The 57,671-nt window shown below is 41.4% G+C and carries 42 protein-coding genes (1 of these 42 running past the window's edge); 24 read left to right on the forward strand and 18 right to left on the reverse strand.

From position 1 onward, the window contains the following. Positions 1 to 470: 470 nt before the first annotated feature. On the reverse strand, positions 471 to 1,493 hold the full coding sequence (locus B3E92_RS15070; protein WP_046672697.1) for a Kelch repeat-containing protein: 1,023 nt from the start codon (positions 1,491 to 1,493) through the stop codon (positions 471 to 473). Between the two features lie 3 nt (positions 1,494 to 1,496). Next, entirely contained in the window at positions 1,497 to 2,864 is a 1,368-nt protein-coding gene (locus B3E92_RS15075) for a DUF4270 family protein (RefSeq protein WP_201640011.1), read from the reverse strand. 119 nt (positions 2,865 to 2,983) lie between these two features. Here B3E92_RS15075 and B3E92_RS15080 point away from each other — a divergent pair, with 119 nt between their 5' ends. Further along, positions 2,984 to 4,420: a sensor histidine kinase gene (locus B3E92_RS15080; RefSeq protein ID WP_286897467.1), complete on the forward strand. Its 1,437-nt coding sequence runs from the start codon at positions 2,984 to 2,986 to the stop codon at positions 4,418 to 4,420. Between the two features lie 121 nt (positions 4,421 to 4,541). Then, complete coding sequence (locus tag B3E92_RS15085) at positions 4,542 to 5,216, forward strand: response regulator transcription factor (RefSeq protein ID WP_070561365.1); 675 nt, start codon at positions 4,542 to 4,544, stop codon at positions 5,214 to 5,216. Between the two features lie 75 nt (positions 5,217 to 5,291). Here B3E92_RS15085 and B3E92_RS15090 read toward each other — a convergent pair whose 3' ends face one another. Further along, a complete protein-coding gene (locus tag B3E92_RS15090) occupies positions 5,292 to 8,033 on the reverse strand; it encodes an outer membrane beta-barrel protein (protein WP_286897468.1) in 2,742 nt (913 codons plus the stop codon). Between the two features lie 218 nt (positions 8,034 to 8,251). On the opposite strand from B3E92_RS15090, the gene B3E92_RS15095 reads away from it, so the two are divergent. Together B3E92_RS15095 and B3E92_RS15100 are read left to right on the forward strand one after the other, a co-directional pair. Beyond that, complete coding sequence (locus tag B3E92_RS15095; protein ID WP_070561361.1) at positions 8,252 to 8,794, forward strand: TetR/AcrR family transcriptional regulator; 543 nt, start codon at positions 8,252 to 8,254, stop codon at positions 8,792 to 8,794. 305 nt (positions 8,795 to 9,099) lie between these two features. After that, positions 9,100 to 10,806 (forward strand): glycoside hydrolase family 3 protein, encoded by a 1,707-nt coding sequence (locus B3E92_RS15100; protein WP_070561359.1) that lies wholly within the window; start codon positions 9,100 to 9,102, stop codon positions 10,804 to 10,806. Positions 10,807 to 10,902: 96 nt separating this feature from the next. On the opposite strand, the gene B3E92_RS15105 is transcribed toward B3E92_RS15100, so the two are convergent. Further along, positions 10,903 to 12,450, reverse strand: a complete 1,548-nt coding sequence (locus B3E92_RS15105) for a glycoside hydrolase family 10 protein (protein ID WP_070561357.1) — start codon at positions 12,448 to 12,450, stop codon at positions 10,903 to 10,905. A 215-nt stretch (positions 12,451 to 12,665) separates the two neighbouring features. On the opposite strand from B3E92_RS15105, the gene B3E92_RS15110 reads away from it, so the two are divergent. From B3E92_RS15110 to B3E92_RS15140, 7 genes are all read left to right on the forward strand, one after another. Then, complete coding sequence (locus B3E92_RS15110; RefSeq protein ID WP_070561512.1) at positions 12,666 to 14,093, forward strand: L-serine ammonia-lyase; 1,428 nt, start codon at positions 12,666 to 12,668, stop codon at positions 14,091 to 14,093. A gap of 76 nt (positions 14,094 to 14,169) precedes the next feature. Continuing rightward, the gene (locus B3E92_RS15115) at positions 14,170 to 14,982 is read left to right on the forward strand and encodes an MBL fold metallo-hydrolase (protein ID WP_286897469.1); all 813 of its coding nucleotides are present in this window, start codon (positions 14,170 to 14,172) and stop codon (positions 14,980 to 14,982) included. A gap of 389 nt (positions 14,983 to 15,371) precedes the next feature. Continuing rightward, the gene (locus B3E92_RS15120) at positions 15,372 to 16,088 is read left to right on the forward strand and encodes a DUF4198 domain-containing protein (protein ID WP_115046414.1); all 717 of its coding nucleotides are present in this window, start codon (positions 15,372 to 15,374) and stop codon (positions 16,086 to 16,088) included. 122 nt (positions 16,089 to 16,210) lie between these two features. After that, positions 16,211 to 18,628: a TonB-dependent siderophore receptor gene (locus tag B3E92_RS15125; RefSeq protein WP_070561353.1), complete on the forward strand. Its 2,418-nt coding sequence runs from the start codon at positions 16,211 to 16,213 to the stop codon at positions 18,626 to 18,628. A gap of 29 nt (positions 18,629 to 18,657) precedes the next feature. Further along, on the forward strand, positions 18,658 to 18,990 hold the full coding sequence (locus B3E92_RS15130; RefSeq protein ID WP_070561351.1) for a hypothetical protein: 333 nt from the start codon (positions 18,658 to 18,660) through the stop codon (positions 18,988 to 18,990). Positions 18,991 to 19,000: 10 nt separating this feature from the next. Then, positions 19,001 to 19,279, forward strand: a complete 279-nt coding sequence (locus B3E92_RS15135; RefSeq protein WP_070561349.1) for a hypothetical protein — start codon at positions 19,001 to 19,003, stop codon at positions 19,277 to 19,279. A gap of 6 nt (positions 19,280 to 19,285) precedes the next feature. Further along, complete coding sequence (locus B3E92_RS15140) at positions 19,286 to 20,929, forward strand: PepSY-associated TM helix domain-containing protein (RefSeq protein WP_286897470.1); 1,644 nt, start codon at positions 19,286 to 19,288, stop codon at positions 20,927 to 20,929. 192 nt (positions 20,930 to 21,121) lie between these two features. Here the strand turns inward: B3E92_RS15140 and B3E92_RS15145 are convergent, their stop codons facing one another. After that, positions 21,122 to 22,537, reverse strand: a complete 1,416-nt coding sequence (locus tag B3E92_RS15145; RefSeq protein WP_201640018.1) for a PLP-dependent aminotransferase family protein — start codon at positions 22,535 to 22,537, stop codon at positions 21,122 to 21,124. A gap of 2 nt (positions 22,538 to 22,539) precedes the next feature. Continuing rightward, positions 22,540 to 22,911: a hypothetical protein gene (locus B3E92_RS15150; RefSeq protein WP_286897471.1), complete on the reverse strand. Its 372-nt coding sequence runs from the start codon at positions 22,909 to 22,911 to the stop codon at positions 22,540 to 22,542. A 174-nt stretch (positions 22,912 to 23,085) separates the two neighbouring features. Between B3E92_RS15150 and B3E92_RS15155 the strand changes: the two genes are divergently transcribed. Both B3E92_RS15155 and B3E92_RS15160 read left to right on the forward strand, forming a co-directional pair. After that, complete coding sequence (locus B3E92_RS15155) at positions 23,086 to 24,663, forward strand: Na+/H+ antiporter (protein ID WP_286897472.1); 1,578 nt, start codon at positions 23,086 to 23,088, stop codon at positions 24,661 to 24,663. Positions 24,664 to 24,739: 76 nt separating this feature from the next. Beyond that, positions 24,740 to 25,378, forward strand: coding sequence for an NAD-dependent epimerase/dehydratase family protein (locus tag B3E92_RS15160; protein WP_286897473.1), 639 nt, complete (start codon positions 24,740 to 24,742; stop codon positions 25,376 to 25,378). A gap of 99 nt (positions 25,379 to 25,477) precedes the next feature. Here B3E92_RS15160 and B3E92_RS15165 read toward each other — a convergent pair whose 3' ends face one another. Together B3E92_RS15165 and B3E92_RS15170 are read right to left on the reverse strand one after the other, a co-directional pair. Next, positions 25,478 to 27,169 carry a HEPN domain-containing protein gene (locus B3E92_RS15165; protein ID WP_286897474.1) on the reverse strand — a complete coding sequence of 564 codons (1,692 nt, stop codon included), beginning with the start codon at positions 27,167 to 27,169 and terminating at the stop codon, positions 25,478 to 25,480. A gap of 23 nt (positions 27,170 to 27,192) precedes the next feature. Then, entirely contained in the window at positions 27,193 to 28,464 is a 1,272-nt protein-coding gene (locus B3E92_RS15170; RefSeq protein WP_286897475.1) for a hypothetical protein, read from the reverse strand. 186 nt (positions 28,465 to 28,650) lie between these two features. Here B3E92_RS15170 and B3E92_RS15175 point away from each other — a divergent pair, with 186 nt between their 5' ends. The 3 genes from B3E92_RS15175 (at position 28,651) to B3E92_RS15185 (ending at position 30,913) form a co-directional block, all read left to right on the forward strand. After that, positions 28,651 to 29,067, forward strand: coding sequence for a hypothetical protein (locus tag B3E92_RS15175; RefSeq protein ID WP_070561335.1), 417 nt, complete (start codon positions 28,651 to 28,653; stop codon positions 29,065 to 29,067). A 26-nt stretch (positions 29,068 to 29,093) separates the two neighbouring features. After that, positions 29,094 to 29,474, forward strand: coding sequence for a hypothetical protein (locus tag B3E92_RS15180; RefSeq protein ID WP_070561333.1), 381 nt, complete (start codon positions 29,094 to 29,096; stop codon positions 29,472 to 29,474). A gap of 218 nt (positions 29,475 to 29,692) precedes the next feature. Then, the gene (locus tag B3E92_RS15185) at positions 29,693 to 30,913 is read left to right on the forward strand and encodes a hypothetical protein (protein WP_204990869.1); all 1,221 of its coding nucleotides are present in this window, start codon (positions 29,693 to 29,695) and stop codon (positions 30,911 to 30,913) included. 183 nt (positions 30,914 to 31,096) lie between these two features. On the opposite strand, the gene lipB is transcribed toward B3E92_RS15185, so the two are convergent. The 9 genes from lipB to B3E92_RS24275 form a co-directional block, all read right to left on the reverse strand. Beyond that, on the reverse strand, positions 31,097 to 31,792 hold the full coding sequence (gene lipB / locus B3E92_RS15190) for a lipoyl(octanoyl) transferase LipB (RefSeq protein ID WP_286897476.1): 696 nt from the start codon (positions 31,790 to 31,792) through the stop codon (positions 31,097 to 31,099). Between the two features lie 59 nt (positions 31,793 to 31,851). Beyond that, positions 31,852 to 33,042 (reverse strand): GTPase HflX, encoded by a 1,191-nt coding sequence (gene hflX, locus B3E92_RS15195; RefSeq protein WP_286779058.1) that lies wholly within the window; start codon positions 33,040 to 33,042, stop codon positions 31,852 to 31,854. Positions 33,043 to 33,552: 510 nt separating this feature from the next. Next, a complete protein-coding gene (gene recG / locus B3E92_RS15200; protein ID WP_201640024.1) occupies positions 33,553 to 35,658 on the reverse strand; it encodes an ATP-dependent DNA helicase RecG in 2,106 nt (701 codons plus the stop codon). A gap of 65 nt (positions 35,659 to 35,723) precedes the next feature. Continuing rightward, positions 35,724 to 36,149, reverse strand: coding sequence for a hypothetical protein (locus B3E92_RS15205; protein ID WP_070561326.1), 426 nt, complete (start codon positions 36,147 to 36,149; stop codon positions 35,724 to 35,726). Between the two features lie 272 nt (positions 36,150 to 36,421). Then, a complete protein-coding gene (locus B3E92_RS15210; RefSeq protein ID WP_286897477.1) occupies positions 36,422 to 38,092 on the reverse strand; it encodes a RagB/SusD family nutrient uptake outer membrane protein in 1,671 nt (556 codons plus the stop codon). 96 nt (positions 38,093 to 38,188) lie between these two features. Next, on the reverse strand, positions 38,189 to 41,248 hold the full coding sequence (locus B3E92_RS15215; protein ID WP_286897478.1) for a SusC/RagA family TonB-linked outer membrane protein: 3,060 nt from the start codon (positions 41,246 to 41,248) through the stop codon (positions 38,189 to 38,191). Between the two features lie 433 nt (positions 41,249 to 41,681). Then, entirely contained in the window at positions 41,682 to 42,614 is a 933-nt protein-coding gene (locus B3E92_RS15220) for an EamA family transporter (RefSeq protein ID WP_070561320.1), read from the reverse strand. A gap of 3 nt (positions 42,615 to 42,617) precedes the next feature. Beyond that, positions 42,618 to 43,004, reverse strand: coding sequence for a RidA family protein (locus tag B3E92_RS15225; RefSeq protein ID WP_286897479.1), 387 nt, complete (start codon positions 43,002 to 43,004; stop codon positions 42,618 to 42,620). Between the two features lie 12 nt (positions 43,005 to 43,016). Next, positions 43,017 to 43,148 (reverse strand): DUF6728 family protein, encoded by a 132-nt coding sequence (locus B3E92_RS24275; protein ID WP_313372293.1) that lies wholly within the window; start codon positions 43,146 to 43,148, stop codon positions 43,017 to 43,019. A gap of 148 nt (positions 43,149 to 43,296) precedes the next feature. Here B3E92_RS24275 and nagA point away from each other — a divergent pair, with 148 nt between their 5' ends. From nagA to B3E92_RS15240, 3 genes are all read left to right on the forward strand, one after another. Further along, a complete protein-coding gene (gene nagA, locus B3E92_RS15230) occupies positions 43,297 to 44,403 on the forward strand; it encodes an N-acetylglucosamine-6-phosphate deacetylase (protein WP_070561317.1) in 1,107 nt (368 codons plus the stop codon). Positions 44,404 to 44,498: 95 nt separating this feature from the next. After that, positions 44,499 to 46,124 carry a glycoside hydrolase family 10 protein gene (locus B3E92_RS15235; RefSeq protein ID WP_070561315.1) on the forward strand — a complete coding sequence of 542 codons (1,626 nt, stop codon included), beginning with the start codon at positions 44,499 to 44,501 and terminating at the stop codon, positions 46,122 to 46,124. 184 nt (positions 46,125 to 46,308) lie between these two features. After that, on the forward strand, positions 46,309 to 46,863 hold the full coding sequence (locus B3E92_RS15240) for an acyl-CoA thioesterase (protein WP_112375049.1): 555 nt from the start codon (positions 46,309 to 46,311) through the stop codon (positions 46,861 to 46,863). 15 nt (positions 46,864 to 46,878) lie between these two features. On the opposite strand, the gene B3E92_RS15245 is transcribed toward B3E92_RS15240, so the two are convergent. Beyond that, entirely contained in the window at positions 46,879 to 47,526 is a 648-nt protein-coding gene (locus B3E92_RS15245) for a DUF6266 family protein (protein ID WP_046672666.1), read from the reverse strand. A gap of 595 nt (positions 47,527 to 48,121) precedes the next feature. On the opposite strand from B3E92_RS15245, the gene B3E92_RS15250 reads away from it, so the two are divergent. The 5 genes from B3E92_RS15250 to B3E92_RS15270 form a co-directional block, all read left to right on the forward strand. Next, positions 48,122 to 51,283, forward strand: coding sequence for a SusC/RagA family TonB-linked outer membrane protein (locus B3E92_RS15250; protein WP_286710256.1), 3,162 nt, complete (start codon positions 48,122 to 48,124; stop codon positions 51,281 to 51,283). A gap of 12 nt (positions 51,284 to 51,295) precedes the next feature. Beyond that, complete coding sequence (locus tag B3E92_RS15255; protein ID WP_286897480.1) at positions 51,296 to 53,068, forward strand: SusD/RagB family nutrient-binding outer membrane lipoprotein; 1,773 nt, start codon at positions 51,296 to 51,298, stop codon at positions 53,066 to 53,068. A gap of 53 nt (positions 53,069 to 53,121) precedes the next feature. Continuing rightward, positions 53,122 to 53,769: an N-acetylmuramoyl-L-alanine amidase gene (locus B3E92_RS15260; protein ID WP_286897481.1), complete on the forward strand. Its 648-nt coding sequence runs from the start codon at positions 53,122 to 53,124 to the stop codon at positions 53,767 to 53,769. Between the two features lie 444 nt (positions 53,770 to 54,213). Continuing rightward, positions 54,214 to 55,458, forward strand: a complete 1,245-nt coding sequence (locus tag B3E92_RS15265) for an exo-beta-N-acetylmuramidase NamZ family protein (protein ID WP_286897482.1) — start codon at positions 54,214 to 54,216, stop codon at positions 55,456 to 55,458. Between the two features lie 51 nt (positions 55,459 to 55,509). Further along, a protein-coding gene (locus B3E92_RS15270; protein ID WP_070561304.1) for a SusC/RagA family TonB-linked outer membrane protein crosses the window boundary here: on the forward strand, positions 55,510 to 57,671 show its 5' portion. It continues 1,330 nt past the right edge of the window; 2,162 of the gene's 3,492 nt are visible here — the first part of the coding sequence; its start codon is at positions 55,510 to 55,512; its stop codon lies off the right edge, out of view.

The raw sequence follows: 57,671 nt of genomic DNA on the forward strand, positions 1-57,671 counted from the left end.
TTTTTGAGACAGCCCCTTTTTCATGCAATTTTATACGTATTCCGCTGCCACATCATTTTAGAGATTCAATTCTCAACGGGTCTGATTTGGCTTTTTGAGCATTTTCTTTTTTATTGGCCTCATTCTTTTTTGAAGTATGGATGTTATCGTATGAGGCATGCAATTCAATCTTTTGTATAATGATGCCTCAAGGGCCGAGACAGATCGCTTTTAGAAGTGTATGGAGTGAATGAAACATTATGGCGAGCAGATCTCCGGGAGCGTGCCTCTCTAATAAATAAGAGCAGAGTTTACCCGACATCAATATAGCTGATGGGTGTATGCTATTATTGTTGGCTGATTTCGCTAGAATAGGCAGTTATAAAAGGAAACTAAAAAACCCTTTGAACCAGTAGGAGCAAAATAGTTAAAGCAAAAAAAGGAATGAAGTTTGAAACTCCATTCCTTTTTTTATATTGATTTAATTTCGATTAATAAATCGGAGTAAACATCCAAGTATCGTCAAAACGAGATGAACCGTTAAGTCCAGTAGTGATGTAACCGTTGTTTCCTACAGCGAAACCAACAGCATCTTGGCGTGCTGAACCAGCGAAAGCGCCGTTATCATTTGTCCAGTAGTCACCAGAAATATTATATTTCCATGTACTATTGATTACTGCATTTTTGTAACCACCAACAACGAATGGTGTACCATTGATCGCGAACGCAGAGGCATTTGAACGAGTCAAATCGTATGTATATGAATTATCAGCTCTATTGATATCGTTCAATTTAGTCCATTTGCTACCATCAAATTTATAGAAATCTTTTGGGTAAGAACCGTTAGAAATACCACCACCTACATAGGCTACATTATTGACAACAAAAGAGAAAGCTGCTTTTCTTTTCGCTGAAAAAGGAGCATCACTAATTGCTTGCCAAGTATTAGCAGCAGGATCATATTTGTAAAACTCATTGGTATTTGTTGTTCCACCACTAACTACAGTTTCACCGGTTCCAACATAAGCCGCACCGTTTAAAGTAAAAGCTACTGCATTAGACAAAGCAATAGGAAGTGGAGCAATGCTTGACCAAGCACCTTTTCCGCCGTTAGCTGTAGGGTCAAATTTGTAGAAATCTGTTAGGTTGTTTGTTCCGTCATTTCCACCACCAACATAACCGACATTACCAATGGAAAAGCCGATGGCACCGTTTCTCTCAACACCTGTGAAAGGTGCTTTTTCAGCCCAAGTATCTGATGCTGCGTCATACGCATACGTGTCTTTCACGCGGAATGGTTTACCACCAGCGTTACTTGCTAGACCAGTAGTGACATATGCAACATTATTTATCAAAAAGCTAGCAGCAGATGAAGTTTGTGGCCCTTTAAAAGCAGCTTTTGCAAACCATTCATCTGATTTGGTTGTGCTGTCGTCACTTTTTTTACAAGAAGAGATAGTTGTAACTGTAAATACAAAAGCTAATAAAACGAGTAGCCAATTTTTCTTGTTCATAAATTATTGAAATTTAGTATAAAGGATGTTTAATTTAATTTTCGGATCATTTTCATTATCTTTTGCCAATATTAATCTATTTCCAGTTGAAAACAAACCCGATGTTGGTAAAGATAGATATAATGAAGTATTATTGTATGCTGTTGTTTTAATTTTTGTCAAATATTCAATCAAATTGAATGTATAAGTACCATTAGAACCAAAATCATTGCCGCGCACTAATGTCGCCTGTTGCGTTGTTGTCGAATATGGAGACGTTAACAAACTGATCGGATTCCCATTATTACTTGCCACCATTAAAACCAAACTTTGAGGCTGATCAAAAATACTTGCGGCGCCATTAGGGACTTCAATGACAAGCTCTGCCTTATTAATCGCAATGGATGGATTGTTCACCAATTCTAATAACGTTGGAAACTCAATTTTTGCTACAACACCAGTTGAGCCCTCTAAAAATACATTTCCATCAGTTTGTTGACTCGCAAGTTGAGGATTTTTTAAGGTCAACGGTGCAAATTTTGTTGCAGAGCGATCCGCTTCAATTTGATTGTACTGGTAAGCTTTGTTGTCAATGGAAAAATATTGTTTGCCAACAGATTTTGTACCTTCATTATTCAGGAATGAATAATGGACCTGTAAAAATACAGTGTCTTTGAATCCAATAACTGCCGTATTGCTATTGTCAGGGACAAGTGCCAATCCTTTGAAATACTCTTGGAAACTTGTACTATTTTGAATCCGGTTGTCATTATTTTTGATCATTGTAAACAACTCATTGCTAATGCTGTTGTTGAATCTAAAAAATAAAGAATCTGCCGATTGTATACGCGGTTTAAAGGAAAGTTGTGCCAATGGCGTATTTTCATAAGCAAACTTTTGTTTACTGAATATTGCCGCAGAAGTGACAAAAACAGGACGTTCATCAACAGGTTTGGTTAAATCAATCTGTGTTTGCGTAATTTCTTCTGTGACACGGTGTACTGCTATCTTTTGTACTTTCGTTGTATCACCGTAAAAATATTTGTTTGGCTTTAATACCAAGGTCACAGAATCCAAGGTAGCATCGTCAGGTATAGAAGCATTACTTATCGTTCCTACTCCTAGGCGCATATAGGCGGTAGACTTCATACTACCCGTAACAGCATTGCTATTCTTTCCTACGAGCATTGTTCCAGTAGCAGAAGTCGGAATATCGTCCAATTGATAAGTCGAAACTTTGGCGGAAACCGTATCAATTGGTACTAAACCGATTGTTTCATCTCTTGAACTATCCAATGAGAGCGAAATGTCTTTATTACAACCAACAAAAGCGGCCAATGTAAAAAGTGGAAGTAAAAGTTGAATACTACGTCTCTTAAAGTCTTTAATCATATTAATTTTTGAATAGTGCAAAAGTAATCAATGCGAACTGTTAATCAGTGTTATATTTTGTTAAATATGGTTAATTACCACAGCGATTGCAAATCTAGTAATTTAAATTTGTTTTAGTTATGGGTAGAAGATTTAAATTACTGATCAGTTTGATCGTTTTAATAGGGGCAGGAATTACTGTAGTGCTAGGCTTTTGGCTTTATGGAAGTTATACCAATCGTCGCGACCTGTTCCTTTCTACCGCAGAGCGTTCACTCTTCAATGCTGTTCAGGAGGCATACCAAGCGCGCAATGGTGATCGGAAGTTAGATGGCCCCGAGGCTGATCGGAATCGCCTCCTCCAAGATGTAAAACGAGAGCTTCTGGGCTTATTGCCAGCTGCTGAACTCGATAAGGCTTTACAACGTGTAAGCGCCGAACGACCTAAAAACGAGCGATTTGATCGCGAGATCCACAGTAGGCGGGAGAAAATGTTTCCCAAAGGCCGCGAAGGGCAAGGCGCAATTATCCCGCCCTTTCTGTTCCGGGACTTTGAGATGAACAAAGCTAATCTGGATTTGATCGAAAGGAAGTTTAAAGAATCCCTGAACAATAAGAGCATAGCAGTACCATTTGAAATGGCTATTGTCACGATTCCACACGATCAAATCAAAGATGTACGACGCAAATACCGCGAAGCAAATCTTGCTTGGACGAGACCCATGATGGTTAATCCCATAAAAAATGAATTTCTTGTTATCAAGTTTCAGGAGGATTGGAAGTATTTGCTGTATAGCTTAAGTTGGCAGCTGTTGATCTCACTGCTTTTGATTGGACTGCTGCTTGGGACATTCTTCTATTTGATGAAAACCATTCTCAACCAAAATAAGATGGCCGAGCTGCGTAAGAACTTTGTCGATAACATGACGCATGAACTAAAAACACCGGTTTCCACTGTGATGGCAGCTATAGAAGCGATACAGTTGTATGGTGTGCAGGATGACCGGGAAAAGATGAATCGTTATCTGAATATCTCCAAAAAAGAACTGGAGCATCTGTCCAATATGATTGAAAAAGTGCTTCAGATGGATATTGATGCAACGAGAGGGATTGTGCTGCAGCGTTCTGATTTTGATCTTGTCGCGATGGTGAAAGGAGCCATTGAAGTTGCGCAGCTGAATAAGGCCAAGCAAGTGGACTTTAAGCTCATTGCCGTTCCAAGTGAGATAAGGATCAATGGCGATGAAGCCCACTTAAAAAATGTGATCAATAATTTACTGGAAAACGCGATAAAATATGCTGGACAGCACGTTTATATAGAGGTAGAAGTGAAGGAAATGAAAGAAAATGTCCATATTCGTATTACAGATAATGGTAACGGAATATCCGCAGAATACCATAATCAAATCTTTGATATGTTCTTTCGGGTTCCTTCCGGTAATCTGCACGATGTGAAGGGTTTTGGCTTGGGGCTTGCTTATGTCAAGCAGGTTGTAAAAAGGCACGAGGGCAAGATCACAGTGGACAGTGAGCTGGAAAAAGGGAGTACCTTTAATATCCGATTACCTTACAAATAAAAAGCAATATTTATATTTCAGAAAGAAAATAGGGCCGTTTATCGGACAGTAATTAGGCTGATTTATCCTAAAGATTTCTTAGAAACAAAGCCGAAATATATTTTGATTGAATGACAACGCTATGATTGAAATTTTATATGTAGAAGATGAGCCAAGTCTTGGGATGATCGTTGCCGATAGCCTGGAGGCGAATGGATTTAATGTCACCCATTGTAGCAATGGTCATGAAGCCTTGGAAGCATTTACAGCAGCTCGGCCGGATATTTTGGTCGTAGATGTCATGATGCCCGTGATGGATGGCTTTACATTGGCAACAAAAATACGCGAATCAGACACGCAGATACCCATTATCTTCTTGACGGCCAAAGTGCAGACAGAGGATGTTGTAAAGGGATTTCGTTTGGGCGGAGACGATTACGTCAAAAAACCGTTTAAGATTGAAGAATTGGTTGTGCGGATAGAGTCCCTGTTAAAAAATAGCCCCAAAATGCTGTTCGGCCAAAAGCTGATGATAGGAGACTATAGCCTCGATAGCCTAAAACATCAGTTGACCTATCAAGGTGAGGTGCTTAAGCTGTCTTTCCGTGAAAGTGAACTGCTGCGGAAGTTATACGAACAAAAAGATAAGGTCATCCCACGCGAGGATATCATGCGCGCCTATTGGAGTCATGATAAATATTTTACGGGACGAAGCTTGGATGTGTTTATCAGCCGGATACGAAAATACCTCAGTCAGGATGACCGCATCAAGATTACCAATGTCAGAGGAGTTGGCTATATGCTTACTGTTGATTGATTGATTGATTGATTGATTGATTGATTGATTGATTGATTGATCGGAGTGTTCCACGTGGATTGGCAATGGTGCATATTAACGACGGGTTTTCATTTCTCCTTTTCTGCCGAGTCCCCGAATATGGTAGGTAAAACTTAATATGGCGTAGCGTGTTATTGCATTTGATTGGGATACACGTACCCAAAGATCATTGACCTGCTGATTGATGTTTTTATTGTCATTAAATAGATCAAATACCGTGAGATTGATCTCGGCATTCCTACGTTTGAACAATTTCTTGCCGATAGAGACATTCCACAACAAACTTGTCGTACTTGGTGAATTCAGGATGCTGCCATTGTAAAGGTAGTTGAACGTTGAATTGAGCGTCCAAGTTTTTAATAAAGTCAATGCAATGGAATTACCAATGGTATGTTTATAGACCGAATAATTCGATTTTTCGCTGGCTGAGTTCTTGGAGAAGGCGATGTTTCCATTGTAATCCAGTCCGATAATGACATCCTTACTGAATGCCGTGTTTACACCGACCCGTTGACTCAGGCCGTACGTTTGCGCATTGACCTTTTCGAGATTCAATAAGGTGTAATTCTGGTTGAAATAGAGGTTATTGTTTAGGTTGAAGTTAAGTTTCCATGGTTCAAGGCGGTATCCAAGGCTATTTTGCCATTTGAGATTATAGACCCCATTGAAATTTTCGGGCCTGATGTATTGCCCACCAGGCCCGAGTATAACTTCCGCTGCGATCGTAAATGCTGAATCTGTGGTGAAAATGGTATTGGAGATTTTATGTTCAATAAAATCTGCTGTAATGTCAGAGGTGAAACTTCTGCCCGAGCCTTTATTGATCGATCTAAATTGTACCACAAGGTTATGGTCATATTCTTGCTTAAGATCCGGATTTCCCGAGCTAATGCGTAGTGGATTTTGATTGTCTATAAAATCTTGCAATTGCTCGATGGAAGGGGTATTTGTCTTTGCATTATACCGAAACTCGACCCGAGTATCCTTATTGAAATTATATTGGAAGTTGAGGTTAGGTAGTAGGCTATTGAAGCGGCTTTTTGTGGTCAGTATATTCGGAAACAATTTATCATTGACCTGTGAAGCCGTCTGATAATCTAAACCAATCTGAAATCTTATGCTATCCTTTTTGTTAAATAAGTAGGAAACCCCACCACTATGGTAAACAAAATCATTCCGGAATTCATTGGAAAGACGATTTTTTAATTCCCCTAGCTGGCCTGTTTCGGCCAGAAATTCATAGGTCCTGCGGTCCGAATAGCGTGCCGTATTCCGAAACGTATAATTCCCTTGCAACCGGGAATACTTACCGAGCATCTCGGTATAGGCTATCTTTGAGCGAAAGCCGTTATTGTCACCCATGGTATAGTTCCTATTGTTGACGGTGTCGACCCGGCTGAATAAGCCCTCTTTATAATAGGAGTTTAGCGCAAAATTTTCCGCATGACTCTTGTTGCTGTTAAATGAACCATTGAAATTAAAACTGATCGTGCGCCCAGGTTTGTTGAGTCTCCGCATGTAAGTGAGGTCTCCGCCCCAGTTGAAGTTTTCTCCAAAGCTCTTATTCCTACGGTCGGAACTATTCAGCATTTCTGCTAGATTTAACAAGGTATTGCCTGTGGAACTTGTATTCCTATCGTTACTTTGATAGGAGAAATTAGGCTGAAAGTCCAGTTTCTGAATCGAATCTATCTTCCAGTTTGCGCGGATAGATAAAGCATGATTGTTGCCGTAAGTACTGTTTAATTGATCTTGATTGTTGATTTGGTTGGCCCGGTTACCTGCCGTATATTCTGTTTTATTTTGGCTGACGATGTTATTGTCCGTATAGTTGTAGGTATAATTCGCATTGAAGTCCATGCGGTCATCGAAAAAGCGATCCAAGTAGTTGAAACCGGCGTTAAAGCGCGTCGTCACCCCTTGTCCGGTACGTCCTCTGGTGTTTCCGCGGGTCGCAAAACCATTGGGCTGATTAACATTGTTGGTATTGATGTCAATTGAATATTGCCGTTTGGGGTTCATTTTGGTTACCTGTGTATTGACGGCATATTTTCGGTCGGGACCCGCACCTCCGGAGAGCTTGCCAAAATAGGATTTTCTTTTATCAGGCTTGGTGACAATATTGATCACTTTCATGCGTTTTCCATCGTCAAAACCACTAAACTTGGCCTGCTCGGTTTTGTCATCGATAATTTGGATCTTGGCGATAACATCGGCCGGAAGGTTTTTTAGGGCAACCTTAGGATCGGTGCTAAAAAACTCCCGACCATCAATAATAATCTTATTGACAGGCTCGCCCTGCGCTTTTACATTGCCATCTTCATCAATTTCAACACCAGGAATCTGTTTGACCAATTCGTCAGCATCTGCAAAATCCTGCGTGATATATTTCTTGGTGTCAAACTCCAGCGTATCTCCTTTAACCTGTATACTGCTCGAAGAAATGTTAATTTCATCCAGTACAATCTCGGCATTAGTGAGTTTAAACATTAAATCGATTGTTTGCCCGATTAGTTTTACACGCCGAAGATCCATGCTGTAGCCCATCGGCTGTGTACTGACCAAATAATCTCCGTTGGGAAGTGTACTGCTGCTGAATCTGCCCAAAATGTCTGTCGGAACCTGGACTTTACTGGAATCTTTTACCGCTATAATGGTGATGCTTGCACCTCTGATAGGCTGCGAAGTCGTATTGTCAAGCAGCTTGCCCGTAATATACTGTTGGGCTTGCCCGTTTTTCCCCAATAGCGATAAGCAGATAGAAAAGAACAAGATGGTCCAAAGTTTGATCTTCATCGGTCGAGGTGCAAATGTGTTTTAATGTGTTGTTGACGGTTATATAATTTTATTTCCCAAAAATATGGCACTATTTGTTACGAATTATTATCATTTTAGTTACAATAACCCCAAGTGAATGGAAAGATTAGATATATTTGCAGTAGAATTATAAAATCAACTGAACAAGTCCGTATAACGATCGAGTGATATGCGGATATAGATTAAAAAAATAAAAGATGAAAGAAAGTGTTTTGAGTAGAAAAGAGCGTATTATGAAAGAAGCCTTGTTGCTTTTTTCAGATCAAGGCTATACGAATACCTCTACCAAAACGATTGCCCAAAATGCAGGAGTTTCCGAAGCATTAATCTTTAAACATTTTGGGAATAAAGACGCACTGTTGGTTTATTTGATTAAATCAGGTTATCGTAAGGTTCTTACGCACCACCGCGGAATGATGACCTATCGTGAACCAAAGGAATTTCTGCGCACAATGATCAATCTACCCAATAAATTGGTTACCGCGGAACCCTTATTTTGGAAATTGCAGGAGCGTTTGTCTCATCACCCCTTTTCCAAACAACAGCACGAGCAGTTTATGAAGCCTGTGCAGCCCATTATCCATCGTGCTTTTGAAGATCTGAACTATGAAAATCCAGATCTCGAAACACAATTTCTCTTGTTGATTATCGACAAGCTGTGGAAAAAGGAAGCGATAGGTGAATTGGAAAATGTGATGGAGTTGACGCTGTTTCTAGAGAAAAAATATAACCTGATTTAGCTTAAAAAGCTGAATTATAGTCTTTTCTAAACATCTATTCCTTGATAAAGTTCTTTCGTGCTTATCAAACCGATAATTGAATTGTAATCGTTGGATGGCAGTTGTATTCCGGCGCTGTTATTTTTCTATATATTAAGTGTTAGTATTGCTCCCACCAATTGACATGCGGTATATTTCAGCTCTGCACCTTACGAATTGCTGTTTTATGCGTGTTTATATGAAATTGTTGCAAAAACAATTTCATATTGTCCAAAATAATAACGTCCTTAGTATTTCTATTTTAAATACATTATACAAACTAATTTATGTTCAAAAAACTCGGTCTGGGAATATTGGCATTAGTCGGCACAATTTCTTTTTTGAAAGCTCAGGGCAAAAAAGATTTTGTGAAATACATCAACTCCCAGCATGCATGGGTCGATGCGGTATTCAATACGTTGACGCCAAAAGAAAAAGTTGCACAGTTATTTTTGGTTAGGGCACACACCAATTTAGGACAGAAATATATTGACTCCGTAGCTCAGGTTATACAGGACCAACATTTGGGCGGTCTCGTTGTTTTTCAGGGCGGTCCTGTCCGCCATGTTGATATGTTCAATCGGTATCAATCCCTGTCCAAGGTCCCATTGATGGTGACATTTGATGGCGAGTGGGGATTAGGCATGCGTATGCCAGATTCTACTTTGTCGTTCCCTTATCAGATGACTTTAGGGGCCGTTCAGGATAATCAGTTGATTTATCGCATGGGACGTGAGGTTGCTTTAGACTTCCAACGTATAGGTATGCATTTCAATTTTGCCCCTGATGTAGATATCAACAATAACCCTAAAAATCCCGTTATCGGTATCCGCTCCTTCGGTGATAATAAATATAATGTAACCCAGAAAGCTAAAGCGTATATGGACGGTATGGTGGATGGTGGTATCCTGGCTTCCATTAAACACTTCCCGGGGCATGGCGATACAGATGTGGATTCTCATTATGATCTGCCGCAACTACCTTTTGACAAAAAACGCTTGGATACCCTGGAGTTGTATCCGTTCAAAGAGCTTATTAAAGCCGGTGCACCTGCTGTTATGGTGGCCCACATGAATATTCCGAGTTTAGATGATACGCCTAATATGCCATCTTCCATCTCTAAAAAGGTTGTAACCGATCTTTTGCGTAATGAACTTGGCTTTAAAGGACTAACAGTTACTGATGCAATGGACATGAAAGGTGTAAAGAAGTTTTTTCCAAATGGAGAAGCCGACGTACAGGCGATTATCGCAGGGCATGATTTACTTGAAGTGTCGGAGAATAGCAAGCGTGCGATCGATTTGATTGTAAAAGCTATTGAAGAAGGACGTATCACGCAGGCCGATATTGATGCGCGGGTAAAACGAGTGCTTGCCGCTAAGCTCTGGCTTGGTTTAGATAAATATCAGGCAACTGTACAACAGAATCTATACCATGATTTACATCGTGCTTCAGCTGTTCAACTCATTGACGAACTGTCCGATGCAGCGATCACCGCTTTGAACTCGACAGAAAAATTAAAATCCTTCAAAAAGGATTTACCTACGGCTATTATCAACATTGGTATTACAGCCAATCAGACGTTCCAAAATGAATTGGCTAGTGCACTCACAAATGAAACACAATATTTCATCACGGATAGCACAAGTAAGGAAGATATCAAACGTCTTACCAAAGAAATCAAGAAGAACAAACAATTTATTATTGCCGTACACGATACGAGACTTCGTCCACGTCCGACCATGGTATTAAATAAAGATGTTCAGGGCCTGATGAAGAAATTTGCAAAAAAATCAATCCTGACTTTATTTACCAATGCCTATGCTGTGGATGGATTTGAAGCATCCAAAAAAGCAAAAACAATTTTGCTGGCCTATCAAAATGATGCTTTCATGCAGAAAGCGGCAGTGAAAACTATTTTAGGGCAAAATACGCCGAAAGGAAAACTCCCTGTTACGATAAACAAAAAATTTAAATACGGACAGGGGAAATAAAGCATTATAAAATCACACCAACACGGTACCTCTTCCAAAAATGGCCCTCCTGCAATTGCAAAGCCATTTCGGAAGGGGTATTTTTTTTAGCAACACTTAAATCTCTTCATGGGCGGACCTGCTATCGGATGGCTTACTTTCATTTTTCATACGGTCAATCGCCGTCACGACATATTTATACTTTTGATGCTGTTTGATATCGTCATCGGTATATTGAAGCTTATCCCCATCAAAGGTGATAAAAATGATTTTTCCAGGGTCTTTAATGTTTACTTTTTCATCGAGGTTGAAGCGATAGATCACATAGCCATAAGCCGACTCCCCATCATTGGCCACATCGGGTTTTTGCCAAAATAAGGTATTCATTTTACCATTGGCCGAATTTTTCACCAGAAGACCGAAGGGGGCATTGGGTGGGATACTATCTAACCAAGGCATTGTAGGGGGTAAAGCCGGTGTACGGTACAGGTCATTTCGCATGGAATCCTGCAGTCCAACAAGATTGTCCGTGAGTGACTTGGAACTGAAATAAATACTTCCCTCCACATCGTGCTCCTCCCTTAAGTGGCGTACCTGTCTGGGGATCTGACTACGGTCTGTCCAGCCGATTTTATTTTCGGTAACACGATAAGCTCCATGCCCGACATAAAAGTGACGGCCATAGGTGTGTTTCTGCCACCAGTCAACCAAGATCTCATAGGCTGCTGCGCGATTTTTGAATGGAAAGTAGATCTGTGGATTGATATAATCGATCCAACCTTCCTGCATCCATTTGACACCGTCAGCATACAGTTCCCGGTAAGCGCTCAGACCACGGGTATCTGATCCGGCACTGTTATTTTCTTTGTTGTCCCATACCCCACAAGGACTAATGCCATATTTGACATATGGTTTTATCTTTTTGATGGCAACACCAAGATCGTGCACCAGTACGTTGACATTGTTGCGTCGCCAGTCGTCAATTTTCTCGATCCCATTATTATATTGACCAAAGGTAATCTGATCCGGTACCGGTGTATTTCTGCTATCGGGATAGGGGTAAAAATAATCATCGAAATGAATGCCATCTACATCGTAGTTTTTGACCACATCCATGATGACATCAATAATATATTTGCGAACTTCCGGAATACCGGGGTTGAAAAGCTTCTTGCCAGCATAGGTGAAGAACCATTCCGGGTGACGCTTGGTAATATGCTCATCCGAAAAATGAGCCGGATTTAATGTTGTGGAAGCACGATACGGATTGAACCAGGCATGGAGTTCCATTCCTCTCTTGTGGGCCTCGGTGATGGCAAACTCCAAGGGGTCATAAAATGGCGAAGGTGGTAATCCCTGTTTCCCGGTTAGATATCTACTCCATGGTTCTCTGCCCTTCGCGTAAAATGCGTCGGCAGCTGGACGTACCTGCAAAATAATGGCATTCAGTCCCGCGCTGCGGTGCTGGTCCAATAAATCAATAAACTCCTGTTTTTGCTGTGCGACATTATTGCCCGCTTTGACAGATGGCCAGTCAATATTACCTATGGTTGCAACCCACACGCCACGAAACTCCCGCTTAGGTAGTTGCTGGGAATACGTTCTAATCGAAAATAAACAGATAACAATGGTAAAAAAAGAATATAAATATGTTTTTCCCGTCATTCTATAAATTATAGCCAACAAAGATAGGGAAGCATTTCTTACTTTTTCCCTAAAAAATGTAAGATGTTTGTTGGATACTTGTTAAAAGAACCTGAGCTTGGTTTTCAAATTGATAATAATGCAAATACAAGTAACATTGTACTTTATTTGTGCTAATTTAGATGCGGTTTTCACAAAAGCAATGGCTTGATCGGCTAATCACAATAAAAAAGATTATGAGCAAAGAACAAATATCCGTTTTTGACATGTTTAAGATTGGTATAGGGCCCTCGAGTTCGCATACCTTGGGACCTTGGCGTGCAGCCCAGCAATTTACAGCTGTTCTTAGGTCAAAAGGTGTCTTGCATGAAGTCGAACAAGTCAAAATCCTGCTGTATGGTTCTTTGGCCAAAACCGGTGCTGGACATGGTACCGATATTGCTGTGCTCCTGGGACTAAGTGGAGATGATCCGGTTACCTTTGATGTCAATAGCGTGATGCCCAAAGTCGAGCATATTAAGACAGTCGGCGAACTGGAAGTCGCTGGCGAACGGACGATTCCTTTTTCCTATCCGGAAGACCTCTTGTTTCTATACGCGGAAAGTTTACCTTTTCACCCCAATGCAGTGACCTTTCAGGCATTCCTATCCAATGGTAAGGCAATTACTGAAACCTATTATTCGATAGGGGGTGGTTTTGTGGTGCAGGAAAATGATACTGAAGGTGTTTTGTCTGAAGTGGACCTTCCGTTTCCTGTCGATACTGCACAGGAACTCTTGCATTGGACGATGAAAACGGGTCTGAAAATCTCGGAGCTGGTCCTTGAAAATGAATGTGCATGGCGTGAAGAAAGTGAAACCGTGGCAGGCGTTTTGAATATTTATAAAACAATACATGAATGTATCTACCGCGGCTGTCATACTGGCGGGACATTACCTGGGGGCTTAAATGTCGAACGTAGAGCAGCCAAGCTAAACAAGAAGTTAATGCAGGGACGAAGTTATCAAGATTATGAGTCCTGGGTAGCTGCCATTCGCGAGGGCGGCCAAAACTTTCAATATATTCTGGATTGGGTAAGTTGTTTTGCACTTGCCGTAAATGAGGAGAACGCCTCTTTCGGACGTGTGGTTACAGCTCCTACCAATGGGGCCTCAGGCGTTATCCCAGCGGTGTTGCAATATTACATTACTTTCCACGACGGAATGCTTGAAAATAAAATTATCCAATTTATTCTTACCGCATCCGAGATCGGATCGATATTTAAGAAAAATGCAACCATTTCAGCCGCAATGGGCGGTTGTCAGGCCGAGATTGGCGTTTCATCAGCGATGGCAGCCGGCGCGCTGACAGAAGTACTCGGCGGATCACAGCGCCAGGTGCTGATGGCTGCCGAGATTGCCATGGAACATCACCTCGGATTGACATGCGATCCAATCGGTGGACTGGTACAAATTCCTTGCATCGAACGCAACACAATGGGAGCCATTAAAGCCATTACTGCGGCACAATTGGCACTGCAATCGAATCCGGATAAAGCAAAAGTAAGTTTGGATACAGTGGTTAAAACTATGTGGGAGACTGCTTTGGATATGAATGCCAAATATAAGGAAACAGCAGATGGTGGATTGGCCGTCAATATTCCATTGAGTTTGCCGGAATGTTAATGACTGCCGAAGTTTTCTCGTTTTTCGTATCTTTGACGCGGTAAAATAGATCTATTCTTATAAAGAGCATAAACGAATGAAATATTGTGCAATCGCCTCCGGAAGTAATGGGAACTGTTATTATGTCGCTAAAGATGATTCTGCTATCTTGATAGATGCTGGAATCAACAGCAAGCATATACACCTGCGGATGTACAACCTGGCTATTTTACCGACTCAGATCAAAGCAATTTTCATTACCCATGAACATTCTGATCATATTAGGGGCCTATCTGTATTTGCCAAAAAATATAATTTACCGGTTTATATTACCAAGGGAAGTTACGATGGCACCCGTTTGCATCTTCCATCCCATTTGGTCCATATCATTTCTCCTGATGAGGTTGTTGAAATTGGAGGACTTAAGGTGTACGGTATTCCCAAATATCACGATGCCAAAGAACCATGCAGCTTTCTTGTCTCAGATGGAACATACAATATCGGTGTCCTGACAGATATTGGACGACCTTGCGAAAATGTGCAGCATGTTATTCAACATTCGGATGTTTTGCTCCTGGAATCAAATTATGACGAGGAGATGTTGCGTACAGGACGCTATTCCTATTTTCTGAAAAATCGGATCAGCAGTGGTTGGGGACACTTGTCAAATCGTGTTGCCGTCGAACTGTTTAACGCCTATAAAACCGACCGTCTTAAACATCTTATCCTCACTCACCTCTCTGGCGAAAATAATACCGTCGATCTGGTACAGCAAACTTTCGAACCACATTGCGAACGTATCCAGCTACATGTCGCGACACGTTACCAGGAAACAGAATTATTCGACCTGAGACTTGTGCTGGAAAACCATGTGGCATCTTTTTCAATCCTTTCCGCACTCTCTTCCTAACTAACAACGCTCTTTTTGTTCGCTGTATTTCTTCAGTTAAAGCGTAAGAATACTGTAAAATGAAAAAATTAGTTGTTTTAAAAAGATTTCCTGTTATATTTGCTTTGTTTTTAATCAGTCTAAATAATATCTTTTATACTTATTTGGACAACAAGAAACAAAAAACACCATGTAATAGACGGCAATCTATCACATGGCGTTAATCTACATACAGCGGCAACTGCATGTAGATGACTGAAACAGCACGCTGTGTCAGTTACTCCCGATATACGATATGGAAGAACTTGCAAGATAACGAATTTTATTATTTTATTCGTTGTTAAGCATATGCAAAACCTGCAAATTCTCCCATAATAAGTTGAAGAAAACTAAACATCAATCAACATATTATGAAAATTTTAATTTCATTTTTCACATTTCTTACGGTATTACTGTGTAGTCACTCTAGTCATGCCCATGCCCTTTGGATTGAATCATCTTCTTATGGAACGTTAAACCAATCCCATGAAGTCAAGGTATATTACGGCGAGTTTGCAACGAATGAAAGAGATCAGGTCGACAAATGGTACTCCGACGTGAAGGACTTCTCATTAATGTTGCATGCCCCGGGACAGGAACCCGTCAAGCTTCAATTGACGAATCAAGGCGATCACTTTAGCGGTTCATTCCAACCTACAGCAGCCGGAACCTATTTCCTATCCATTGTTAAAGCACCTAAAGATCTAGGCGGTAAAACGAAATATGAATTTTCTTCCTTAGTGCCTGTTATCGTAGGAAAGTCTGCAACACTCGATTATAAAAATGTAAAAAGCCCATTGCAAATTGAGTTGCTTGGTGCGGCTAACGCAAAAAAGGGGCAACGTATACAAGCAAAGATCACCAGCTTCGGCAAAGCTGTTCCACAGGCCAAAGTTTCTGTTTTTTCGACTACCGGTTGGGGAAAAGAGTTTGTTGCGGACGAGCATGGCATCCTGACATTTGACGCAATATGGGCTGGTCCATACGTCTTGGAAGCAAGTACGTTTGCTGAAACTGCAGGTGAACATGAAGGGAAAGCCTATGCTTCGACATGGCAGGGAAGTACGACTTTCATTACTGTCAAATAACCGCAGCTACAGCGCAGACAGCATAAGGGTCTAATCTGAAACGATGGCAACACCAATGGGTCCTTACAAAAAAAATATCTAAGAAAAATCTACTATAATAAAACATCTACCATACTACATTCATGAATAAAACTTTATCCTTTTTGGCTATTCCTATGATTAGTTCGGTCTTTTCTGTTGCACAAGCACAGACGAACAAAGTCATTGAAGGAATTCTTATCAATGAAAAATCCGAACCTATCACAGGAGCGACAGTAAAATTAACTAATACAGGTGTGACCACCAGCACAGATAGTGAGGGGCATTTCGCTTTTCATAAGCTTTCATCCAAAACCTACCATATCGAGATTAAAGCGATCGGTTACGGTAAGCATACGATGGAAGTGAACGTAACAGATGAGACGGCAAACCTTGGTCCCATTATCTTAAAGGACCAATCGCAAGCTATTGACGAAGTTGCGGTTTATGGTAAATACTATGAGCATTATAAGTTTGACAGTATCTCCGGATCGTTACGCCTTAAAACACCAATCCTAGAGCTGCCTCAAAATATACAGGTTATTTCTTCCGATTTAATGGCAGATCAACAGGTTTTCGACATTGTTGATGGTATTACGCGTAATGTTAGTGGCGCAACACGTCAGGGCCATTGGGACAACCAATATGCCAATATCCGTATGCGTGGCTCTAAGATCCCTGCATTCCGTAATGGGATGAACATTGAAGCTTCTTGGGGGCCTACAGCCGAAGATGCAAGTATGATCGAACGGATCGAATTTGTAAAAGGACCAGCCGGTTTTATGCTTGCCAATGGCGAACCTGGCGGCTTTTATAATGTGGTAACAAAAAAACCTACCGGTAATACCAAGGGGTCTGTTACCCTGAATACAGGGAGCTTCAGTACCTATCGCGCTGCCGTTGACTTGGATGGTAAATTGCGCAAAGATGGCAAACTGCTTTACCGTCTGAATGTGGCCGGACAACAAAAAGATTTTTTTACAAAATATAATTACAGTAACCGGCTTGTTATAGCGCCAGTGGTTACCTATAAAGTAGATTCTTTGACGAACTTAACATTTGAATACACCTACCAAGGGTCTACCTACCTATCAAATGGTAATTATACGTTCTCACCCAAAGGATTTGCCGATCCGGGTATTGCCAATGACTTCTTCTATGGTGATCCCTCCATGGAGCCCGGAAAGCTAAAAGACCATAGTGCCTATATTTACCTGGATCGCAAACTAAACGAAAACTGGAAATTGCATGCACAGATGGCCTATTTCAATTTTGATATGAAAGCCACCAGTACATGGCTGAATTACATGAAAGCCAATGGCGATATGCCACGTTATTACAGTATTGCCGACGAACATGGTGAAAATAGTTTTGGTCAGGTTTCCTTAAATGGAGAGGAATATACTGGAAGCGTTCGTCATCGGATTTTAATCGGTGCGGATTATGGTAATAAGAAGTTTTGGGGCGATTTCAGAACGATTTTAGATTCGATTCCTTCAGCGCCGCTCAACGTCTATGATCCTAAATACGGTATTCCAGGCAGTGTATTCCCTACGCTGGATCGTTCGCAGAGTGTAAAGGTCCGTGCGGGCGGTAGCAACTACGTGACTTCAACAAACTATATGTCATTCTACGCGCACGATGAATTGGCGTTCCTGGAAGAGAAATTGCGTTTATCGCTTGGCTTACGCTATACAATTAATGAGACCATAGGAAAAACGTCTGTAGCTGACAGAACCGATAAAGCATTTACGCCGAGGGTAGGGTTGAGCTATTCGATCGATAAATCCATGAGTGTATATGGCTTGTTTGATCAATCTTTTGTTCCTGTCGCTGGTACCGACTGGGAAGGTAATGCTTTCAAACCAATACGCGGAAATGATTTAGAAGCAGGTGTTAAGAAAGAGTGGATGGGTGGAAAATGGATCTCCACGTTAAGTGCCTACACTATTGCCCGTAAAAATGCGCTGGTAGCTGACCCCGATCCGAGTCACGTCGTTAATGGTGTGTCATTCCAGACCCAATTGGGAGAAACCAGAAGCAAGGGTATCGAATTTGATGTCACCGGTGAAATTATTAAGGGGCTGAATGTGAATGCAAATTATGCCTTGACAGATTCGAAGATCTCCAAAGATACCAAAGAAGAAAATATAGGTAATATCACTCCGAATACGGCCAAACATACAGCCAATGCATTTGTATCCTATCGTATTCAGGATGGGAAAGTGCGTGGACTTGGCTTTATGGGAAGTGTTCAGGGAATGTTTGACCGTGCAGTTGGGACAACAAAAGAAAGTAATTTCAAGAATTATCTGCGTACCGATGCAGGCATCAGCTATCAAAAAGGGAAGTATGCCATTTCGGTCGTAATCAATAATGTGTTGGACAACCGCAAATTGCTGACTGCTGGATCGATCTCCAAAGCAAGTGCGGCCGTTCAGAAGCTCGGTGGTGTGGATTATTATTCCTATATCGTCGAAGCTAGACGTAACTTCCGTATGGGAGTGACCTATAAATTTTAACGGACCGATCCAGATAAATTATAGAATCGATGTATAGTACACTGTTAATCGTTATACTCATGGGAGCCTATCTTTTTTACAACACGAGCAAAAAGGTGAAGTTTGGCCCTAGACCACAATGGCTTGAAAAATTGTGCGCACAAACGAAGTTTGTGCGCACATTGAGCATGCTGCTATTGATCTTTCCATTTGGAGCTGTTCTTTATCTGCAAGGTTTTGGAGCAGGTTTTTTTGCTTTTTTTGCCTATTTCATGTGCATGATGTGTCTTGTGGTCCTATTAAATCCTTATCGCTATTTCAAATTATACCCAATTATGGGATTGTATGTATTTAGCCTTTGTGTTGAATTATTGATTTCTTAACCGATTAAATATGCCTGCTAATAAAAAATACCTCAGTACGCCCTTTCAGCGATTCCTGAAAATTACAGCCGGATTTATCGGTGGTTATGTCGTCATGATCTCTTTCCACGTTTTGGTCACTCATATTTTTGAGAAAAAGGATGTTGTTGCCACGGCTTGCTTCACGGGTTATCTCCTATGGGCAGTACTGCTCTTGTTGGCCTTTCTTGCTAAGAGTGGATGGAAAATATGGGGATTATACTTACTCTTGGCGGCAGTTTTTTCGCTGCCTTATTTTTTCAAAATGTAATTGACCATGAATAACCGAAATTATAATATCTATTTCAATACGCATACCATTAGTGGCATTATTATTTGCGCTGTCCTTTATGTGATATTTTTTGCGGGATCATTTGCGTTTTTTAGGAATGAAATTGCTGCCTGGCAGAATAATACGTCGTATAAGACTTATCGCGAAGATCATAAAAACGTTGATCATTTGCTCGACTCACTCAAAGGACAAACAAATTTGCATGGACGCGATATTACCTTTTATATGCACCGGGAAGGGACTTCAGCCTACTTGGGCTTGAGTGCATCCAACGATAGTATACTCAATAAAGAAAACCTGGCGAAGATCACGCCTGAACAAAAAGCTGCAAAAAAGAATAGCCGCAGAAGGGGTGGAGATGATGATTCAAAGAACTTTACCTATAATTTTGCTAATAAAAAGGCTGGAGACTATGTGCAGAATTACGATATGGGCGAGTTTTTATTTCGTTTGCATTTCTTGGCCCAGCTCAATCAGGTGCCGATTCGGGTAGGCATAGCGCCATTTGGTTATCTTATTGCAGGTATTACCGCTTTTATTTTTCTGTTTGCCCTTATTACCGGGTTATTGCTGCATTGGGATAAGATCGTCTCAAATTTCTTTGTGTTCAGACCCTTCAGTAAATGGAAAACGGTATGGACCGATATGCACACCGCATTGGGCGTCATTGGTTTTCCGTTTCAATTTATCTTCGCGGTAACAGGTACGTTCTTGATCATCAATTCAGTACTCGCTTTGCCGCTGAGCAAGTTGTTGTATGATGGTGATCAGCAAAAAATGTATCAGGAGATGGGGGTTAGTGCCGAAACCAATTTTCCTTATACCTACAAACCTTTAAATGCAGACATTAATATCGCTCCATTTTTAGATCTGGCAAAACACAAATGGCCGGAAGCCGATTTTCAGCGTATTACGATCAAAAACTACGCAGACTCCAATATGCATGTTATCATGGAGCTGGAACCGCATTTTAACAAAAGCTTTGCTGGATCGGGGCTGTTGTCTGTGCGAGCGGCCGACAATAAAGTTGTTGCCGAGAAATCAGCAGTTAGCGATGCTAGCTATGCAGATGGGGTGCGCAGCATTATATACCGGTTGCATTATGGCGATTATGGAGGCTATCCGCTCAAGATGGTGTACTTTATTTTGGGAGTTATGGGGTGTCTTGTTATTATCTCGGGTATATTGATCTGGTTGGTAGCGCGTGACAAAAACAACGTAATTCCACGAAAACGAAAATTCAATTTCTGGGCGGCCAATATTTTCACGGCAATATGTTTGACGATGTTACCTGTCACTGCATTGACTTTCATTGCTATTAAATTGAGCCCTGAGGTCAATCAGGATTTTATATACCGCGTTTATTTCTATAGCTGGCTCCTATTTTCACTGTATTACATTATCCGGAGAAGCATACGCAGAACCAATCGCGAAACATTGCTGGTTGGAAGCATATTGGCATTTTTTATTCCACTTGCCAATGGTTTTATGACTGGTAACTGGATCTGGGATACCTTCCGCAATGGACAGCGGGATATTTTCGTCGTCGACTTTTTATGGCTGATGATCGGTATAATTGGTGTAATCGCCTATAACAAGACTAAAAAATTCTTTGAGACGATTCGTTAACAAAGATTCTTTTCTCTCTGCGAAGTGTATACACTTTGTTTTTTATTTCCAAGGGTGCTCACAAGGTGCCCTTGGAACGTTTATAGGGTACGGCTTAAATACCTTTAAGGTCAGATCCTGGTAGACAACGCCTCATGGCGCAGAGCAATTCTTATCCAAGGATACCATACTGATGATCGCGGAAATTTCCTCTTACAATACAGCCTTAAAAAATCGGCCGAGGCGCATCAGATCCTGTGCTGTCTTTTCGTTCCAGTCCACGGCATAGTTTAGCCGAATACAGTTCTTAAACTGATCGTGCTGTGTAAACATCCTTCCCGGAGCAAAACTCAACTTTTGCCTGAGCGCATAATCGTATAGCACCGTTGAGTCTATCTTTTTGTCCAGCTCTAACCAAAGTACAAAGCCACCTTCGGGCTGCGACATTTTGGTATTTTCCGGAAAATGGGCCTCAATGCTGTTTCTAAAATTGACATAATTGCTGTACAGTTTTTTTCTGAAGCTATTGAGGTGATGGTCGTACCGGCCGATCTGTAAGAATTTGGAAACAGCTTCCTGGTAAATTGCAGGCTGCGAAATCGTTTGTATGAGCTTTTGTTTTAGGATCTTATCTTTGTATTGCCCGGGCTCAACCCAACCGAGCCGAAAACTTGGGGCTAATACTTTGGTAAATGATCCACACCACATCACCAGTCCCTCTTCGTCAAAATATTTGCATGGTTTGGGCCGTGACGAACCGAAATAGATGTTTCCATATAGGTCGTCTTCAATCAATGGAATATGGTGGTGTGCGAGCAGTTTGACAAGCTCTTTCTTGTGCTCCTCAGGCATGAGTGCGCCCAATGGATTGCTAAAGTTGGTGACAAAACAACAGACATCAATTTTATGAATAACTTTTTTCAGGGCATCCAATTCAATTCCCGTAATAGGGTGGGTCGGAATCTCGATGGTTTTGAGGCCCAGTAGTTGAAAAGCCTGAATAAAGCCAAAGTAAAGGGGGCTTTCTACCGCTATGGTGTCGCCGGGTTTAGTGACGGCACGAAGGCAGCTGTAGATGGCATTCATGGCGCCCGACGTGATAATAAGATCCTCGTCACTTATTTTTCCCTCAAGTACCAATGACCATTTGGCAATTTCTTTCCGTAAGCTCGGACTTCCCTGTACCTGTCCATATTGATCACCGTAATCATGCAGCTCATGAACCGACTCTATAATGCATCGATTAAGTTTCTGAATCGGAAGTAATGATGCACTGGGTAAACCCAGTGAAAAGCGTGTAATTTCCTTGTCTTCCAGGGAGTGGAAAACTTTATCGATCAATGCCGCGGGATCTTGTTTCTTTTCGTCGATTTTGAAGGTAGAAATGGACGGGATAGCCATCCGACGGAGCCCAGACCGACTTACAAAATAGCCCGATTTTGGGCGTGATTCAATGAGCGATCGACTCTCTAGTTCCATATAGGCACTTTTTGCCGTATTTAAACTTACATTGTATAATTTCTGAGCGCTGCGGACAGAAGGTAAACGATCGCCATAGACCAAGGAACCATTTTTGATCTGGTTCTCTACGATATTGGCTATTTTTTTATATAACAGTTGCTGTTCCATCCTTATGCTAATTTACTGTTTCTGTTTTGATTTAACCAGTTATTATATCGGCGGATTCCTTTTCTGAGCGATTCTTCCGAACCAAATAGGTTCATCAACTGCTGCTCAAAGAAGGATTGCGCTTTGTCCATAAATACGTTGGAAAGCGTATCCGAAATAGGACCGTCGTAGGTCATTTCGACCGACAGTAAATTCTTTTTGCAGAGTATTACAGACGAAAAGGCTTTTAATTGATTGCCTTGGTCGAGCACCAGGAAAGGCATGCTTATGTGTGCTGTATCTACCTGCTTTTTGTTTTGTATTTCTTTGATAAGCGCTAAATCAGAAAGATCCACTTGTCTGATCAGATACGGTTGATGTGCAGTTGTCGCCATAAGAATAAATCTTTTTGCTAATTTAAGAAGGGTACAGGATGCCGTTTAGGTACAGAGTGCCGTTAAAATAGGGGTACAGAAAAAAATTAGGTTGTCCGGTGATTTTTGTAATTTCCATTTGAGATCTTTACACTACGAAAAGGATATCTCCGGATCTATAAATTATGAAGTAGTATGCACAGCTTATTTCCTTTATTTATCGCAATGATTGCGATCATCGTATTGATCGAAATGTGGGCGACCAAACTACGGGTAGCCTATCCCATTCTCTTGGTTCTGGCGGGGCTATTCATTAGTTTTATTCCCACTTTGCCCGTAGTGACGATTGATCCGGACGTCATCTTTCTCATTTTTCTACCGCCCTTGCTTTGCGAGGCTTCTTGGTCAATTTCGTTTAAGGAGATGAAGAAATGGTGGCGTATTATCGGGAGTTTTGCCTTCTTGGTTGTATTCTTTACGGCACTTTCTGTCGCGGTTGTTGCCAATTATTATATACCGGGCTTTACACTAGCGTTGGGCTTTCTGCTGGGAGGCATTGTGTCACCGCCAGATGCTGTCAGCACAGGAGCGATTATGAAATTTGTGAAAGTTCCCAAAGCTACCTCTGCGATCCTGGAAGGCGAAAGCCTGTTAAATGATGCTTCATCATTGATCATAGTCCGTTTTGCTCTTATTGCGGTTGGTACAGGGCAATTTGTATGGGGACAAGCTGCGGTATCCTTTATCTGGATGCTGGTCGGTGGTGTGGGTATTGGCCTGTTATTGGGTTGGTTTTTTATACAGGCACACAAGCGTCTACCGACAGATGCGCCCTCGGATATTGCACTTACCTTGATTGAACCTTACTTTATGTATTGGATCGCAGAGCAATTCCATAGCTCAGGGGTGTTGGCTGTCGTTGCCGGTGGCCTTTTGATGTCCGGTCAGCGGCTGACATTTCTCAATAGTACGAGCCGGGTGCGGGGGCTGAGTGTCTGGGAGAGTTTTGTGTTTATCCTGAACGGTATCGTATTTTTTATTATTGGATTAGATCTTCCGGAGATTGTTGCGGGTTTGCGGTCCAATGGAACGTCGCTGTTGGAAGCCATCGGGTACGGTCTTTTGGTAACGGGAGTATTGATCCTTGCCCGTATTATCAGCTCGTATTCAGCCATGATTGCTACCCTTATTTTTCGCCCGGGTGTGGCGCCAAGATCGATATCTACCAAACAGCGTTTTCTAATGCCTCTTTTGTTGGGCTGGACCGGCATGCGTGGTGTGGTGTCATTGGCAGCAGCATTATCCATTCCTGTCGTTATGAATGTTGTGGCTATTCCGCAGCGAAACCTGATCTTATTTATCACCTTTGTCGTGATCTTATCCACGCTCTTGATACAAGGGCTTACCTTGCCCTACTTAATCAGAAGGACTAGGCTGTTCGAAACATTTGAAGAAGAGCCCGAAGAGCAGGTCCGTAGTCGCATGAAGCAAGGATTGAAACATCATGTTTACCAATTTCTGAAAGATAGACATGAGAAAGAACTGCACAACCGTGATGTTATGGACCGCATTTTGAAACATTGGGAAGAAAAGGTGAATGCGGCCGATGATTCGTGGATGAATGAAAAAACGAAAGTGATATTTATGGAGCTTTTGGATGTACAAAGGGAGTATCTTCAGAAGCTAAACTGCGAGTCGACTATTGACGAGGGGATTTTTCGTTCGCAGTTATATCAACTGGACTTGGAAGAAGAGCGGTTGCGACGGATTTAGTCATAGGGTTTTATAAATGCCTCAGGGCAATAATGTATTTTTAACTAAAGGTTCCAATGAGGAGCCATGCTGAAATATGAAGGTAATTATAACAGGGGCCACCGGAATGGTTGGCGAAGGCGTTTTGCTGGAATGTCTACAAAATGAAAAGGTAACAGCCGTGCTGAGCATTTCCCGCCGGACTGCTGCCATTCAGCATCCAAAATTAAAGGAACTTTTGGTCGAAGACTTTACTAAACTCTCGCTATTTAGAGATGCGATTGCAGGCTATGATGCCTGCTTTTACTGTGCTGGCGTGAGTTCTGGGGGAATGAAAGAAGACAAGTACCGTTATATTACTTATGATACAACACTAGCTTTTGCAAAGTCCCTGTTGGAAATCAATTCGGAGATCAGTTTTATTTATGTTTCCGGAGGAAGCACCGATAGTACGGAGCAAGGCAAAGTGATGTGGGCTAGGGTTAAGGGTAAAACAGAGAATGATCTTGCCAAATTACCGTTCAAAAAGGAGTATAACTTTAGACCAGGAGCAATGACGACTGTTTCAGGGCAAAAGCATGCCAATCCCTTTGCTTTTGTGGCCAAAATAATCAAATTTTTTGCCCCTTCAGCAGTACTTTCCCTACATGAAGTCGGACGTGCCATGATACATGCCGTGGAACGCGATGACGTTAAGAATATATTGGAAATTAAAGATATTCGGGCCCTTGCTTGATCGCTTTGTTAAATATTTATATAGCAATCGGAATAATCCCGATTATTTGCAAATTATTTGACATAATTATAATTGGTTTATTCCTTCATAAGCGGCCTTCTATTCAACTTGTTCGACCAGCTGTTGGCTAGAAATTTTCTCGAAATAGCTCTCCATCTCTTGGTTACACCTTTCTATAAACGTTTTTGTGCGTTTTTGCAATTCTATAATTGTTAGTGGATTTCCTTTATAATTTGCATTATATCTAAATTCCTGCTGTGCTTCCGTAATGTTTTTGAAGGCGTTAAGCTGATCTTGATGATCCAAGCAAAAAATGAAGTAGGCATCAGGAACTATCAATTTGCAGAGTTGCATGAGGAAAGTAAGGTTGACCCGTTGCGGTTTGTATTGAAGTACGCTATTGATTACGCCAAGACAAACTTGTTCCAGCGCTTGAGATAGCATAAAATATACGGCCTCTATGCTTATTGCCGAGCAGTATTCCTCATAAGGCAAGTATAATGTGCGCGCATTATTATAGCGCGTCTTCCATTGTTGACGTACATAATCTAGATTTAGCTGTGGGGCAACGATGCTTTCCCGATCGATATTAGCTATGGATGTATTTTGCAACCAGATGTCACCCGCTTTCAGGAGCGAAAGAAAAAAGGGATGACCCTTTGAAAGCTGTTTGCTGAAAGCTGAGGAGTTTTCAAGGGCGAAAGTAAGCGATACATTGTTGGGGAGCATATCCGTAATGAGCTGGGGCAGATTATTTAGCTCGGCGTTTAAAGTATCATAAGCGACAAAAATATAGTAGGCATGCGTGATGCGGTCATTTTTGGTTCTTTGGAGCGCATTATGGTATTTGTAATAATCAGAGCGATAACCAAAACAAGCAACCAAAGTTGGTGTACAATAACATTCAATTGCATTAAGAATAAGATCCCGATAGTTGGAGTTACAATAGGTTTGTTTGTATATATCATTCTTAGTTTTGTAATTTTCAATCTCCTTATTGCAACTCGGAAGAATGGTAAGTTTTACCCTAATTTCTTTGTAAAGAAGATTGGAATAATCGTATATCCAGTTTAATGTATTGATAGCAATCTGATAGGCTGTTTCTAATACATCTTCATCGATAAAATAATCAAAGTGATATCGATAGTCGATGTAAGCCTTGTTAATTTTCTCCAAAGCCTGTTTTTTTTCGTTATTATCGGCTAGTGTGCGGAGGCGATCGCCGAAAGATTTGAGATAGTTTATATGGTTTTTTAAGGAATGGGACTTCTTATCCTCAACAACGAGGATATTTTCGGATGTTCGAAATGCAAGTTCCAAAGCTTGATGTAGCATGAATGCTGCGTGTGCATAATTTTTATGCTCAAAATAGAAATTGTAGCCATCAATAAAAGATCGAATCTTGCTCTTTTCCTTTTCGATATATGTCCGTGTTTTTTCGATGACTTCGTCACTTTTATTATTGGGTAAGACAAGGGGAATCTCTTGCACGGGATTCTGATAAATGCGGTTTTCAGGTTGGCAAATAAGATAGGCTCGGCCTAAACCTTGATCCACTTTTTGTTGTATTTCGTGCGTGAAGTTCACATTGATATACACATTGGGATAGGAGCCAACAGTTTTGTTTATCAGACTGTTGGCGTCGGAAAATCGAATTCCGGCATTTGACGTAAGATTGACCTGTAGCATCTGATACTTTTTACCATCGTGGTCAAAAGTCCATTGGTAGATTTCATCGACAGCAACAGCACGAAGGATTGCCTCGATAATAGGATTAATATCGGTATTCATAATATGGGTTGAATAAATGGAGGTTATATTTTTGTTTCTATTGGAGCTATTTGTTCTTGATTGGGGAATTCTATCTCTTCAGAAAAAGCTGTTAAATAGGCCAGTTCTAATATTTTGATCATAGTCTGGTAAATTCGTGTACTGTAGTCTGAATAGGTACCGGTATATCGGTTTTTGGCGAGGCCATAGTTGATCCATTCATACAAGATTTCATTCCATTCTTGCTGATCGTATGTTTTAACTGTTGCCAATAGTGCTGACAAAGGATTGTCTAATTCTTCATTCGATACATAATAAAGTATAATCTCCTCTTTTGCATGTCTAATCAAAATTGATTGGCATTCGGGCAATATCGAAAATGAATTGTCCATGCCGACTGGAAGAATAGAGGATTCCTCAGATTTATTGGATAACATTTCTAATAAGGAGTAAAGACAGGCGTAGTTAAAGAGTAGATTTGCTCCCGAAAATTTACTGTTTTCATGATCAGCAGACCAGAATTCTTTTTCGTATATGACCGTTTGGTACCAATATCGGATATCTTCTCGCCAGCCATTTAGATCGTCTCTATCAAAGAAATCTTTTAATGCTGAGATGGAGTAAGATTGAGAAGCAAGCCAGTCGGGCAATATAATGCGTTTTTTTGGATGAAGTATTTCGTCTTCTGTTTCGTCCAAAGATTGCTGGGTTTGGCGCTGCGCATCTGTAATGTCTTCTTGATTTTCTATAACATTGTTTGGAAGTATTTGATTTTCATAGATCTTTCCGAGAGCAGCAGCTAGGCGCAGTAGGAATTCTTTTATAGCAAGAATTTCATGGCCGTTGTCGCCTAAAAAGCCATTATCTCTGTCTCCTAAACTTATCCATAAATCATCAAGAATGTTGTACCATTGTTGTAAAGACTCATAAGAAAAAAAACGGCTAATGCTGTCTGCTGCAGTATCAATATTGCTTGCCGATGAGTCTGTTGCTAATAGCTGATTCCAGTAGTCTGAAACGCCTTTGTTGAACTTCAGCGGTTGTTCTATTGTTTTTAGTTTACATTTCCTAAAAATAACATAGGCCAATTCCACCTGTTCAATTAATTTTCTAGTGAGATATCCGGTAGAGGAACGTGGTGGGTTCATCTTTGCGTTTGAAGCCGCGTTAATTAGCGTATTTAGGTCCGCTAACCAGTCACGTATGGATGTTTCGCTTTCAAAGAACCCAATGAGATATTTCATCGGATCGTCGATGTGTTCTTGGGTTAAATAGCGAAAATGTTTCGCTTTTAGTTTCTTTTGCGTATTTTTCATCAGATTATATGTTTTAAAGTTGATGAAACTGCTGCTTGGGTTCATAATGATCTGTGCACTGATCTATAGCCCTGTTGGTTTCATTTGTTAGTTTTTGGTGAATGATGTGTTTATAATTATCAATAGTTAAGCTAATTTAAACACTAATTTTCAATTAATCAAATTTTATATTGATAATTATTGATTATGAGTTCTTTTTTAACGAGAATTAAAGTTATTGCAGATCGAGAAGGACTGAGCGTGACAGCCTTTGAAACTGCCGTTGGAGCTAGTAGAGGAGTATTTACACGTGCCTTAACCAACAATACAGATGTACAGGCGAAATGGTTAGTTAGTATTGTTGAAAAATATCCTGCATATTCTTCCGAATGGTTGTTAAAAGGCGAAGGTGAGATGCTAAAGCCCGTTCTTGCTCAGGAAGAAGAAAAGGAGGGTTATGTGACAAATGAAATTGAGGGCGTTACTAATGCCGTTGTCAACTCCTTAAGACAGGTTATATCGTCACAAAATATCACAATTAAATCTCAGGAGAAGACAATTATTTCGTTGGAGCGATTATTGTCAATTCAAGAGCAAGAAATAAAATCGTTAAGAAATAAATAAACAGCCAACATTTAAAAAAGCTATAAGTGAATGTAAAGGAACGTGTGCTGCTGATCGCTGAAACCAAAGGCATCAGTAAGACCGAATTTTTCAAAGATGTGCAACTTTCCTATGCAAACTTTAAGGGAGGGCAGAAAAATACTGCACTCAGTTCAGATGCTATGGTGGCTATATTGTCCAAACATCCTGACATTAGCCCAGCCTGGTTGCTCATGGGTGAAGGGACTATGATGCGAAAGGATGAGAAGGGGGCGCTCAGTGCTCTACCTGCCGAAACAGCTCATGTCACTGCCGAAGGTCTTGGTATTTATAAACAGCTGGTCAATGCCTTAGAGCAAACGGTCAAGGCACAGGAAAAAACAATCCTCTCATTGGAAGGTCAGGTAAGTTTATTACAGCGCAAATAGCCACATTGCGTAGTTTAGAAACCAAACAATCTCCTGCCCAAAAAAATACCTGATTCCGGTGATTTCATTGGCCTCCTTTTTGTTTTAATTTCGTTATTGCAACGGTGCGTGTTTGACCGGTAGCCAGGAAAAGTTTCTGTTGCATTTATTGATGTCTCGTTCCCTGCTGTTGATCGCAATGGAGCGACCACTGGTCATGTATTCAAAGAATTAATTTTATGCCAAAAAAAGGATTACTCATACTCTGCTTTTTTGTTAGTTGGTTTGTGCATCACGCAGTAGGACAGCCAGCGGGTCAACGGCCACTTTATACCTCAACATGGGGGCACCTTTTCCGTGAAGCAGGAAATAATAAAGACCTCTTGGGAGTTTTTCCAACAGAGGCACCTGTGTATCTGTTGGATTCCACCAACACGCATTACAAAGTGCAGGTGAATAATGGGGATATCGGTTTTATAGACCGTCAGCCTCTGAAAAGTGCCATGGATGGAAAAAGGTCTGCCGGAGAACCACAACAATATTTCTATCGCGGAACCGAAGGCGCTCAATGCCCACATTTCTATGTACAGGTCTCGCAATTGCGCGTGCGTAAGGCACCCAATACCACAAGTACCGCTGTGCGTAGGGCGGGGCTCAATGAAATGGTATGTATCGATTATGTGCCGCTCTACACAGATGGATGGGTCTACATCGGAGACCACTTCCATGAAAATCCGGAGTACATTCAGATGAAATTTTTGGGTGCTGAGTTAAGCTATGACAAGGTCCTTAAAGAATATTTGGCTGTCAAAGGGAAGGACCAGGAGGAAGAACTGATACAGGCAGGCCGTCTACGTGAAATCGGCTGGACGAAGTATTCCAAGTTAAAACAGGCGCTTACCTATTGGAAGGAATCTTACGACAAAGCGGGAAAAGTGGACCCCAAGGTTGATATCGATTTTGAACTGTTAATGGCCGATAAATTTCAACATGAGTTCCAGTCCGAAGTGTACGCAAAGAAACTGAAGGCCTTAAACTTCCATTTCGAATGGAAAGGAGTGTCTTTATTTGATGGTAAAATCACAGATGGACAAATGAAGCAACTGGCGCTGCAGGGGGTTACCGAAATACCCGATATGCCCGAATGTGGCTGGGAGCCGCGGTATTATTATAAAACACCGAATATGATCGTTGCCTTTGAAGAAAATTATAAAGGCAAAGTGGTCGGAACCTTGTATAAGCTATTTTTTAGTGCGGGTGAAGCTATTGTGTTGGGGGACCAGCGGATGGATGCCAATTATGCGGAAAGAGACTTTGTAAACCACTTTGGTGAACTGCTTTCGGCAGACTGGATTTCAACGCCACATACTTTCTATATTCAAAATGGCGATGCAGGATTATTTATTTTCAGATTTGTTGATGGGAAACTCGCCAGCTATGAGTGTATGTATTATTGTTGATATTCGGAAATAGCGTCGGGGTCACGTAAAGACCTCCAAGTGTCTGAAAATGTCCCTCGTTTGTGTCTTTAGTAGGGTTTTTATTAACCATGAGGAACAGGGATGCTCAAAAAAGTAAGGCCCTTTGAAAGGAGATTAAAATTCCGCTTTCAAAGGGCCTTTGTATGTTATTGAAAACTTAAATTACACTATTTGCATTTCAAAGAGTTGGGCAATATGGCCTTTAAGTTTCCCTTTCACGTCTTCCATATCAACTTCTTTGCCAAGCTCCCGTTTTAAAGACGTTACATCCTTATCGTCGATGCCGCAAGGAATGATGTTGCCGAAATAATCAAGATCTGTATTGACATTGAATGCGAAGCCATGCATGGTCACCCAGCGTGAAGCACGCACGCCCATTGCACAGATCTTGCGTGCAGTTGGTTTATCCGGTTCTATCCATACTCCCGTAAACCCGGGATATCTCCCTGCTTCGATACCATAATCCGCACAGGTCAATATGATAGCTTCTTCCAGTGTACGCAGATACAGATGGATATCCGTAAAGAAGTTGTCGAGATCCAGTATCGGATAACCGATAATCTGTCCCGGACCATGATAGGTAATGTCGCCACCACGGTTGATCTTGTAGAATTTGGCCTCTTTCTCTTCCAGTCCTTTCTCATCTAGGAGCAGGTATTCCTCGTGCCCGCTTTTCCCTAAGGTGTAAACATGGGGATGTGCTGTAAAGATCAAGTAATTTGGGGTATTTGCTGCTGTTGCATTGACTCTATTGTCATGTTTGATGTCCAATACGCCCTTAAAGATGGATTCTTGTCTGTCCCAGGCTTCCTGATAATCGACAAGGCCCCAATCTTGAAACTGCACCTCTTTGTTCATTTCGTATTTTATTAAGCTGTGAACAGTATAAGGCCCGTTCACAGCATTGTTTGTCAAAATTAATACAATAAGTTATTGTAAGGGTAGCGTTCATTGTGCATTTTCACAATAATATCGTAAAGTTTTTGTTTGAACTCTTCGATATTCGTTTTATTCGTTGCTGATAGAAAGATTGCTGGATCAGAATTTTTTGCCATCCAGGAATTACGAAAGTCATCCAACGTGACCTCGATTTCCTCACCATCGTGTCCTTCTTCGACGGCCGGTTTATAAAGGTCAATTTTGTTGAACACTGTAATCACCGGTTTGTCAAGTGCTTTAAGATCCTTCAATGTTTCGTTTACCGCCTGGATGTGATCCTCAAAATTCGGATGCGAAATGTCGACCACATGGATCAGGACATCGGCTTCCCGAACTTCATCCAATGTGGATTTGAAACATTCCACCAGGTGGTGTGGTAGTTTGCGGATAAAACCAACGGTATCTGAAAGCAAAAAAGGAAGGTTGTCGATCACAACTTTACGTACCGTCGTATCCAATGTTGCGAAAAGTTTATTCTCGATCAGTACATCAGACTTGGAGATCATATTCATGATCGTCGATTTTCCGACATTGGTGTAACCTACCAAAGCTACACGGATCATCTCGCCACGGTTTTTTCGTTGTGTCTCGTTTTGCTTGTCGATTGCTTTTAGGCGTTCTTTGAACAGGGAAATCTTGTCCAGGATGATCCGTCTATCGGTCTCGATCTGTGACTCACCCGGACCACGCATACCAATACCCCCGCGCTGACGTTCCAAGTGGGTCCACATACGGGTCAGACGTGGTAATAGATATTGCAGCTGTGCCAATTCGACCTGTGTCTTTGCCTGTGCAGTTTTGGCATGTCGGGCAAAGATGTCCAGGATAAGGTTGGAGCGGTCCAATATCTTGCGTTTCAATTCTTTCTCAATATTACGCAGCTGCGAAGGTGAAAGCTCATCGTCGAAAACAACGATGTCAATTTCCTCCGCTTCAACGTATGCTTTTATTTCTTCCAGCTTTCCACTGCCGACAAATGTAGAGCGATCTGGAAAGCCCAGTTTCTGTGTAAACATGCCTTTGGTCTCGCCACCGGCAGTCTGTACCAAAAATTCAAGTTCCTCCAAATATTCCTTTGCTTTTGTCTCCGTCACACTTGGCGTGATCACACTCACCAAGACGGCTGTTTCGGGTTTTATTGCTGTATCGTGTATTTTAATTCTGGCCATTTTGTACTATTAAGTCTTTCAAGTGAAGTAGGGAGGTCATTAAGCTTTGCAATGTATGCTATTGCCTACCTATTGTTATACGTTCACTTTTTAAATTATTTTCAATGAGCTTGTAAGCCCGGTTTTTGTTTGAAAAGGTAAATTTAAGAATTTATGCGTTTGTAAACCACACAAGACTGATGCCGATTATGACATAATTCTCCATTAACCAATAAATTTCCTGTGATTTGCTTACCAGGGCAACTCAAAATATGTAAGCGTTCGGTCGCCATCTTTTGCCTAGTAAAAGAAGGGATATTTTTCTATATCATGTTCATAATGATGCAAAAGTAAATAAATTTGGTTTTATATACAAAAAAGATAAATTGTCTTCAAGAACTAATAAAAACAATTCGTATCCTATTTATGTTGACGAGTGGCCTTTAGATCCCAATGCGCTCTATTTATTCACTTAAACACGTTATCGATTTATTTGCTGGCCCCGCTTTTTATTTCGAAAATGACATGCGATTAAGAAATCTTGTCCCAGGCAATGCCATCTGATTTTCTGGCGAGGAAGCTTCGCAGCAACTGATTCTTTTCGCTTTGTAGCGTTGGGTCTTCTTTGAAGATAGCAATGACCGTGTTGCGGCATTCTGTAAGCAATGCCTGATCTGTCGCCAGATTCGCCATCTTGAGGTCAAGTACACCCGATTGTTGCGTGCCGGAGATGTCGCCCGGGCCACGTAACTGTAGATCGACTTCTGCAATTTCAAATCCGTCATTGGTACGCACCATGGTATCCAGCCTTAATCGTCCTTCTTTGCTCAGCTTATTGCCCGACATCAGAATACAGAAAGACTGTTCAGCACCACGGCCTACACGGCCACGTAATTGATGCAGCTGGGATAGTCCAAATCGTTCGGAATTTTCAATGACCATCACCGATGCATTGGGAACATTAACGCCCACCTCGATAACGGTAGTGGCAACCATAATCTGTGTTTCGTGTTTGACAAAGCGCTGCATCTCAAAGTCCTTGTCCTTTACAGGCATCTTGCCATGAACAATACTGATCTTGTATTGTGGTAATGGAAATTCACGTTGTAAGTTCTCCAAACCTGCTTCAAGGTAGATCAGGTCCAGTTTTTCGCTTTCCTTGATGAGGGGATATACCACATAGACCTGTCTTCCCTTGGCGATCTCCTCACGCATAAAACCAAACATCCGTAAACGGGAGCTTTCAAAAAAGTGAACAGTCTTAATCGGTTTACGCCCAGCAGGTAATTCGTCAATTACAGAGATGTCCAAGTCGCCATACATGGTCATGGCCAATGTGCGTGGAATTGGTGTCGCTGTCATGACCAACATATGCGGTGGAATGACATTCTTGCGCCAGAGTTTGGCCCGTTGTTCCACGCCAAAGCGGTGTTGTTCGTCAATAACAACGAAGCCCAGGTTCTTGAACTGTACCTTATCCTCGATCAGGGCGTGGGTGCCAATTAAAATATCTAAGCTGCCATCTTCCAGTGCCTGGTGGATCAAACGGCGTTCCTTTGTGCTTGTGGATCCTGTAAGTATCTTGATATTGACGATGTCATCGCCCACGAGCTGCTTTAGTCCATGATAATGCTGTGTCGCCAGGATTTCTGTAGGAGCCATCATACAGGCCTGAAATCCATTGTCGACAGCAAGCAGCATGCTCATGAGGGCAACAACTGTTTTCCCGGAACCTACATCGCCCTGTACCAGGCGGTTCATCTGCGCACCTGTATTGGTATCCATGCGGATTTCCTTCACAACGCGCTTTTGCGCTCCTGTCAAAGGAAATGGAAGGCGCTCGTTAAAGAACGTGTTGAATTTTTCACCGACTTTATTGAACCGCTGGCCTCTGAATTTCTGTGTGTTGAGCTGCTTGTTGTTGAGCAGCTTCAGCTGAATAAAAAATAGCTCTTCAAATTTGATGCGTTTGATGGCCTGGTTCAGCTCCTTTTGATCGCTTGGAAAGTGAATGGATGCAAAAGCCTGTTGCCTGGAAATAAGGCGATGTTTAGTGAGCACATCCTCGGGAAGCGATTCGTCAATACTGCGGAATACGGTTTCCAAAGCAGTCTCTTGTAAGCGTTGGATTCCCTTGGTATCCAGATTGAACTTTTTGAGTTTTTCTGTCGATGAATAAACCGGCTGTAAACTCATATTGCCGATCTGTTTTACCTGCGGGTTATACAGATCCATTTCGGGATGGGTAATGGATAGCTGGCCATTGAATTCGCTCGGCTTGCCATAAATAATATAGGCGGATCCGACTTTCAATGATTTTTGAAGCCAGGGGATGGACTGAAACCAGACCAGTTCCATGGAGCCGGTCTCATCTTTGAATGAGCCAACAAGACGTTTCGTTCTCTTTTCGCCTACGAGCTGTAAAGAAACCAGACGGCCCAGCACCTGTGCAGCCATCATATCGGGATGAAGTTTCCGGATTTTATGAAACTCCGTACGGTCGATATAACGGAAAGGATACTGTGTCAATAGATCACCAATCGTAAATACCTGTAGCTCTTTTTTGAGTACATCTGCTTTTTGTGGACCTACACCTTTGAGGTATTCTATCGGGGTAATTAAACGTAATTCAGCCATTCTTCTTGATGGCTAAATTACGAAAAATTTATGCGTTTATGGAGCTGTTTCTTAGGCTCGAGTAACTATTTTGAAGCGGATTCTTCATATTTAATGTCCGCTTTTCCTTCTTTACAGATCACGCCCAATGGTTTGCGATAAGATATACAATTTATTTTGGGCGCCATCATTGGTTGGTATATTTCCATTAGTCGGTTGTTGTCATTGATCATGTTTTGCAAGGTTGTTTTGTCTACCGATTTATGATAGGGGAGGTAACTTGTTCCACATACTGTCCGTATTTCTATCATTTCCCATTCTGTGGCATCAGAACATGCTTTAGGGCTCGCAAAGGCAATGATTTTACTGTATTTTTCATCGGATAGGGATTCGAGTTCCTTTTCTGTTTTGTCCTTGTAGGGATTTTCTAAATGTGATTCTGATTTACAAACAACAAATAGCATGCAACATGCCAGGAGGGTGATAAAACCCAGGATTGAGAGATTTTTCATAATATTCTTCTTGGTTTTTTTAATTGAACGGGTAATTCTTTATCTCTGCTACAGGAACTTTCTATTAAGTTTTTGTTAAGAGAAATTTGATTTTGAAATCTTTTGTGGTTGATTTCTGTTGTATTGTAGGTTTAAAACAACATTATTTAGTTGACTTTGTAATATAGTTACAACAATCTGGAAATTTTGATTAACTTTCAAGACATCATAAAAAAGGGGCAATCCAGTTATGGATTACCCCTTTTTGAGATTTATCTCGGCTAATCTCTTGATTAGAAATTACCCTTATTTACATCCCACCAAAGTCTGGTACCGCCGTTGTCAGGTCCGCCCAACAAGGAGATTGCAGATTGTACTTCAGCTGCATTTGTATTGTATTCATTTTGTGGGAACGGTAAACGACGGATCTGTATTTTAGTGTCGATCAGTCCACCGCTATTGTTGACCACAACAGGGAATAGACGCGGATATCCTGTACGGCGGAATTCACTCCAGGCCTCTTGTCCTTCAGGGAAGATCGCCAACCATTTTTGCGTAATGATACGTTCCAATTTTTCTTCGTTGGTAGCGCCCTCATTCCATTTGATGGTCAGTGCGCTAGGTGAAGCTGCGTTATTCTTCGCGTTGAAAGGATCCTCGTAAGCCGCTGCCTTACTTGTATTATCATTGAGATAAGTGCTTAACCCAGCTGATACACCCCATTGTGTAAAGGACGTTTCCACTCCTTTTTCATAAAGTGATTGCGCTGTTCCCCCAGCATTGTTCCAACCTCTCAATGCTGCTTCGGCACGGAGGAAGTAAACCTCAGCAGCAGTCATTAATATCGGTGCTGTAGTCGCTACGAAAGTTGGCGTTGTACCTTCAGTATTCAATGCCGATAGCTTTTGGTATTTATCCTTTTCGATGCCGTCTGCTCCTGCACGGATTCCGATATATTTTCCCGCGAAAGCTGTTGTTGTTGCGTCTTTAATGACGGGAGACATATACTTAGAGATACGAGGGTCGTTCAATCCGGTCATATAAGACGAAAGTGTCGCATTGATACGCGTGTCAGCCCAGTTTTTGGAAATAAACCAGAGTGGGTTGCTGTAGGTTCCGTCTGCTGGTACAGTGATCTTGAAGTTTTCGCTATTACTTTCCAATACACCGCCATTTGCTGGATCCAATGCTTTTTCAGCTTGTGTTTTTGCTAAAGTTGCATCGATTTTAACCAAACGCATCGCTAAACGAAGACGTAACGAATTGGCGATTTTTAGCCAATTTTTAAATCTGACCTGATTATCGGTATTCGGAAATACCAAATCGATCTGGTCTATTTTAGCAGCCATTGGGCTATCCGCTTTGTATGATTTTAATGCTGTTACAGCCTCATCGAGCTCTTTGAAGAAAGCAGCATATACATCGGATTGTTTGTCGTATGGAACAGTATTGGAGGTGCCTACTTTACTATAGGGGATAGGACCATAGATATCTGTCACTCGGCTGGCAGCTTCTACTTTGATCACCAAAGCCGAACCCCATAATGCAGGGTAAGTCTCTGCAAGTCCATTGCTTTTTAGCTTTTCAATAGATTTAATAACATTCAAATAGAGTACTTTAAATGGTTCTCCATTCCATCCATTTACCATGGCGTAATTCAGGTTGTTCTGCCCGCTATTAAACGGAGTAGGAGACATGAAGAAACCTGAAAATACATCCGCATTTAGATTCTGTTGTACCTGATAGGAATTGGGATCGCCCGCGCCCGAGAAATTGTAAATAGACATCTGTGCATTTCGCAAGAAAATGACAAGATCTTGGCCATCACCTTTTAAATCCTCATCCGTAACGCCAATGTTATTTTTGTTATAGTCCTCAAAATTCTTGGTACAACTACTTAAGGTGCCGCCAAGCATTAAAAAAGCGAGTGAGAACTTGGATATGTTTTTTATTTTAAATTTCATCTTTTAATCGTTTGTATTTTAAGACTATATAAAATATCCTCGTCATTTTTACCGATATATGTGTTTTTTAACGAGGGATATTTCATTGTTGGTCGTTTAGAAAGTCGCATTTAGTGTAAGACCATAATTACGTGTTGCCGGCATCATAAAGATATCCACCCCACTTAAGGAATTACCTGTAGACATCGTTACTTCAGGATCGAATGGAGCCTTTTTCGAAATATAGAATAGGTTTCTTCCTACAGCATTTACGCGAAGTTTTTTGAAGAAACTGTCTTTAATATTGAAGTCATAACCGAAAGTCAATTCACGCAACCGCACAACCGTTCCGTCGTAAATATATTGGCTGCTAACCGGACCCATACCAGCCGTGGAAGTGTACCATTTTTCGGCGTCCACTGTTGTTACGGCTTTACCGCTTGGTGTAACCCCATTGATGCTAACACCGCCATTGGCACGGGCGTCGCCACTCGCTTTCGAGACACCGTAACCGTCAAGCAACGCTTGCGTCACGGACATCACTTCGTAGTCAAATTTACCATCGATCAGGAAGCTTAAGTTGAAATTTTTATAATTGAAACTGTTGTTCCAGCCCATTTGCCAAATTGGGTTTGAATTCCCAAGTTTGGTATAGGTGTTGCTTTTCTGCGGAATACCGTCCTCGGAAATAAGAATCCTTCCTTGGTCGTCACGTATAAAATCTTGACCATAGATGTCTCCGAAAGAACCACCTACTTGCAATTTAGATGCAAAATTATTACGTCCCTCACCTGTTAGGGTAAATTCAGAAATACCGTCAGCAAGTTTTACAATTTTGTTTTTATTATACGTAAAGTTGAGGCTGGTTGTCCATTTAAAATTGTCATTTCTGATCGCATCCAATGATACCAATGCTTCTACCCCTTGATTTTGAATGTCGCCGGCATTAACTGCATACATGTTGTTGAGGGATGCATTTCCAGCTGCAATTTTGAAAAACTGATTGGTAGTGTTTGTTTTGTAATAAGTAACATCCACATTCAAACGGTTATTCCACATGCGCCATTCCGTACCGATCTCCAAGGAAGCCGTTTTTTCTGGTTTTAATTCCTTCAAAAAGGCAATATCATTCACGGTTAGTACCGCATATGGGTCTACCCGGTTGGTAAGCAAGGTAGTGTAAGGAGGAAGATCATTTCCGACTTTTGCGTATGAACCCCGAATTTTGGCCATATTCACAAATTCAGGTAGATTAAGCTTGTCGTTCAAGACGATGCCCAAACCGACCGATGGATAAGCGTATGGGTTTTGTGGTGTATAGGCCAATGTGCTCGACCAATCCCAACGTGAAGTCAGATCCAAATAAATCCAGTTGTCATAGGCTAAGTTAGCCGATGCAAATACCGATTGCAATTGTCTTCGGTTTGCAGACAATGTCGAAGTGACCGGAGTTGTCGTATTTTGGATAAAGAACTGATTGGGAACTTTGAGTCCATCTTTGCCGCTGGTAAAATCTGTACCTTCTGTTTTCCAGTCGGTGATACTCGTTCCAACCAATCCTGTAATTTGTAATTTATCGCCAATATTAAAGTTCATGTTGGCCGTTAAATCACCGTATTGTTGGGTGATCGTGGTATTGGTATAGCTATAAGCTCCATTTTCACGCGCTAAAATGTGCTGTGTGCCGGCATAAGCTTTCCGGTCCCATACTTCGCTGGTACGGTCTACACTACCGCGGGCCTGCACGCTGATCCAAGGTGCAATTTTGTATTTCGCACTACCATTCAAGAGCAAACGATTACGTGTTGAACGTGTTGAATTACGGTTCATAATCCACCAAGGATTTTGTTGGGTGGTTTCGTCGTCCGAAAGTGTAAACCAGTTTTGATCATAAAGATTACGGCCTGTGTTGAACGTTTCGAAATTTTTATAATCCGCAATATTTAAGCTGCGAGGTAATAGGTAGGTTCCAACCAATGGATTATAATAGAAACCTGAAGTAGGTGCATTATCTAATTTTTGCGTAATGTAATTGGCACTTCCTTCAACGGTCAGCTTATTATCAAAGAATGAAGCGCTCTCTTTAAGATTGAAGTTGTGACGCATCAGGTCATTTTCTGGAAGAATACCTTTTGCAAGGGTATTGGCATAAGAAAAATACGTTTGGTTTTTCTCGTTACCACCTGACAAGGTCAATGAATTGGTGAAGTTGCTACCCGTACGGAAAAATTCACCTAAGTTATCATAGTCGGCACCATTAGTTTTGTCGCCCCAGCTAAATACACTGGTGTTACTGTTTTTGCCACCCGAACCTTGACCATATTGGCTTTGGAATTTCGGTGTCGATACAGCTTGTTCGATCTGTGCACTTGATGAGAAATTGATCGTTGTGCGGCCTTGCTTGCCTGATTTTGTTGTGACCAAGATAACGCCGTTGGCAGCTTGGCTACCATATAATGCCGCTGCAGATGCTCCTTTTAATACGGAGATGTTTTCGATATCTTCTGGATTGATCAATGAAATAGGGTCGCCACCATCACGCTGTCCACCGAAGACGTTGTCTGGCTGGCTGGCCAATGTCTGGTTGTTGATTGGAACCCCATCAACAACGTAAAGTACCTGGTTGTTGCCGGAGGCCGATTTGTTACCACGCAAAATAACTTTTGCTGAACCACCTGGTCCAGAAGAGCTAGAAGCGATGTTAACACCCGCGACTTTACCATTTAAATTATTGGCCAAGTTGGTGCTTTTAACTTTGTTTAGTTCGTCACCACTCACCTGTTGTGTAGAGTATGTTAATGATTTCTGTGCACGGCTAATACCCAAAGCGGTGACGACCACACTTTCCAGTTGCTGTGTCTGTTCATCGAGACTTACAGTTACTGTCGTTTCTCCAGGTCCTAATGTGACTGTCTTATTTTCATAACCGACAGTACTGATATTTAATACACGGTTTTTGTCGTCGACATTGATCTGGAATGCACCTTTAACATCCGTTGAACTTGCGTTGGAAGTGCCCAATACTTTGATTGTGGCACCTGGAATAGGAGCTTTAGTTTTAGCGTCTACAACCGTTCCCTTAATCTGGTTGGTTTGCGCGTGCAATAAAGATGCTGAAAAAAGCATTGTTGGAACAATACCTAACACCCTTAATGTAGAGTATAATTTGTTATTCATATAGTATATGTGTTATATTCAGTTTTTTATATACATATTTTCATAACGGTGAAATTTCTAATGAAATGGGCTAATTCCATTTAGCATTTTTGGTTAGAAGAGGGGGATATTGAATAATCGGGGGGCGAAATAAGTGATTATTTATAATAGTATAAGCTATTCAATACCTAGTTATAGGAAGAAAGAGCGGTGTGATTTCCCTTAATAAAAATCTAATTTACTATAGTTGAGCAAAAATCAAAAATTTTATGAAACAAAAATGATACATGTCGGAAGGTTTTTTGGTGTAATTTGCTTGTAGTCACTGAAATGTGCGGTTTGTCATTTTTTTGAACAGCGATAGTGATTTTGTATTTCACGATAAGAAAGATGTGCCCTATGTGATTTCAGACCATGTACTTGACTAAAAAGCTATTGCCGGATATGCGTTGATCTATCGTTTAGCATGTACCCTTGATATGGAAAAAGCCTCTTTGATGTTTTTGATATTAAATAAGATAATTGCGAGGAGTATAATTCCATATGCAACATACTTAATTGGTGAAACAGGTTCTTGAAAATAAGTTACTGCTAAAGTAAATGCGATCAGTGGGTTAATATAGAGGAGAACACCGGTTGTTGTCGATGAAATACCAATGAGTGCATACATGCTCAGGAAAAGGGGGATGATCGTGAATAAAGACGCGATAAGAAATATTGTGCCCCAAAACAGAGGTTCAGCAGGGATTGCATGATGATTATAGATCAGTTTAGGGATTACAAACAAGGCACATATACTGAGCTGGACGACCAATTGGTGGAGTTTGTCAAACCCGGTGGAAACCCATTGCACAATTAGATAGAAAGCGTAACAGGTGGCAATGGTAGCCGCCCAGAGGACATCGTTTAACGAGCCATTAGCCAGCAGGCAGACGCTGCCGAAAGCAATAAAAAGCGCTATTTTTTGCCAAAGGGTCAATTGTTCCCTGAGTATGATATAGGCTCCAGCTGCGGTGATGAGTGGGCAGGTCAGGTAAGCCAATGCGGCAGACTGGATGCTGATATGGTTGACGGCATAGATATAGGTAAACCAATTTCCAAAGATTAATCCCGAGGCCAGCAGGGTTAGGCAGATCTGACGAAGCTTGCCCGTCCGAGGTAGGAGCCGGAACTTATGGATATCAGCAGTCATGGTTTTTCTGCGGAAAAGCAAAAGATAAATCCAGAGTACCAGGAGCGCAGTGATTATTCTAAAATACAGAATATCTTCGGCAGGATAATCCCTTATCCACCGTACGGGGATAGACATAAATCCCCAGATGAAAGGGGCCAAAAAAGCCGCGAAAAGATATTTTCCGCGGCTTGCTGTTTCGTTGCTGTTTTCCACGGACTAATCTTTCCAGGCAATGACCGAAATCTCGACATTTACATTCTTGGGAAGGGTTTTTACCGCAACACACTCACGTGCTGGTTGCGCTTCTTTAAAATATTCTGCATAGACTTTATTGACTAAGACAAAATTACCCATATCGCTCAGAAAAATGGAGGCCTTGACAACATCCTCAAAAGTATAGCCAGCATTTGTCAGAATAGCTTCTATATTTTTCAGTACCTGATGTGTTTCGTCTTTTACACCTGATGAAATTAACTCCATTGATTCTGGGATCAGAGGAATTTGTCCAGAGACGTATAATGTATTACCGGCTTTGATTGCCTGGTTATAGGGGCCAATTGCTGCAGGAGCGTTGTCGGTATTTAAGATTTCTTTTTTTGACATGGATTACAGTGTTTAGGAGGTAAAACATATTTTGTAGATCAGGCCCAATAAAAAGACAATAATGGCCGTTGCATTAATGATATGCATCGCTTTTATGCTTCCATTTGTCGGGCGATCTGCGTTACGCTTTCTAAAAAAGTACATGGAACTAAGTTACAACAGTAAATTAGAAAGTTAAAATGAAAAGATTAAAAACTTTGAAAGGTTTTCTGTTGAGCTGTGAAACAAAATCTTGTACAAATGGCTGAGATTTTTTGAATATTAGTAAATTGGTGAACGAAATTGAAATTTTATGAATAAGGTAGCATTAATTGGGGGTAAAATATATTCAGGTGACGCGATTTTTGAGCAAAAGGCATTACTGACCAGCGAAGGTAAGATTGATGGGATCGTCCATGATCATGAAATACCTTCAGATTATGAGAGTTATCCAGTGAATGGAGCCAATATCTGCGCTGGGCTGATCGATCTTCAATTGTATGGTGACGGCTCGGACCTTTATTCGGCAGAGCGAAGTGTAGCCTCTCTGGAGCGTATCACCGAAGGTTTGGTCCGTAAAGGGACAACCTCCTTTATGATGACTTTAGCGACCAATACTATCTCTGTATTTAAGGATGCCATTCGGGTAGCAGAAGGTTTCCAGCACGATGCATTTTTAGGTCTGCACCTGGAAGGTCCTTTCCTGAATCCGAAAAAAAGAGGGGCTCATCCGGCGGATTTAATTGTTAGGCCCACGAAGGAAAAAATTGACGATCTTTTGGCAGGGAATCAGGTTGTCAAGATGATGACGATAGCACCCGAATGTATAGCGGACGATGTGCTACAGCACTTACAGGGCTACAATTTGCTGCTCAGTGCTGGGCATAGTGATGCAACTTTCGAAGAGGGTACCCGTGGTTACGATCTGGGAATCCCCACGAGTACGCACCTGTTTAATGCAATGTCGCCTTTACACCATCGCGAGGTAGGACTTGTTGGCGCAATTTTTAATCATCCGACAGCGCAGGCGAGTATTATTGTCGATGGGCATCATGTAAGCTTTGAAGCCGTGAAAATTGCAAAACGTCAGATGGGAGACCGCCTGTTTATGATTACAGATGCTGTGGCCGCTTGTGATAAAGATATTTATCATCATGTTTTGAACGACGGTTATTATGCGCTGCCTGACGGTACCATTTCAGGGGCCGCAATCTCGTTGCTTGAGGGGGTAAAAAATGCTGTTCAAAAGGTTGGCATACCACTCGATGAAGCGATCCGAATGGCTACGCTGTATCCGGCAAACCTTTTAAAGAGAGTGGATATTGGAAACCTTAATAAGGGAAGCATGGCGAATGTCATAGTCTTTAACGACGACTTTAAGTTGGAGCAGGTAATCTTCAAAGGTGAGTTAAAGTTCTGATCCTATTTCCGACAAGATCGGTCGTTTGACCCAGATTGACTAATATTATATGTATCTTCGTTAGTTATTTTGAAAAAACACTATTCTATAGATTGATGAAACGTTCCCTATTATTTTTAGCGACGGCTCTTTTTGTTTTGTCTTCTTGTTCATCCAAGAAAAATAAAAAGCAGGAGCCTGTCAATACCACAACTACAAATGTCGAAATTGTAAAAAAAGATCCGCCCTCGATACCCAAGCGAGAACGGGTAAAGAATACAGTTGAAACGAAAGCGCAGCCTGTTGCTGAAAAAAAGAAGGAAATTGTCGTCGATCTTCCCAAGTTACCACGTGAATTTCGGGCGGCCTGGGTTGCTTCTGTTGCCAATATCAATTGGCCTAGCAAGAACAATCTGAGTACAGCTGAACAGCAACAGGAAGCAATTGGTATTTTGGATTTTTTGAAAAACAATAATTTTAATGCGGTGATTTTCCAGGTGCGTCCCTCGGCGGATGCATTTTATAAAAGTGATCTTGAGCCTTGGTCGTACTTTTTGACCGGTACAGAAGGGCAAGCTCCTTCTCCTTACTACGATCCACTCGATTTTTGGGTCGAACAGGCGCATAAAAGAGGAATCGAGCTGCATGTTTGGTTGAACCCTTATCGTGCGCATCATACCGCTGGCGGTGCTGTTACATCAGCTTCCATGGCGCGCAAAATGCCCGAATCGGTTGTCAAATTGAAACAAGGGTATTATTGGTTTGATCCATCCAAACAATCGACACAGGATCATGCCGCACGTGTGGTTATGGATATTGTCAAACGTTACGATATCGATGGCGTACATTTTGATGATTATTTCTACCCTTATGCTGAATATAATGGCGGACAGGATTTTCCAGACTCAGATAGTTACAATGAATACAAACGCAATGGAGGGGATCTATCACGCGGAGACTTCCGTAGAAATAGCGTAAATACCTTTATCGAACGTATTTATAAGGATATTAAGAAAGAGAAGAATTTTGTAAAATTCGGTATTAGTCCATTTGGTATCTGGAAACCGGGTTATCCGTCAGGTATCCAAGGCTCCAGCCAGTATGATATGCTTTATGCGGATGCTAAATTATGGTTGAATAAAGGCTGGATTGATTATTTTGCCCCACAGCTATATTGGCCTATACAGCCAGCTAAACAGAGTTATACGGCGCTGTTAAAATGGTGGGAAAGTGAAAACACCTTGGGACGCCACCTTTGGCCGGGCATCAATACGGTAGGCAGACGTGGTCCGGAGTATGTTCAGGAAATTGTCAATCAAGTTGAGGCAGCAAGGACACTATTGCCGGATAACCGGGAAGGTGTTATCCACTGGAGCCTGGCTGGGTTGACTAAAAATCCGGCTATGACACAAGCTTTGGTTAATGGCCCTTATCAGGTTAAAGCATTGGTGCCTACTAGCCCATGGTTGAGTGCTAATCCCTTATTGAAACCGACTTTGCTGGTCACTCCACAAGGCGGTCATGTCTTTGTGAAATGGCAACATCAGCAAATTGATCAGGTCGCAAAATGGGTATTGTATCTCAATTACGGTGGTGTATGGCAATATGAGATTTTGGAGCCTGGAGTCACAAGTAAGGATATTCCAACGACATTGAACAACAAAAAATTGGAGTATGTTGCCGTTAAAGCTGTTGACCGTTTGAGTAACGAGGGGCCTTATGCTTCTGAAAAGATAAAATAGTTGGCGATTGCCTAGGCACCGCAAGAGAAAGGGATATCTGTATGTTGGATATCCCTTTTTTTAAGAATGTATTTGTCTTTATTGGTTGGAAAGAATTTTTAAGCAGCCTTTATAACTATTGTTGTTTGCTATTTCATGAAGGATTTGTTTTGAATTGTAATCTATCCAAGGTAAATTTATAGGTATGGAAGAAATCTATAAAACGGTAAGCGAATCGGTGATTCGGATGTCACAGCTGATGTTGCCATCCAATGCAAATTTTGGAGGCAAAATACACGGAGGTTATATTTTATCTTTGATGGATCAGATTGCATTTGCTGTAGCATCCAAATTCTCTGCACATTATTGTGTGACTGCTTCAGTAGGTAAGGTGGATTTTTTGAAACCTGTTGAGGTGGGGGAGTTAGTTACATTAATTGCTTCTGTGAATTATGTAGGCAACTCTTCCATGGAAGTCGGTATTCGGGTAGAGGCCATGAATATTCAGACGGGCGAAACCAAGCATTGCAATTCCTCCTATTTTACGATGGTGGCCAAAGATGAAACTGGCAGGCCTACCCGTGTGCCAAGGTTAATATTGGAGACCGAAAAAGATGTGTTTCGTTTCTACCGCTGTGTGGTGAAGATGGAAGTTGACAAAGAAAGAGATCGTGCTATTCATGATCTGGAGACAGATTCTGCTGAACAGCAGGCCTATATCAAGCAGCATTTTGATGTGAAGATCAGTCTGAGCTCCTAGGCCTTCTTTCCTTTCTTACCATTCAAATGTCCCTAGATATTTACTGTCTGTGCATTCATCGCTTCCGTCTGTTTTGTAGAAAAATACATAGACATGATAGTTGCCGACGGTTTGCTGTCGGGATAGGATAGCTGTCTGTGTTTTATGCGTAAGAGGATTCATGCTTTCATTTGTGAAAGCGCACTCATCGGGATTGTATAGCAGCAAACGGCAATTACTCGAGCTGATGTTATGTTGTGATGCAGTATCTGCATCATATTCCCAGGTGAGTGTAAATGTTCCTGTCTCTTCATCTACCTGAAATGTATGGGTGGAAATGGGATTGGGGATTCCTTTACTCACGCGAAAGTTTTCAAAATTGATGACATAGCCAGTTGCCGTTTTTTCTACGGCATTATTGAGGTTGTAAGACATCGCATTGCCATATGCTTTCTTCTCGGGGTTATAATTTTTAAATCCGACCCGTATTAAATCTAGCATTGGGGAAATAAATTTTTGGATGAGGGAGAAACGCGACCTTGATTGAATTTGATCTGCAGAAGGTTTTTTTCTGCTTTTCTTAGGTAAGCCCCTTGCATAGGTTGTATTTCCATTGGTAACAAATACTACTGATCCTGCTTTGCCCGAAAGCGTGCCATTGGCACCGTTTTTAATGACTGCCATAATATTAAGTTAATTGCGATTGATTTTTCTTTAAGTTACAAAATAAATAGGTATTGATCAATAGTAGATTCAACCTTTTTTCGGATTTACAACGAATCTTGATCGGAATTTAGTCGGACTTTATTCGGTTCCAACCGAAGAAGCACCGAAGGAGCACCGAACAAGTACCGAAGAAGCACCGAGTAATCTCCGAATACAATAGCTAATAATTAGTCTAAAATGGCGGTGTAAATCGAACATTCCTTTGCATAAGCACGCTGTTATGTGTTGGATGCTGCATGCTATTGGTGGTTTTGTTGTGCTAATGTTTGTTTTCTGCTATCAAATTCGGTGAAAAGGTCTTGCTAAATGCTTTTATAAGATGTTTTGGTTCTTATTTTGCTGTGCTGTGCGTTTTTGTATCTGTTTTTATAGGGATTAATGGTTTTTTTGCTGTCAGATTGTGCGTTAATGTGTTTATTGTTATTTCTTTTTCAAATAATTACGCATAAGCTTGCAAAAATAGGAAGCTTTTCATACTATTGTGTAGTAATTGATATAAACTTAGGGTTGGAACCGCCCGTTATGGAAAATTATTAACAACTAACTAAAAACCATGAATAAAAAAATTCTCTTATTCTGTTCAGGGGTGATGCTGTCAACCAGTTTATGGGCACAGACCAAAACTGTAACGGGTAAAGTGACGAATGCTTCTGATGGTGGTACAATGCCTAATGTAACCGTAAGCATCAAAGGTAAATCTGTCAGTACACAAACTAAGCCTGATGGAAGTTTCACCATCAATGCGGAGCCAGGCGATATTTTGATTTTCAGAGCCGTGGGTTCTCAGGAAAGACAACAACTGGTTGGGACAAATGCAACGATCAATGTTACGCTTTCTGGCAGTGAGGAGGCCCTTGAAGAGGTGGTTGTGACGGCCATGGGAATTAAGAAGGAAAAAAAGGCGCTTGGCTATGCTGTTCAGGACATAAAATCGGATGAGTTGATGAAGAATAAGACGGCAAACGTGGTCAATTCATTGGCAGGGAAGATTGCAGGGGTTAATGTAACACAGGCTTCGGGTTCTGCCGGTGCCGGAGCGCAGATTATTCTTCGCGGCGGAACTTCTCTTGAGCGCGACAACCAGCCCTTGTTTGTTGTAGACGGTGTGATCTACGATAACTCTACGGTTATTGGAGGAAATAGCGCCTTCGATGGCGCTCAAGCAACAGCAACCTCTAACAGTAACCGGGTGATGGATATTAATCCCGAAGATATCGACAATGTGTCGGTGTTGAAAGGTCCGGCTGCGGCAGCCTTATACGGGTCAAGAGCTGCTGCGGGAGCTATTATCATTACGACGAAAAAGGGACAAGAAGGGCGTACGGAGATTGGTTTTTCAAGTAGATTTTCAAATAATTGGGTGAATCGCTTGCCAGAGCAGCAAGGAAAATACAAACGTGGCTATTATAACAGTGCGGGTGTACTGGATGATTATACCACGCAATCCTGGGGCGAAAAATTTGGAAGTAATGATGTTGTTTATAACAACGTGAAAGATTTCTTCCAGCATTCGACGGTATTTGACAATACCGTTAATTTATCCGGCGGAAATAAAAATGGATCATTCTATTTGTCTGGTTCCCGCTTTGATCAAAAGGGTATCGTACCTAATACAAGCTTTGATAAAACCACGTTCCGCTTTAATGGGGATCAAAAATTTGGTAAACTGACGGTGGGCGCTAATGTGGGGTATTCGCTGGCAAATACAGATAAAACACTAACTTCTGCGGGGCTATGGGGATCAGGTGGTACAGGAGCGATGGAGTCCCTGTACAGCTGGTCAAGAAGTGATAATATGAAGAAATACCTCAACGATGACGGGTCGAAGTATCGGATGTTTGAAGGCCGCCAGCCGCTAGAATCTGATGTGGAAAATCCATACTGGACAATCAATAAAAATATTTTGGGCGATAACACTGAGCGTATTACAGGTAGTATCAATGCAAGTATGCCCATCTTCGATTGGTGGAGCCTGACCTATCGTGTCGGGATGGATAGTTATCTGACTAAAAACTCAACTATTATCGGTGAAGGTGGTGCAATTAAGAAACCTTGGCAAAAAGGTATGATGTCGGAAAGTGATTTCAAATACAACTATTGGTCTTCCAACATCATGTCCAATTTCAATAAAAAGGTAGGTGATTTTGATTTAGGCGCTTTGGTGGGATTTTTCTCGGAACAAACCAAGACGACAACAAACCGCCGTATGGGCTATCATTTTGAGGTAGATAATTTTTACAGCTTCGAAAATATAGCTGCAGCGAATAAACAGTTCGCAGTAAACAATACAAAAAAACGTCTTTTTGGTTTGTACGGTGAGTTAAGAGCTTCGTATAAAAATATGTTGTTTTTGAATGTTACGGGAAGAAATGACTGGACCTCAACGTTACCAGTAGACAATAGGTCTTATTTTTATCCTTCTGTTGGTGGTAGCTTTGTGTTTACCGAACTCATGAAAGACAGTCGCCCAGACTGGTTGGATTTTGGAAAGCTGAGAGCTTCCTGGGCGCGCGTGGGTAAGGACGCAAATCCGTATGTAACCAATACCTACCTTTGGAAGCCTGTTGAATATTTAGGTGGAATTGTAGGCGCGGGAAATAACTGGCAGAAAGGTAATCCGTTTTTGAAACCTGAAACAACAGGTTCGTTTGAAGTCGGTGCTGAATTGCGCTTTTTTAAGGGGCGATTGGGCGTGGATTATGCCTACTATACCAATAATTCCTATAACCAGATTCTGTCTCCACGTTTAGGACAATCGACAGGATATATTTTCATCTCAGTCAACGGTGGCGATATCTACAATAAAGGGATGGAGTTGTCCTTAACTGGTAAGCCGATTGTGAAAAACGACTTTGTTTGGGAATCTACGTTAAACATGTCCAGAAACAAAGGGACAGTAGATAACTTGCTCGCAGGGGTCAATATTTTGTATGTCACAGACGTGCAGGTAGGGAATGCGAAAGCTGCATCCTTTAACGGAGGAAACTTTATGGGGATCTCAGGTTCGCAATGGACCCGTACACCTGATGGAAAAGTTGTTTTGGACGCTAATACGGGTATGCCAACAAGTGACAACCAGACGACATATAATATCGGAAACCGTGAGCCTAAGCTGACAGGTGGATTCAATAACAGCTTGACTTATAAAAATTTTAATCTGTCCTTCCTGTTTGATTTCCGTATAGGTGGCGATATCTATAACGGTACAGATTATGCGATGACGATTAATGGAATGAGCAAGCGAACCGAAGATCGTGATCAGCTGATTTTGGACGGAGCCATCCGTAACGGCGGAACAAACGACGCTCCGGTGTACGAAAACAAAACATTCACTTTCTTGGCCGACCAGATGTACACGATTAAAGGTGTGTCAACAAGCGGACGGAAGATTATCCAAGATTATTGGAGTGATTTCTACGCCCGTGAAAGTGCGAACTTTATGGTGAAAACAAACTGGTTGCGCTTGCGGAATATCTCGATGTCCTACAACTTTTCGGACGGTGTCCTGAAGAATGCCGGTGTTTCCAAAGTGGTAAAAGGTCTTACAGCTACTTTGACTGGTACTAATCTTTGGTTGTTGACCAACTACAAAGGGCTTGATCCGGAGGCCTCCGCTGCCGGATCTGGTGTAACGGGATCTAGTTCGGTAGGTATTGATTACAACGGTGTGCCAAGTACAGCCGGTGTTATGTTTGGTTTAAATTTTAGATTTTAAGATAGAAAAGTCATGAATAAATATAAGAGAATAGTCTCATTTCTGTTGGTTCTAACTTTATTTTCGTCCTGTAGTAAGAATTGGTTGGATATCAATATAGACCCGAATACGCCATCCAGCACCGTGGCTTCGGTCCAGAGTCGTTTGGCTTGGATACAGCATTATTATATGTATGCACAAGGGACAGCGGGGACACGGGCGGGGTTTGTGACACAGCAACTGACATTTGTCAACGGTACTGCATCAAACAGTATGATTGCTGGCTGGAACCCTGCGGCAGGTATGTCGACCACACCTTATCAGTTTTTCTTTGTCGGTGCAGGGGCAAATTTTAAGGATATGGAAGATAAGGCTACGGCCGATAAGGCTTACCATTATCTTGGTGCATTGCATGCTATCCGTGCCATGGGTTTTATGCTAATGATGGATTGGTATGGTGAGATGCCTTACACGGAGGCCTTGGGTACCATCATAACGCCAAAATTTGATGGTGGAAAAGTGATTTTCGAAGGTTGTCTTGCTGATATTGATAAGGCAATTGAATACTTTAATATGACACAGCCTGGCACTGCTGCTCCCTTGTCGGCCGGCGACAGCTGGAATGGTGGCGATGTAAGTAAGTGGCTGAAGATGTGTTATGGCTTAAAAGCGCGATGGTTGAATAACCTATCGAAAAAGAGCGCTTTGTACAAACCGGATGATGTATTGGCGGCGTTAAATAAGGCTGCCACTTCGGTGGGAGAAAGCACAGTGATAGCCCATATGGATGATGCGACTGATAATATCGGGGATATCCTATTTGCAGATCCTGTAAAAACCTCTATCGTTTTTAATAATGCGGGTATGAATACCAATACTTTGGTTACGAAATGGTATGAGAATTTATTAACCAATTTTGACAATAAAGGCATAGAGGATCCGCGGGCAGACAAATTATTACCTTGGGCAGAATACGGCTATCCCAAAAAGATGATACGGTCAAAGGGAGTAGATATGCAGTCTACTATCCGCATGAACTCCGGGCCGATAGCATCCTCTTATAATGATAAAGATGTGGCTATTCAGAGTAATGGCCGTACGGTAAACCCACACTCCTGGTATATTAACAGTGCCAATACAGCACGTTGGGGGGATACCGTTTATGTATCCATTAAAAGTAGTTCCAAGGGATATGACAGCGATGTGTCGGATACCTATAGATGGAAAGATGGTACCGTGGCTGCTTCAGGTACATTTTATTCGCGTCCCGATGCGCCTACCCATTTGGTTGCATACCCCGAAATGTGCTTTATTAAAGCTGAGGTCTTATTTAATAAGGGAGATAAAGCAGGTGCCTTCAATGCCTATAAAGAGGGAATTAAAGCACATATTGACTTAATGAATATAAAGCTGGGTTCTTATGCAGACGCCAGTCCGAGCAAATCGCCAATGACCCAGGCTAAGATCGATAATTTTCTGAACAATGGCATTGGTACGGCGGGAGATATTACATTGGCTAAAATTATGACGCAAAAATTTATCGCACTTTCGTTTTCACAGCAAAACTGGAATGATATGCGTCGCTATGATTTTAGCAGTTCAGTCTATCCCGGTTGGTCAGTTCCCTATGAGTACACGGTGACCGCAGCAGCACAAACTAAAATACCGCAAGGAAAGCAGTTCAGAAGAGTACGTCAGGTTTCACATGAGATCAACTACAATTCCGATAATTTAAAAGCATCTCATCCGAATGCGTTAAATGACGATATCTGGTCATTCCCGGTTTGGTGGGATACCAAAGAATAATTTTAAATTTGAAAGCCGCAACTGCGGCTTTCTTTATCTAGTTTGTTTTTGTTATGAAATATTGTATTAATTTCCTTCTTCTTTTTATATCATTTGTGCTTTTTGCACAATCACCCAAAATTATTCAAAAACCGATTACCTGGGATAAGGACCGTATTCAACTTTCATTGGAGTACCTCAAAAATCGGCACGGTCTATCGCAGTCGACTCCGGTTATCCATCCCAAAATGGTGGTAGTGCATTGGACCGCGAATAACAGCGTGAAAGCGACCTTTAATACATTCAATCCTACGCGGCTTCCGGGGCGTCCGGAACTGACCAAGGCCAGTGCCTTGAATGTATCTTCGCAATTTGTCATCGATCGTGACGGTACGATTTATCAGTTTTTACCAGATTCTATTTTTGCACGGCATACCATAGGTCTCAATTATTGTGCAATAGGGATAGAAAATATAGGTAGTCGCCAGAACCCACTGACTGATGCACAATTGAAAGCGAACGAAGAGCTTATCCGTTACCTCAGTAAAAAATATCCCATCGAATTTGTTTTAGGTCACCATGAGTACCAACGTTTTAAGAAAACAAGCTGGTGGAAAGAAACTGATCCCAATTACATCACGGGTAAAGATGATCCGGGAGATAAATTTATGCATGAGCTAAGAAAGCATCTTGTCGATCTGAAATTGAATCCCCTACCTTAAATCATGCATAATCGAAGAATTTCGTTCTGCAGGTAAATTGCGTTTTCCTACAGGAATAAGTAATAAGTGTGCAATTGGTGATCGTTTTGCAATATATTTTGCTGGTTTGCTGTATTTTGCTGCATTGTTAATAAAATGTTAATTGTATTTGATTTGTTACGTGAGCGTGTGCTCTGCACACTTACTTATTTTTCTTTTTAATCGTCTGATTTATTGTAATCGACTGTATTTCAATTTATTGTAATGTATTTTTGCTTTCAGTCTCAACTAATATATTGCGGTTTAATTCCTGCTACAGAAGTAATTTGTAAGTGAATACTTACTTTCTTTTGCGTTTTTATGTTGCTTTAAGTTTTAAAAACGAAAAGTTCTACTTACTTTTATTCTGATTTTCAATTATTCGTGCATAAAACTGCAATTTGTGCATGATCTAAGAGTCTATTTATGATGAAAAATGCCTTATTAAAGCTATCCTTTTTAATTTCTGTTGTTGCTTGGGTTTCCTGTGGGAATTCGTTGAAGTCTACGCAAGCGAGCAAAACCGCAGTAAACAGCATGACCGGCCGGGTAACGAGCCAAGTTGTTATTCCGGGTGCAGATCAACTTACGCTGTATTTACCACAACTAAAAGGTAAGAAAGTGGGAATAATGGGAAATCAAACTTCCATTGTAGGGGCTGATAAAAAACATCTTGTCGATGTCTTGATCGATAATAAGGTTGATTTGAAGTTTGCCTTTGCGCCTGAACATGGTTTCCGCGGGAACGTTGAACGTGGTGAGAAGTTTGGGAATGATGTTGATCAAAAGACTGGTTTGCCGCTGTTTACATTATATGGAGGTAATAAGAAACAAGATTCTATCGTCAATTCAATTGATGTGATGATCTTCGACCTGCAGGACGTTGGGGCACGCTTTTATACATACATCACTTCTTTGCACCGTGTAATGGAATTATGTGCAAAGCATAATAAAAAATTAATTGTACTGGATCGTCCAAATCCAAATGGCGACCAGGTGGATGGACCTGTAAGGCATGATGATAAGTTTAAATCAGATGTTTCCTGGCATAAAATAGCCATGATCCATGGTTTAACAATCGGCGAGCTGGCGCAGATGATCAATGGAGAGCGGTGGCTTGAGAATGGCCGCCAGGCCGATGTAACGATTGTAAAGGTCAAAAATTGGAATCATAACAGTAGGTATGAGCTGCCGGTCATCCCATCGCCAAGTCTGCCAAATTATCTTTCTGTTCGGTTGTACCTTTCATTATGTCTTTTTGAAGGTACGGATATTTCGGTAGGTCGGGGTACGGATTGGCCGTTCCAGGTATTAGGTTATACAAATCCGGTCTATGGCTCCTTTACTTTTACACCGGGCGAACGTCACGGTATGTCCAAACATGTGGAGGGCAAAGGAACAGTCAATTATGGTGTTGATTTGCGCGGTCTGGATGCTGATCATCAAAAATTTACCTTAAAATATCTGTTGGACTTTTATCAAAAGACACCTGATAAATCCACTTTCTTCGCGCGGCCTGAATTTTTTGATAAGCTTGCGGGGACAGATCAATTACGTAAGCAAATCCTTGCCGGACAATCTGAAGCTCAGATTCGTGCTTCTTGGTCCGATGACCTGAAAGCCTATAAGCAAATGCGTAAAAAGTATCTGCTTTATACTGATTTCGAATAGCAATAACTAACAATATTAACTAGAATCATTTATTTTAAAACTCTATAATCAATGCGAAAATTTGTACTATTTTCTGTTGCTCTTGGATTGAGTTTTCCTTCTGAATCCTATTCTTTTGCAAAAAAAGAAGGTGCTTTGAATCGCGACAATTTAACAAGCGCCTTTCTGAGTTCTTCTGCAAAAAATGCGTTTCAAAATACGGTGCAAGGTACTGTAAAGGATGGAAAAGGTCCAGTCTCTGGGGTAAGCGTGTCTGTGATTGGCGGTACTGCGTCAACTAAGACTGATGCTCAGGGGCATTTTAAAATTACAGCTGCCGTGGGGAGCAAGTTGCGTTTTTCGTCTGTAGGATACGTGACGAAGGAGGTTGCCATTACTTCAGCTACGCTTGATGTAACATTAGCGGACGATAATCAAGCGTTGGACGAAGTGGTCGTTGTCGGTTACGGTACCCAGAAAAAAGGTAACCTAACTGGTGCGGTTTCATCGATCAATGTGAAGGAGAATCTACAGAGTCGTCCGATCGCCGATGTCGGCCGGGCAATTCAAGGGACGACGCCAGGATTTAGTGTTACTGTACCGAGTGGTGAGGTTGGATCTGATCCTACCATGCGTATTCGTGGTGCAATATCTTCCATTCAAGGGAATAGTAGTCCATTGATCTTGGTGGATAATGTGGAAATCCCGAGTATCCAATATGTAAATCCGGATGATGTTGAGTCGATCACCGTATTAAAAGATGCTGCCTCTTCGTCCATCTATGGTGCGAAAGCTGCTTTTGGTGTCGTATTGATTAAGACGAAAACAGGTGGAAGTGCGGAAAAGGTTACCGTAAATTATTCTAATAACTTCTCATTCCAAAATCCATATAAAAAGTTGGAAATGGGACGTGTTAATGCCTTGAAATATACCATTGACGCATTAGAAAGAGTTGGCGGAACCGAAACTGGTGCTTTCTATAAAGTAAATAGAGAAAGTTATGAACGCGCAGTGGAGTGGGATAAAAAATATGGATCTTCAATCGGGAAAGATGATCCAACGGTATATGGCAGAGACTGGTATGTAGATCCGGGATCGCCGACGAAAAAGTACGGTGTTAGAACGTATGATCCATATGATTATATGGTGCGCGAGTGGGCTCCCACACAAACACATAACTTGTCTTTAAATGGTACCATTAAGAAGACACAATATACAGCTTCATTTGGTTCGTTAAACCAAAGCGGTATGTTAAAGGCCGGCGATTCGGATAAGTTTAAACGGTATAATGCTGCATTAAGACTAAATACCGAACTGAATAAATATGTGACTATTAGGGGTGGAGCGATGTTTGCACAACGGAACAAGATCTATCCTTATGCGACAAACTCAACAACGGCCGATCCATGGTTGTACATGTATCGCTGGAGTTCCCTTTATCCAATGGGCTATGACGAAAATAACAACCCAATAAGGAGTCCATGGAGTGAAAATGAGGCGGCAAACCAAGCTTCCATGCTTCGCAATTATATTAATTTAAGCGCTGGTGCTACAGTTAATATAATGAAGAATTGGAAAGTAGATGTAGACTATACATTTACCAATGAGGATTATAGCTGGCGTAAAAACGGGACGAGATATACAGCAGCCAATTCTTGGGTAGCAGCTAAACAACGGTTTGATGCACAAGGAAATCCAGTTTATGTCAATAAAGAAGGAGCTGTTGTCAATAAGGGAGATGCTGATGCAACTTTAGCTTATGATCTTTCCAATGATATGTATACAGCGAATGGTTCTGCGCAAGATCATATCTATATGCGTTCACAAAATGAACATAAGCATACTGTCAATGCATTTACAACGTATGAGCTCGACTTGAATGATGATCATAACTTTAAATTTATCCTTGGTTTAAATAGAGTAACAAACGATGGTTCTTACCATTGGACACAGCGTGCTGATTTATTGGATATCACAAATCCTCAGTTTGATTTGGCTGTGGGCCAAATTACGGGTAGCGGTGGTGAGTATTGGGAATCACAATTAGGGTATTTTGGCCGTGTGAACTATGCGTATAAGAATAAGTATCTATTTGAAGGTAATATCCGTTATGATGGTTCCTCCAAGTTTCCAACAGATTTGAAATGGCGATGGTTTCCATCCTTTTCAGCAGGCTGGGTAGTTTCAGAAGAAAAATTCATGGACTGGTCAAGGGCTACATTAAATCAGTTGAA

The sequence above is a fragment of the Sphingobacterium sp. UBA6317 genome, from assembly GCF_002440385.1.
Lineage (GTDB): Bacteria > Bacteroidota > Bacteroidia > Sphingobacteriales > Sphingobacteriaceae > Sphingobacterium > Sphingobacterium multivorum.

Excerpts from the sequence above, each read along its gene's own strand:
- B3E92_RS15070 (WP_046672697.1), bottom strand. The coding sequence starts at position 1,493 with ATGAACAAGAAAAATTGGCTACTCGTTTTATTAGCTTTTGTATTTACA.
- B3E92_RS15075 (WP_201640011.1), bottom strand. The coding sequence starts at position 2,864 with ATGATTAAAGACTTTAAGAGACGTAGTATTCAACTTTTACTTCCACTT.
- B3E92_RS15080 (WP_286897467.1), top strand. The coding sequence starts at position 2,984 with ATGGGTAGAAGATTTAAATTACTGATCAGTTTGATCGTTTTAATAGGG.
- B3E92_RS15085 (WP_070561365.1), top strand. The coding sequence starts at position 4,542 with ATGATTGAAATTTTATATGTAGAAGATGAGCCAAGTCTTGGGATGATC.
- B3E92_RS15090 (WP_286897468.1), bottom strand. The coding sequence starts at position 8,033 with ATGAAGATCAAACTTTGGACCATCTTGTTCTTTTCTATCTGCTTATCG.
- B3E92_RS15095 (WP_070561361.1), top strand. The coding sequence starts at position 8,252 with ATGAAAGAAAGTGTTTTGAGTAGAAAAGAGCGTATTATGAAAGAAGCC.
- B3E92_RS15100 (WP_070561359.1), top strand. The coding sequence starts at position 9,100 with ATGTTCAAAAAACTCGGTCTGGGAATATTGGCATTAGTCGGCACAATT.
- B3E92_RS15105 (WP_070561357.1), bottom strand. The coding sequence starts at position 12,450 with ATGACGGGAAAAACATATTTATATTCTTTTTTTACCATTGTTATCTGT.
- B3E92_RS15110 (WP_070561512.1), top strand. The coding sequence starts at position 12,666 with ATGAGCAAAGAACAAATATCCGTTTTTGACATGTTTAAGATTGGTATA.
- B3E92_RS15115 (WP_286897469.1), top strand. The coding sequence starts at position 14,170 with ATGAAATATTGTGCAATCGCCTCCGGAAGTAATGGGAACTGTTATTAT.
- B3E92_RS15120 (WP_115046414.1), top strand. The coding sequence starts at position 15,372 with ATGAAAATTTTAATTTCATTTTTCACATTTCTTACGGTATTACTGTGT.
- B3E92_RS15125 (WP_070561353.1), top strand. The coding sequence starts at position 16,211 with ATGAATAAAACTTTATCCTTTTTGGCTATTCCTATGATTAGTTCGGTC.
- B3E92_RS15130 (WP_070561351.1), top strand. The coding sequence starts at position 18,658 with ATGTATAGTACACTGTTAATCGTTATACTCATGGGAGCCTATCTTTTT.
- B3E92_RS15135 (WP_070561349.1), top strand. The coding sequence starts at position 19,001 with ATGCCTGCTAATAAAAAATACCTCAGTACGCCCTTTCAGCGATTCCTG.
- B3E92_RS15140 (WP_286897470.1), top strand. The coding sequence starts at position 19,286 with ATGAATAACCGAAATTATAATATCTATTTCAATACGCATACCATTAGT.
- B3E92_RS15145 (WP_201640018.1), bottom strand. The coding sequence starts at position 22,537 with ATGGAACAGCAACTGTTATATAAAAAAATAGCCAATATCGTAGAGAAC.
- B3E92_RS15150 (WP_286897471.1), bottom strand. The coding sequence starts at position 22,911 with ATGGCGACAACTGCACATCAACCGTATCTGATCAGACAAGTGGATCTT.
- B3E92_RS15155 (WP_286897472.1), top strand. The coding sequence starts at position 23,086 with ATGCACAGCTTATTTCCTTTATTTATCGCAATGATTGCGATCATCGTA.
- B3E92_RS15160 (WP_286897473.1), top strand. The coding sequence starts at position 24,740 with ATGAAGGTAATTATAACAGGGGCCACCGGAATGGTTGGCGAAGGCGTT.
- B3E92_RS15165 (WP_286897474.1), bottom strand. The coding sequence starts at position 27,169 with ATGAATACCGATATTAATCCTATTATCGAGGCAATCCTTCGTGCTGTT.
- B3E92_RS15170 (WP_286897475.1), bottom strand. The coding sequence starts at position 28,464 with ATGAAAAATACGCAAAAGAAACTAAAAGCGAAACATTTTCGCTATTTA.
- B3E92_RS15175 (WP_070561335.1), top strand. The coding sequence starts at position 28,651 with ATGAGTTCTTTTTTAACGAGAATTAAAGTTATTGCAGATCGAGAAGGA.
- B3E92_RS15185 (WP_204990869.1), top strand. The coding sequence starts at position 29,693 with ATGCCAAAAAAAGGATTACTCATACTCTGCTTTTTTGTTAGTTGGTTT.
- lipB (WP_286897476.1), bottom strand. The coding sequence starts at position 31,792 with ATGAACAAAGAGGTGCAGTTTCAAGATTGGGGCCTTGTCGATTATCAG.
- hflX (WP_286779058.1), bottom strand. The coding sequence starts at position 33,042 with ATGGCCAGAATTAAAATACACGATACAGCAATAAAACCCGAAACAGCC.
- recG (WP_201640024.1), bottom strand. The coding sequence starts at position 35,658 with ATGGCTGAATTACGTTTAATTACCCCGATAGAATACCTCAAAGGTGTA.
- B3E92_RS15205 (WP_070561326.1), bottom strand. The coding sequence starts at position 36,149 with ATGAAAAATCTCTCAATCCTGGGTTTTATCACCCTCCTGGCATGTTGC.
- B3E92_RS15210 (WP_286897477.1), bottom strand. The coding sequence starts at position 38,092 with ATGAAATTTAAAATAAAAAACATATCCAAGTTCTCACTCGCTTTTTTA.
- B3E92_RS15215 (WP_286897478.1), bottom strand. The coding sequence starts at position 41,248 with ATGAATAACAAATTATACTCTACATTAAGGGTGTTAGGTATTGTTCCA.
- B3E92_RS15225 (WP_286897479.1), bottom strand. The coding sequence starts at position 43,004 with ATGTCAAAAAAAGAAATCTTAAATACCGACAACGCTCCTGCAGCAATT.
- B3E92_RS24275 (WP_313372293.1), bottom strand. The coding sequence starts at position 43,148 with ATGTACTTTTTTAGAAAGCGTAACGCAGATCGCCCGACAAATGGAAGC.
- nagA (WP_070561317.1), top strand. The coding sequence starts at position 43,297 with ATGAATAAGGTAGCATTAATTGGGGGTAAAATATATTCAGGTGACGCG.
- B3E92_RS15235 (WP_070561315.1), top strand. The coding sequence starts at position 44,499 with ATGAAACGTTCCCTATTATTTTTAGCGACGGCTCTTTTTGTTTTGTCT.
- B3E92_RS15240 (WP_112375049.1), top strand. The coding sequence starts at position 46,309 with ATGGAAGAAATCTATAAAACGGTAAGCGAATCGGTGATTCGGATGTCA.
- B3E92_RS15245 (WP_046672666.1), bottom strand. The coding sequence starts at position 47,526 with ATGGCAGTCATTAAAAACGGTGCCAATGGCACGCTTTCGGGCAAAGCA.
- B3E92_RS15250 (WP_286710256.1), top strand. The coding sequence starts at position 48,122 with ATGAATAAAAAAATTCTCTTATTCTGTTCAGGGGTGATGCTGTCAACC.
- B3E92_RS15255 (WP_286897480.1), top strand. The coding sequence starts at position 51,296 with ATGAATAAATATAAGAGAATAGTCTCATTTCTGTTGGTTCTAACTTTA.
- B3E92_RS15260 (WP_286897481.1), top strand. The coding sequence starts at position 53,122 with ATGAAATATTGTATTAATTTCCTTCTTCTTTTTATATCATTTGTGCTT.
- B3E92_RS15265 (WP_286897482.1), top strand. The coding sequence starts at position 54,214 with ATGATGAAAAATGCCTTATTAAAGCTATCCTTTTTAATTTCTGTTGTT.